49 protein-coding genes (1 of these 49 running past the window's edge) are annotated in these 45462 nt (G+C 61.2%); 30 read left to right on the forward strand and 19 right to left on the reverse strand.

What is annotated here, in order from left to right:
• Nucleotides 1-776, reverse strand: partial view of an FtsX-like permease family protein gene (locus tag CEPID_RS12095; RefSeq protein ID WP_047241170.1) — the 5' portion only. Its footprint begins 625 nt before the window's first position; the window shows 776 of its 1401 coding nt (coding positions 1-776); the start codon lies at nucleotides 774-776; the stop codon falls past the left edge of the window.
• A complete protein-coding gene (locus tag CEPID_RS12100; protein ID WP_047241171.1) occupies nucleotides 773-1462 on the reverse strand; it encodes an ABC transporter ATP-binding protein in 690 nt (229 codons plus the stop codon). The genes CEPID_RS12095 and CEPID_RS12100 overlap by 4 nt, the downstream gene beginning before the upstream one ends.
• A 110-nt stretch (nucleotides 1463-1572) precedes the next feature.
• Here CEPID_RS12100 and CEPID_RS12105 point away from each other — a divergent pair, with 110 nt between their 5' ends.
• The 3 genes from CEPID_RS12105 (at nucleotide 1573) to CEPID_RS12115 (ending at nucleotide 4112) form a co-directional block, all read left to right on the forward strand.
• Nucleotides 1573-2298, forward strand: a complete 726-nt coding sequence (locus CEPID_RS12105) for a sensor histidine kinase (RefSeq protein ID WP_047241172.1) — start codon at nucleotides 1573-1575, stop codon at nucleotides 2296-2298.
• Nucleotides 2295-3026 carry a response regulator transcription factor gene (locus CEPID_RS12110; protein ID WP_047241173.1) on the forward strand — a complete coding sequence of 244 codons (732 nt, stop codon included), beginning with the start codon at nucleotides 2295-2297 and terminating at the stop codon, nucleotides 3024-3026. The genes CEPID_RS12105 and CEPID_RS12110 overlap by 4 nt, the downstream gene beginning before the upstream one ends.
• A 492-nt stretch (nucleotides 3027-3518) precedes the next feature.
• A complete protein-coding gene (locus CEPID_RS12115) occupies nucleotides 3519-4112 on the forward strand; it encodes a DUF4185 domain-containing protein (protein ID WP_236684250.1) in 594 nt (197 codons plus the stop codon).
• A gap of 5 nt (nucleotides 4113-4117) precedes the next feature.
• Here the strand turns inward: CEPID_RS12115 and CEPID_RS12120 are convergent, their stop codons facing one another.
• The 3 genes from CEPID_RS12120 to CEPID_RS12130 are packed head-to-tail and all read right to left on the reverse strand — an operon-like array spanning nucleotide 4118 to nucleotide 6802.
• Entirely contained in the window at nucleotides 4118-4861 is a 744-nt protein-coding gene (locus tag CEPID_RS12120; protein WP_047241175.1) for an ABC transporter ATP-binding protein, read from the reverse strand.
• Nucleotides 4858-5784 carry an ABC transporter substrate-binding protein gene (locus CEPID_RS12125; RefSeq protein ID WP_047241176.1) on the reverse strand — a complete coding sequence of 309 codons (927 nt, stop codon included), beginning with the start codon at nucleotides 5782-5784 and terminating at the stop codon, nucleotides 4858-4860. The genes CEPID_RS12120 and CEPID_RS12125 overlap by 4 nt, the downstream gene beginning before the upstream one ends.
• Nucleotides 5777-6802 (reverse strand): FecCD family ABC transporter permease, encoded by a 1026-nt coding sequence (locus CEPID_RS12130; RefSeq protein ID WP_236684251.1) that lies wholly within the window; start codon nucleotides 6800-6802, stop codon nucleotides 5777-5779. The genes CEPID_RS12125 and CEPID_RS12130 overlap by 8 nt, the downstream gene beginning before the upstream one ends.
• A 61-nt stretch (nucleotides 6803-6863) precedes the next feature.
• Between CEPID_RS12130 and CEPID_RS12135 the strand changes: the two genes are divergently transcribed.
• Nucleotides 6864-7202 carry an ArsR/SmtB family transcription factor gene (locus tag CEPID_RS12135; protein ID WP_047241178.1) on the forward strand — a complete coding sequence of 113 codons (339 nt, stop codon included), beginning with the start codon at nucleotides 6864-6866 and terminating at the stop codon, nucleotides 7200-7202.
• A gap of 279 nt (nucleotides 7203-7481) precedes the next feature.
• On the opposite strand, the gene CEPID_RS12140 is transcribed toward CEPID_RS12135, so the two are convergent.
• Nucleotides 7482-8699: a dicarboxylate/amino acid:cation symporter gene (locus tag CEPID_RS12140; RefSeq protein ID WP_047241179.1), complete on the reverse strand. Its 1218-nt coding sequence runs from the start codon at nucleotides 8697-8699 to the stop codon at nucleotides 7482-7484.
• A gap of 101 nt (nucleotides 8700-8800) precedes the next feature.
• Between CEPID_RS12140 and CEPID_RS12145 the strand changes: the two genes are divergently transcribed.
• The 13 genes from CEPID_RS12145 to CEPID_RS13620 all read left to right on the forward strand — a co-directional run bounded on the left by CEPID_RS12145 (nucleotide 8801) and on the right by CEPID_RS13620 (nucleotide 19586).
• Nucleotides 8801-9247, forward strand: coding sequence for an SdpI family protein (locus CEPID_RS12145; RefSeq protein WP_047241180.1), 447 nt, complete (start codon nucleotides 8801-8803; stop codon nucleotides 9245-9247).
• 10 nt (nucleotides 9248-9257) lie between these two features.
• Nucleotides 9258-9746 (forward strand): NUDIX hydrolase, encoded by a 489-nt coding sequence (locus tag CEPID_RS12150; RefSeq protein ID WP_047241181.1) that lies wholly within the window; start codon nucleotides 9258-9260, stop codon nucleotides 9744-9746.
• A gap of 265 nt (nucleotides 9747-10011) precedes the next feature.
• Nucleotides 10012-11268, forward strand: coding sequence for a tryptophan synthase subunit beta (gene trpB, locus CEPID_RS12155; RefSeq protein WP_047241182.1), 1257 nt, complete (start codon nucleotides 10012-10014; stop codon nucleotides 11266-11268).
• Entirely contained in the window at nucleotides 11265-12650 is a 1386-nt protein-coding gene (locus CEPID_RS12160) for an anthranilate synthase component 1 (protein ID WP_047241183.1), read from the forward strand. The genes trpB (CEPID_RS12155) and CEPID_RS12160 overlap by 4 nt, the downstream gene beginning before the upstream one ends.
• The gene (locus CEPID_RS12165) at nucleotides 12651-13169 is read left to right on the forward strand and encodes an anthranilate synthase component II (RefSeq protein WP_047241184.1); all 519 of its coding nucleotides are present in this window, start codon (nucleotides 12651-12653) and stop codon (nucleotides 13167-13169) included. It abuts the gene before it with no gap.
• On the forward strand, nucleotides 13166-14167 hold the full coding sequence (trpD, locus tag CEPID_RS12170; RefSeq protein WP_047241185.1) for an anthranilate phosphoribosyltransferase: 1002 nt from the start codon (nucleotides 13166-13168) through the stop codon (nucleotides 14165-14167). The genes CEPID_RS12165 and trpD overlap by 4 nt, the downstream gene beginning before the upstream one ends.
• Nucleotides 14142-15470 carry a bifunctional indole-3-glycerol-phosphate synthase TrpC/phosphoribosylanthranilate isomerase TrpF gene (gene trpCF / locus CEPID_RS12175; protein WP_047241186.1) on the forward strand — a complete coding sequence of 443 codons (1329 nt, stop codon included), beginning with the start codon at nucleotides 14142-14144 and terminating at the stop codon, nucleotides 15468-15470. The genes trpD and trpCF overlap by 26 nt, the downstream gene beginning before the upstream one ends.
• A 3-nt stretch (nucleotides 15471-15473) precedes the next feature.
• Nucleotides 15474-16661, forward strand: coding sequence for a tryptophan synthase subunit beta (gene trpB, locus CEPID_RS12180; RefSeq protein WP_047241187.1), 1188 nt, complete (start codon nucleotides 15474-15476; stop codon nucleotides 16659-16661).
• On the forward strand, nucleotides 16661-17443 hold the full coding sequence (gene trpA, locus CEPID_RS12185; RefSeq protein WP_047241188.1) for a tryptophan synthase subunit alpha: 783 nt from the start codon (nucleotides 16661-16663) through the stop codon (nucleotides 17441-17443). The genes trpB (CEPID_RS12180) and trpA overlap by 1 nt, the downstream gene beginning before the upstream one ends.
• Nucleotides 17444-17461: 18 nt before the next feature.
• Nucleotides 17462-17965, forward strand: a complete 504-nt coding sequence (locus CEPID_RS12190; protein WP_047241189.1) for a hypothetical protein — start codon at nucleotides 17462-17464, stop codon at nucleotides 17963-17965.
• Nucleotides 17966-18005: 40 nt separating this feature from the next.
• The gene (locus CEPID_RS12605; protein WP_052843591.1) at nucleotides 18006-18746 is read left to right on the forward strand and encodes a MerR family transcriptional regulator; all 741 of its coding nucleotides are present in this window, start codon (nucleotides 18006-18008) and stop codon (nucleotides 18744-18746) included.
• 24 nt (nucleotides 18747-18770) lie between these two features.
• The gene (locus tag CEPID_RS13615; RefSeq protein ID WP_236684253.1) at nucleotides 18771-19259 is read left to right on the forward strand and encodes an ATP-binding cassette domain-containing protein; all 489 of its coding nucleotides are present in this window, start codon (nucleotides 18771-18773) and stop codon (nucleotides 19257-19259) included.
• Between the two features lie 72 nt (nucleotides 19260-19331).
• Nucleotides 19332-19586: a hypothetical protein gene (locus CEPID_RS13620; protein ID WP_236684254.1), complete on the forward strand. Its 255-nt coding sequence runs from the start codon at nucleotides 19332-19334 to the stop codon at nucleotides 19584-19586.
• 134 nt (nucleotides 19587-19720) lie between these two features.
• Here CEPID_RS13620 and CEPID_RS13240 read toward each other — a convergent pair whose 3' ends face one another.
• Nucleotides 19721-19951 (reverse strand): hypothetical protein, encoded by a 231-nt coding sequence (locus CEPID_RS13240; protein WP_144413532.1) that lies wholly within the window; start codon nucleotides 19949-19951, stop codon nucleotides 19721-19723.
• Nucleotides 19952-20197: 246 nt separating this feature from the next.
• On the opposite strand from CEPID_RS13240, the gene CEPID_RS12205 reads away from it, so the two are divergent.
• Nucleotides 20198-21226 carry a hypothetical protein gene (locus CEPID_RS12205; RefSeq protein WP_144413533.1) on the forward strand — a complete coding sequence of 343 codons (1029 nt, stop codon included), beginning with the start codon at nucleotides 20198-20200 and terminating at the stop codon, nucleotides 21224-21226.
• The gene (locus CEPID_RS12210; RefSeq protein ID WP_047241191.1) at nucleotides 21219-21593 is read left to right on the forward strand and encodes a Rieske (2Fe-2S) protein; all 375 of its coding nucleotides are present in this window, start codon (nucleotides 21219-21221) and stop codon (nucleotides 21591-21593) included. Before CEPID_RS12205 ends, CEPID_RS12210 begins: the two co-directional genes overlap by 8 nt.
• Before the next feature lie 341 nt (nucleotides 21594-21934).
• On the opposite strand, the gene CEPID_RS12215 is transcribed toward CEPID_RS12210, so the two are convergent.
• On the reverse strand, nucleotides 21935-23023 hold the full coding sequence (locus CEPID_RS12215) for an NADH:flavin oxidoreductase/NADH oxidase (RefSeq protein WP_047241192.1): 1089 nt from the start codon (nucleotides 23021-23023) through the stop codon (nucleotides 21935-21937).
• Nucleotides 23024-23141: 118 nt separating this feature from the next.
• On the opposite strand from CEPID_RS12215, the gene CEPID_RS12645 reads away from it, so the two are divergent.
• Nucleotides 23142-24224: a bile acid:sodium symporter family protein gene (locus CEPID_RS12645; RefSeq protein ID WP_061363647.1), complete on the forward strand. Its 1083-nt coding sequence runs from the start codon at nucleotides 23142-23144 to the stop codon at nucleotides 24222-24224.
• Between the two features lie 12 nt (nucleotides 24225-24236).
• Nucleotides 24237-24554, forward strand: coding sequence for a hypothetical protein (locus CEPID_RS12230; RefSeq protein WP_047241193.1), 318 nt, complete (start codon nucleotides 24237-24239; stop codon nucleotides 24552-24554).
• 2 nt (nucleotides 24555-24556) lie between these two features.
• Here CEPID_RS12230 and CEPID_RS12235 read toward each other — a convergent pair whose 3' ends face one another.
• Both CEPID_RS12235 and CEPID_RS12240 read right to left on the reverse strand, forming a co-directional pair.
• The gene (locus CEPID_RS12235; RefSeq protein WP_047241194.1) at nucleotides 24557-25174 is read right to left on the reverse strand and encodes a YqgE/AlgH family protein; all 618 of its coding nucleotides are present in this window, start codon (nucleotides 25172-25174) and stop codon (nucleotides 24557-24559) included.
• Complete coding sequence (locus CEPID_RS12240; protein WP_047241195.1) at nucleotides 25167-26633, reverse strand: CCA tRNA nucleotidyltransferase; 1467 nt, start codon at nucleotides 26631-26633, stop codon at nucleotides 25167-25169. The genes CEPID_RS12235 and CEPID_RS12240 overlap by 8 nt, the downstream gene beginning before the upstream one ends.
• A 191-nt stretch (nucleotides 26634-26824) precedes the next feature.
• On the opposite strand from CEPID_RS12240, the gene CEPID_RS12245 reads away from it, so the two are divergent.
• The gene (locus CEPID_RS12245; RefSeq protein WP_162488681.1) at nucleotides 26825-27853 is read left to right on the forward strand and encodes an NUDIX hydrolase; all 1029 of its coding nucleotides are present in this window, start codon (nucleotides 26825-26827) and stop codon (nucleotides 27851-27853) included.
• Nucleotides 27853-30129 carry a hypothetical protein gene (locus CEPID_RS12250; RefSeq protein ID WP_052843594.1) on the forward strand — a complete coding sequence of 759 codons (2277 nt, stop codon included), beginning with the start codon at nucleotides 27853-27855 and terminating at the stop codon, nucleotides 30127-30129. The genes CEPID_RS12245 and CEPID_RS12250 overlap by 1 nt, the downstream gene beginning before the upstream one ends.
• A gap of 8 nt (nucleotides 30130-30137) precedes the next feature.
• On the opposite strand, the gene CEPID_RS12255 is transcribed toward CEPID_RS12250, so the two are convergent.
• Nucleotides 30138-30737, reverse strand: a complete 600-nt coding sequence (locus tag CEPID_RS12255; protein WP_047241197.1) for a TetR/AcrR family transcriptional regulator — start codon at nucleotides 30735-30737, stop codon at nucleotides 30138-30140.
• A gap of 322 nt (nucleotides 30738-31059) precedes the next feature.
• Between CEPID_RS12255 and CEPID_RS13395 the strand changes: the two genes are divergently transcribed.
• The 7 genes from CEPID_RS13395 (at nucleotide 31060) to CEPID_RS12290 (ending at nucleotide 39513) form a co-directional block, all read left to right on the forward strand.
• Nucleotides 31060-31806: a hypothetical protein gene (locus tag CEPID_RS13395; RefSeq protein ID WP_047241198.1), complete on the forward strand. Its 747-nt coding sequence runs from the start codon at nucleotides 31060-31062 to the stop codon at nucleotides 31804-31806.
• A 499-nt stretch (nucleotides 31807-32305) separates the two neighbouring features.
• On the forward strand, nucleotides 32306-33577 hold the full coding sequence (locus CEPID_RS12265; RefSeq protein WP_047241199.1) for an HNH endonuclease signature motif containing protein: 1272 nt from the start codon (nucleotides 32306-32308) through the stop codon (nucleotides 33575-33577).
• A gap of 51 nt (nucleotides 33578-33628) precedes the next feature.
• Nucleotides 33629-36265 (forward strand): lipid II flippase MurJ, encoded by a 2637-nt coding sequence (locus tag CEPID_RS12270; RefSeq protein WP_052843596.1) that lies wholly within the window; start codon nucleotides 33629-33631, stop codon nucleotides 36263-36265.
• Between the two features lie 128 nt (nucleotides 36266-36393).
• Nucleotides 36394-36933, forward strand: a complete 540-nt coding sequence (locus tag CEPID_RS12275) for an RNA polymerase sigma factor (RefSeq protein WP_047241200.1) — start codon at nucleotides 36394-36396, stop codon at nucleotides 36931-36933.
• Nucleotides 36934-37019: 86 nt separating this feature from the next.
• Nucleotides 37020-37943 (forward strand): thioredoxin-disulfide reductase, encoded by a 924-nt coding sequence (trxB, locus tag CEPID_RS12280; protein WP_047241201.1) that lies wholly within the window; start codon nucleotides 37020-37022, stop codon nucleotides 37941-37943.
• A 19-nt stretch (nucleotides 37944-37962) separates the two neighbouring features.
• Entirely contained in the window at nucleotides 37963-38286 is a 324-nt protein-coding gene (gene trxA, locus CEPID_RS12285; protein ID WP_047241202.1) for a thioredoxin, read from the forward strand.
• Nucleotides 38287-38331: 45 nt separating this feature from the next.
• Entirely contained in the window at nucleotides 38332-39513 is a 1182-nt protein-coding gene (locus CEPID_RS12290) for an N-acetylmuramoyl-L-alanine amidase (protein WP_047241203.1), read from the forward strand.
• A gap of 24 nt (nucleotides 39514-39537) precedes the next feature.
• On the opposite strand, the gene CEPID_RS12295 is transcribed toward CEPID_RS12290, so the two are convergent.
• The 8 genes from CEPID_RS12295 to rpmH form a co-directional block, all read right to left on the reverse strand.
• Nucleotides 39538-40089 carry a hypothetical protein gene (locus CEPID_RS12295; protein ID WP_047241204.1) on the reverse strand — a complete coding sequence of 184 codons (552 nt, stop codon included), beginning with the start codon at nucleotides 40087-40089 and terminating at the stop codon, nucleotides 39538-39540.
• A 15-nt stretch (nucleotides 40090-40104) separates the two neighbouring features.
• The gene (locus tag CEPID_RS12300; protein ID WP_047241205.1) at nucleotides 40105-41082 is read right to left on the reverse strand and encodes a ParB/RepB/Spo0J family partition protein; all 978 of its coding nucleotides are present in this window, start codon (nucleotides 41080-41082) and stop codon (nucleotides 40105-40107) included.
• Nucleotides 41083-42021: a ParA family protein gene (locus tag CEPID_RS12305; protein WP_047241206.1), complete on the reverse strand. Its 939-nt coding sequence runs from the start codon at nucleotides 42019-42021 to the stop codon at nucleotides 41083-41085.
• 38 nt (nucleotides 42022-42059) lie between these two features.
• Nucleotides 42060-42701: a 16S rRNA (guanine(527)-N(7))-methyltransferase RsmG gene (gene rsmG / locus CEPID_RS12310; RefSeq protein ID WP_047241578.1), complete on the reverse strand. Its 642-nt coding sequence runs from the start codon at nucleotides 42699-42701 to the stop codon at nucleotides 42060-42062.
• 108 nt (nucleotides 42702-42809) lie between these two features.
• Complete coding sequence (gene yidC / locus CEPID_RS12315) at nucleotides 42810-43763, reverse strand: membrane protein insertase YidC (protein ID WP_047241207.1); 954 nt, start codon at nucleotides 43761-43763, stop codon at nucleotides 42810-42812.
• A gap of 31 nt (nucleotides 43764-43794) precedes the next feature.
• Nucleotides 43795-44106: a membrane protein insertion efficiency factor YidD gene (yidD, locus tag CEPID_RS12320; protein WP_047241208.1), complete on the reverse strand. Its 312-nt coding sequence runs from the start codon at nucleotides 44104-44106 to the stop codon at nucleotides 43795-43797.
• Nucleotides 44051-44422 carry a ribonuclease P protein component gene (gene rnpA / locus CEPID_RS13010; RefSeq protein WP_083984478.1) on the reverse strand — a complete coding sequence of 124 codons (372 nt, stop codon included), beginning with the start codon at nucleotides 44420-44422 and terminating at the stop codon, nucleotides 44051-44053. The genes yidD and rnpA overlap by 56 nt, the downstream gene beginning before the upstream one ends.
• 25 nt (nucleotides 44423-44447) lie before the next feature.
• On the reverse strand, nucleotides 44448-44591 hold the full coding sequence (gene rpmH, locus CEPID_RS12325; protein WP_047241209.1) for a 50S ribosomal protein L34: 144 nt from the start codon (nucleotides 44589-44591) through the stop codon (nucleotides 44448-44450).
• Nucleotides 44592-45462: the final 871 nt, after the last annotated feature.

Consider the following 45462-nt stretch of genomic DNA (forward strand, 5'->3'; position numbering starts at 1 on the left):
TTCAGCACGCTGATCATTACGAACAGCAAGAGGAAAACAGAAACCAGGAAACCCGAGTTGGAGCTAAGCGGCAGGCGTCGCAGAGCAACGAAGCCACCAGCAAGAACTATGATCATCATGACAAGCCGCCACCACCGCAACGCGCGCGGCATCTCCCTCCGCGCAACCCCCAGGGGCGAAACCCGAACCCGCTGCATTCCCCACGCCGAACTGGCCAACGCTAACACCAACAACACCGCGGTAACTACCACGTAACCCCACCACGGCAGCAACAGTTCAGTGGGGGACAGGGGATTATCCTGGAAAGACAATCGACTCCCCAGCGGGGCCGTCAGCAAACTGGCCAGCCCGCCGATCACGATGCCGACCACAGCCTGAAAACCAGTCTCTACCACCGTAATCCCCGTAATCTGTCGCGCGGACAACCCCAGCAGCCGCATCGCCGCCAAGCGCTGCTCACGCCCCGAAGCGCCCAAAACCGCCGCCTGCGAGGTCAACGAAACCAACGCCGGCAGCAAAAAGGCACAAGCAAGCACAGCCAGAAACACATAGGAATCCAACATCGCACCGGGGTCCGGTAAATCCCGCAGCGCAGGAGAAATTTCGCTGAGATCTTGCGAGCGACGATAGAACATCCACGCCCCGCCAGCCACCACGAATGCCAGCCACGAACTTACCGAAAGCGAACAGATCGCCAACCCAGCAACCATCCCCGTCCCAATCCGAGACTTCAGGCTGCTCCGCTGCAGCTCCCACGCCAAAGACACCACGTTCATCGCAGCTCACCACCCATCATGCGGTCATCGTGAATGATGCCATCGCGGATCTCCACGCGACGATTCAACCAGCTAGCCACCTTCGCGTCATGCGTCACCATGATCAACGTAGTGCCGCTGGCAGCAACCAACGAGGTCAACAACTGCATCATTTCATGCCCCGTCGGCTGGTCCAACGCCCCCGTCGGCTCGTCAGCAAAGATCACCGCAGGGTTCGCGACAAGCGCGCGGGCCACCGCCACACGTTGAGCCTGACCACCGGACATCTTCGCCGGACGACGATTCGCCAACTGCGCCAAACCCAACTTCTCCAACAGCTCCAGGGCCGCCCGGCGCGCCCTGCTTTTCGACGACCCCGTCAAAATCATCGGCAACGCAATATTTTCCACCGCAGTCAGTTCCGGCAACAGCTGCCCGTCCTGAAACACGAACCCAAATTGGGTCAATCGGAGTTTGGACCGATGGGCGTCGTCAAGCTGTGCAATGTCACGGCCACCGAACAGGATCGCGCCGGACGACGGCTGCAGAATCCCCGACATGCAATGCAACAGTGTGGATTTGCCCGATCCGGACGGACCCATGATCGCGACGGTTTCACCCTGGCTGATAGACAAATTGATACCCGTGAGAACAGGGGTGGCCCCATAAGACTTGGAGACATCCCGCAAAATGAATTGATTAGACATGCTCCCCATTTCACTCGACCGCGCACCCAGCCACGATGGCGCCCGCACTGATCTTCACAGTAGTGCCAACACTACCGCGCCGAGATTGTGCGCCCGCTAGGGTAGGGGAAGTGAAATGGTTTGGGCGAGGACGCCTGCAGGAAGGCGTGTCAGAAAGCGAAGCTGTCGCGCGCATCGCCCAGCTCACCGCGTCCCGACGCGCCATCGCCGACGCCTACGAAGTCGAACGCCAGCGCATCGAACGCGACCTCCACGACGGCACCCAGCAATACCTCGTGGCCGCGCTCATCAAGCTTGGCGAAATCGAAGCCACCCAAGATAGTTCCATGCCGAATGGAATTCGGGAGCTACTGGCCGGGGCACGCGCGGATCTCAGCGCCGGCTTGGCATCCCTCCGCGAAACCGTCCGTGGCATCCACCCCCAAGTACTCGCAGATCGGGGCCTGGTCGCAGCGCTTAACGACGTCGCCACGTCCCACGGCCCCCACGTCACGATCTACGCCCCACACCCATTACCAGCACTGTCTCCGTCAGTGCTGGCCGCAGGCTATTTCTTCGCAGTGGAAGCACTCACAAACGCGGCGAAACACGCCCCCGGAGCTGCGGTAAACGTGCTCCTCACCGCAGACCGCAACCTCCGCATCTCCGTCGTTGACCAGGGCGAAGGCGGCGCCGAGCTACGTCCCGGCCATGGGCTCAGCGGAATGAAAGAACGCCTCGAAGCCTTCGACGGCACGCTGAGCCTTTCCTCCCCGCGCGGCGGGCCCACCCAAATCATCGGAAGCATCCCCCTACTCCTTGACCGCGGCCAACCAAGCATCCCGGAGGAATCATGAACATAGTTATCGCCGACGACTCCGCCCTCCTCCGCGAAGGCGTATCAGGCCTACTGGAAAGAAACGGCCACACTGTCGTAGCGCGCGCCTCCGACGCCGACACGCTAATCAGCATCATCAACGACCTGGCCGCTGAGGGAAATCTGCCGGACATCGTCATCACCGACGTCCGCATGCCGCCACTCATGGGCGACGACGGCCTCCGCGCCGCCGTACGCCTACGAGCCGACTACCCCGAGCTTTCATTCATCGTGCTATCCCAATACGTCGCACCCGCCTACGCCGTCGACCTGTTTACGCCCACGAGCGGGGGTTCTGGGGGTTCTGGGCGGTCGGGGGTTTCTGGGGTTTCTGGGCGGTCGGGGGCTGGCGTTGGCGTTGGCGGCACCGGCTACCTGCTCAAAGACCGCGTGGCAGACGTAGCAGACTTCCTACGAGCAATCGACGTGGTGGCGAACGGCGGCACCATCATCGACCCAGCAGTAGCTAACGCCTTGATGTCCGCCGGCCGATCAGGACTCGCGGAACTTACGCCTCGTGAACGCGAAGTACTCGAGCTGATGTCCCAAGGAATGTCGAACTCGCAGATCGCAGCACACCTGGTCGTTTCCGGAGCAGCCGTAGCCAAACATGTATCCAACATCTTCCTCAAGCTACGACTCGATCCAGAAGAAGAAAACCGCAGGGTGCGCGCCATTTTGCAGTATCTCGGAGCGGAGATGCGGTAACGGTTGGTGCGGGGCGGAGTCTCGGTCGGGGTGGGCGTCGGGCGGTTTCGGGGACCGGGTCGTCGGCAGGCGTCGGGCGGTTTCGGGGGCCGGGTCGTCGGCGGGCGTCGCTCGTCGGCGGGCTGCGGGCGTCGGCGGGCGTCGCTCGTCGGCGGGCTGCAAACCTTCTATGTCGTCTCTTCGAAGTAGTCGGACTACGCGCAGAGGCCAAAAAATGGCCCAAAACGGGATGTCTGCGTAGTCCGACTACCGCAAGGGGACGACGTAGCGCTTCTGAAGCCCTGAGGCTTGTTGCCAGAACCCCAAAGCAAAGCCCCCGAGCCTCAAACACAAAACCAGCCCCCAGAACCACCAGCGCACAACCCCCAATAGCGCTGCGCACCGACCGAGGCCCGTATTCACTCCTATCTGTGAAGAAACTGGCTACTTTATTCGTATCAACACTCGCACTCTCAACCGCATCCGCGCTGGTCAGCCCGACCAGCGCTCGCGTTGAGCAGCATTGAGCTCAGCAGCGGCAGTTCGACAAGCACCCAAGGCCGTCCGGCGAGTCCGCCGTGCGACGGCGGCGTTTCCCCAGGTCTTGACGTCACGATGATCGGGGATTTGCTCGGCCCAGGCATTTCCGATCACCTGAACGTGCGCTCCGGCGATCTCGGCACCATGGGGCCGATTGGCACTGGCCGTGAGTTCGCGATCATCTTCGGCGATTCTTTCCGCGGCGTTCACCTCGGCGATGGGGAGTGGCTGAGCCCCGTGGGTGCTGTGGCGGAGCTCGACGCGAACGGCAAGATTGTCCTGAAGCGCCCGCTCAACAATAGCTCTCAAATGGAACAACTCATCCGTTATCAGCACAACGACCGTGGGCTTACTCTCCTGCCGTCTGATGTCATCAACGGGACCTTATATTTGCAGGCGATGTGGAACGAAGGCGTCGACACGTTCTTCCATACTGCCGACCCCCAACCGCACATGGCCATGCGGATGGCAGTCCCTGAAAGCGCACCGGAACTCGAAGTGACGATCACCGAGCTAGCTGAACCAACAGATCAGCTAGCGCCGGTGAGCGTGATCCCGGTGGAGTAACGCCCCTACTCGAGCCCGAACGTCAGATGAATCTGCCCCTGCAGGTCAAAGCGCTGCACGCGGACGCCATACACGGGCTCGAGCACCTCAGGGACTAGCACCTCATCAGGGCTGCCGAACGCCACCACCTTCCCAGCTGACAGCACCGCGATCCGCGCGCAGTAGCGCGCCGCCAAATTGAGGTCGTGCAGCACCACCGCCACCGAGGCGTGCACACCTGTGAGCAGTGACAACACCTCGTGTTGATAGCGGATGTCCAAGTGGTTCGTGGGCTCATCGAGAAGGATGTGGGAGCAATCCTGTGCAATGGCGCGGGCGATGAGGACCCGCTGCTTCTCGCCACCTGAGAGGTCCGCGAAGCGTGCGCTCGATGCGCCCAGCATCCCCACCTGCGCCAACGCGCCGTGCACTAACTCACCATCACCTGCGGAAAACCCATGAGGCAAGCGGCCCAGCTGCACCACCTCAGCAACGCTCAAAGACCCTGAAAAATCAGAGTCCGGCTCCTGCACCACCACGGAGACGGTGCGGGCGATGTCTCGGCGGCTCATAGTGTCGAGGCTGCGGGCGTCGATAAGCACCGTGCCTTGGGCGGGCAGGCTGCCGTAGAGGGCGCGCAGGAGCGTCGTTTTCCCGGAGCCGTTCGGGCCGACAAGGCCGAGAGTTTCGCCGTGGGGGAGGTCGAGGCTGACCCCGTCAACGACGACGTGGCTGCCATAGGAAACCCGCAGTTCTTGGCCAGAAATCACGGGACGAACCCCTGGAGCTTTTCCAAACCCTGGACCGAGAGGGGAGTAGGGGGCTCGGAAAAACCCATGAGCATCGGCATGATGCGACCCTCGCGGACCGCCGTGATGGCCGACGCGCCGGGAATGTCGCGCACCGCCTGCGCCACCACGTCCGGGTCCCCGGCGGAATACAGGGCGACGATGTAGTCCGGATTGCGGTCGACCAGGGATTCGGCGCTGATCTCGAAGACGCGGTCGGGGGTGTCGGCGTAGACGTTGGTGCCACCGACGCCGGTGATCAGCCGGTCAGACATCGAACTCGATCCGTAGGCGTAAGTCACTGCGCCACCGACCTCGGGGTAGAGGAAGGCGACTTTCGCGCCCGTCGGCGCGGGGGCTTGCCTCGGGAGGCGTTGTTGCAGCTCACGGATGTATTCCTCGGCACGCTCCTGCTTTCCGAACACCTCGCCATACATGCGGACCTCCGCAAACGCGTCCTGGAAATCGGCGTCCGGCACATCCCCGCAGAACGCTTCCTCCTCAAGCAGCGGCACGCCGGCCTGCTTCATCGTCTCGCGGTTGACGGTGTCCGACATGCCGATCACCAAATCCGGGTTCTTCTCCAGCACCGCTTCCCTCGAAATCTGCAGGTGGCCCGTTGGGTCCAGCTTGTCGCTTATCGACGCCACCTTGGCCAACGCCTCCTGCTGGCCTGGGCCATAATACTCGGCTGGGAACTGTCCCGCCCGCGCCACCACCTTGTCCATGACACCCAGCTGGTACAGCGTCTCCACGGCGGCGTTCTTCAGCACTACCACCCGCTCCGGAGATTTCTTCAACGTCACCTCCTGCCCACAGTTGCGCACCGAGATCTGCGCCTGCTCCTCCGCGGTACTGCAAGCAGCGAGACTAGCGCACAAGGCCACTACGAGTAACTTACGCATGCATCTTCCTCACTAGTAACAACAAGAACGGGGCGCCGACAATCGCAGTGATGATGCCGATCGGCACCTCCTGCGGAGCCAACACCACCCGGGCCACCACATCGGCCCACAACAACAAAATCGCCCCCAACAGCGCCGCGACCGGCACCACGAACCGATGCGCACTGCCCACCAACCGACGAGCGAGATGCGGAATCACCAGCCCGATAAACCCGATGGAGCCAGCCATCGCCACCACAGTGCCGACCACCACGCACACCACTGCCAGCAGCCCCGCGCGCAGTCGGTCCGGATTAATTCCCAAGGTCAAGGCGGTTTCGTCGCCGGATGCAAGGGCGTCGATACGCGGGCCGAGACCGGCGGTGAGGGTGGCGGCCAACACCACCACCACGCCCGTAGCAGTCAACTGTGGACCCCAGGCCGCCAGCCCCAGCGACCCCAGCAGCCAAAACATCACCGAGCGACTCGCCTCCGCGGTATCCGCCGCAAATACCAAAAAACTAGTCAACGCCGACAGCGCATAACCCACCGCGACACCAGCCATCAACAGCCTTGTCGACGTCATCCGCCCCACCCCACGCGCGATGGCAAAAACCAACGCGCTGGCCAACGCAGCACCCACAAAAGCGCTGCCCTGCAGACCAAGACCAGCGCTCGCACCCATCGTAATCGCAATCGCCGCGCCACAACTCGCACCCGAATTCACCCCGATGATGTACGGGTCAGCCAGCACATTGCGCACCAGCGCCTGCAGAATGACACCCGCCAGCGCGAGACCAGCCCCCACCGCGGCCGCGAGGAGAGCGCGCGGGGTACGCAAAGCCCATATGATCGTCGCGTGCGGGGTCGAGGTGTCGCCACCGCTGCGCAGCACGTGCCACACCTGGCTGGCACTGATGTCGACCGGCCCAGCCATAATGGCAGCGACTAGGCTTATGAGGAGGATCGCGGCCAGGCAGATGGCTACACTGACGGCGCGACGTCGACTAGCAGAAAGCGCTGTGACCACTTCATTCACAGTGTCTGACGATATCAGTCAAATACTCAATTGAACATTAAAGTGAGAAAGGGCACTCGAAATGACAGGAGACCCCACGCAGGAACGCCAGCTTCCCGACGCGCGGGAGACGCCCCTGCCACTCGCCGACGAATGGTCCCCCATCTTCAAACTCCTCGGCGACCCCTCCCGCCTCCGACTCCTCCTCGCCATGCACTACTGTGGGCCGGCCAACGCCACCGTCTCTGAACTGGCCGAACTCACCTCGCTGCGCACCGCGACCGCATCCGCGGCGCTTAAGCACATGGAAGCCAACGGAGTCGTGGCGGCGGTGCGGTCCGGCAGAGAGGTGCGCTACCGGCTGATCTCTGCCCCCGTTCACGAGCTCCTACATCACCTTGGGGGGACGCACCGGCATTAAGGGTTAGGTTTTGGGTTGCTTGGGGCTCGGCTGGAGTTGTACTGTCGGCATCTTTTTACTGCACACGTGCTAGCGCGTCCCCTCGGAGTAGTCAGACTACAACGAAGGCCCAAAAACCGTGAATAAAAACCGATCTAGGTAGTCCGACTACGACGAAGGGACGCGGTAGGGGATTTGAAGCAATTCGTGGGCGGCTTACCCGACCGACAACACCTGCACGAGCCTAGGAACAAGAAAATCCCGCCCACACCGTGGACGGGATTTCAACGAACCTGCTGGTTAAGAACGCGCGATCGAGCCAGCAGCCGCAGCACCAGCGCTAGCCTCAGTCCGATCACCAAGCGTGCCGCGCGCGAACTTGTTGACCATCATCGCGATGGCGCCGTCGCCGGTGACGTTGCAGGCGGTACCGAAGGAGTCGATCGCGATGTAGGCGGCGATCATCAATGCAACCTGGGAGTCATCGAATCCGAGGGAAGACTGCAACAATCCGACTGCAGCCATGATGGCACCGCCGGGGACGCCGGGGGCGGCGATCATCATGATGCCGAGCAGGAAGATGAAGCCCATGACCTTGCCTACCGATATGTCCATGTCCGACATAAACAGGATGGACAAGGCGAACAGCGTGATCTTCATCATCGAGCCGGACAGGTGGATGGTGGCGCACAGCGGAATCACGAAGCCGGCCACCGATTCGGATACGCCGTTCTTCAGAGCCGACTTGTACGTGACCGGGATGGTCGCAGCAGAAGAGGACGTTCCCAAAGCCGTGCCGTAGGCCGGCAGCATGTTGCGCAGCGCGACGAAGGGGTTTCGGCCGGCGATTACGCCCGCGCACAGGAACTGCAGGATCAAAACAACCCACGTCATCGCGGTAGCCAGCAGAAGCACGGTGCCAAACGACGTCAACGTTTCCACCAGGTTGCCATTCATCCCCATAGAGAGGAAAATGCCGAAAATGAAGACTGGCAGCAGCGGGATCACGAAGACTTCGATAACTCTCATGATGACGTTGCGTAGCTGGTCGGCGGCGTCGTAAAGCGTGTCCGACTTCACGGCCGTCATGCCAAGCCCCACCGTGAAAGCGAGGAGCAGGGCTGCCATAACCTCCATCGGTGCGGGCATCTCCACCTCGAAGTAGGGGGCGAGGGCGCCTGCGTCGATATCCGCGGCTTGCGGAGTCCCATGTTGGAGGATGTGTGGGTAGAGCAGCTTGGCGGTGCCGAAGGCGAGGAGCCCGGACAGGATCGTGGAGACGTAGGCGATGCCGGTGGTCACACCGAGCCACTTGCCGGCGCCCTTCCCGAGCGACGCGATCGCGGGCGTGATCAGCGCGAAGATCAGCACCGGCACAAAGAAACCGAGGAAATTCCCAAAGAGCCCGTTAAAGGTCACGAAGACGCGAGCCAGCGGGGCGGGGAAGAACAAGCTGCAGATAATACCGAGGATGATCGCGACGATCACACGAAACAACAAGGATTGTGTAAGTTTCATATTTTCTCACTTCAGCTGGGCGAAAAGGTACCGTCAGCTTATGCAGGGGTCCGCAATTTATGCAATATTGAGCTCGCAGGCAGAGGGCCTATGATATATCCATGATCATTTCCGCACTTCTCCTCCTGCTATCCGCGCTGGCACTCATCGTCGGCGGTCTTGCCTGGTCCCGACGTCTCCCCGGCAACAGCGTGATCGGCCTGAAGGTCAAGGAAGTGCGCACCTCCCGCGAAATCTGGGACGCCGCCCACGCCGCCGCCGGACCGTTGTGGGTGCTCGCCGGCGCCATCCTCGGGTTCACCGGCCTGCTCACCTTGCGTATCGACGGCGCGCTGTCCTGGACCCTCGCCGCCCTGGCTGGCATTATTGCGCTGGTTCTCGCGGGCGCCGGAGCCAACTTGGGTGCCAAAGTCGCCACCGCTGTCGCAGCCGAGTGCGAGGACGAAGGATGCTCTTCCGGGTCATGTAACTGTGGCTCCGCCCCTGCTGCTCCAGAAGTAGATGTAGCTGCGCTGCGGGCGGCGATGCGCAACGCGGACGTCGAATAGCCTGGCAAGTATGCCAACCCCCGATTTTATTGTTCAACTCCGCGCCAAAATTGAACATGCGGAGCTATGGCTGCCCGGAGTGACGGCCATAGTGTTGCGCGGCGATGAGGTGCTGCTGGTCCGGCGGGCCGACAATCGCGAATGGACGCCGGTGACCGGGATTTGTGACCCGCGCGAGCACCCCCACGAGACCGCGATCCGGGAATGCCTGGAGGAAACCGGCGTAGCAGTAAATATCGAACGCCTACTGTGGGTGCAGGCCGTGGGCCCGGTGACGTATCCCAATGGAGACGTGGCGTCCTATGTGGATACCACCTTCCTGTGTTCTGTTGCGGCCACAAGTGGGCCGGCCATGGTAGGAGATGAGGAAAACCTCGAGGTCAAGTGGTTTCCCGTGGCCCAGCTGCCGCCGATAAAGCCGCGTTTTCGGGAAGCAATAGCCCACGCCGTGGCCGGGGAAGAACCCGGGTGGGGGTCACGCCCTTCCGAAGTACGCTGAAATTCCTTTCAATGTTGAATGAAATCGCCCGGCTGAAGCGCGGTGGGGTACGGCGGGGGAGGGTGCGGTTGCGCGCGTCGAGTAGCTTATGTAGTCTAAGCCACATGTCTTACTGCGCAATCCAGAACTGGTGGTGGCCCCAGCTAGCGGGCCACTAATTCGCGAACGGCAGATTAACTGGCTCGCACCCGATACACATCGGCGGCGGGCTTTTTGTTTTCCCTGGCGCCGATACCCACCCCGGCACCAAGAAAAGGAAAACACCATGAATGTTTCACGTGAAACGCTGCTCCCGGCTTACTTCGGCGAATTTGGCGGTCAATACGTCCCCGAAGAGCTCTACCCCGTGCTTGACCAGCTGGAACGCGCCTACGTTAATGCGATGCAGGACCCGACTTTCCGGGCCGAGCTCGACGATCTTTACCGCAATTACCTGGGGCGCCCCACCCCGGTGACCGAGTGCCGCAACCTGGGTAACAACAAAGTACGGATCTTCCTTAAGCGCGAAGACCTCGTGCACGGTGGAGCACACAAAGGCAACCAGGTGGTCGCGCAAGCCCTGCTGGCGCAGCGCCTCGGGAAAACCCGCCTGATCGCCGAAACCGGCGCCGGCCAACACGGCACCGCGACCGCCATGGTGGCGGCCCTGTTCGGCATGAAGTGCACCATCTACATGGGCGCCCGGGACGTCGCTCGCCAACAGCCAAATGTATACCGAATGCGCTTGATGGGAGCCGAGGTCATCCCCGTAGACGACGGTGGCAACGGCCTCGGCAACGCCATCGACGTCGCCCTGCAGGACTGGGTGCAGTCCTACGAGGACACCCACTACCTCCTCGGCACCGCAGCCGGCCCACACCCATTCCCAACCCTGGTGAAAGAGTTCCAAGCCGTCATCTCGCGTGAATCCAAGCCTCAGCTACAGGAACGCATCGGCAAACTTCCCGACGTCGTAGTGGCCGCCGTCGGCGGTGGCTCCAACGCCATCGGCGCATTTGCCGAATACATCGAAGAGGAAAGCGTGAACCTCGTTGGCGTCGAACCAGCAGGCGAAGGCCTCGACTCCGGCAAGCACGGCGCTCCGCTATGCCGCGGGAAGATCGGAATTCTGCATGGTTCGCGCTCCTACATGATGCTGCAGGCCGACGGCACTGTCGGAGAGTCTCACTCCGTGTCCGCAGGCCTGGACTACCCAGGTGTCGGCCCGGAGCACGCGCACCTGCTCAGCACCGGCCGCGCCCAATATGTGGGCATCACCGACGCTGAGGCCATCGAAGCATTCCGCTTGCTGAGCCGCAAGGAGGGCATCATTCCGGCACTGGAATCCAGCCACGCGCTGGCCTATGCCCTCAAGCTCGCCGAGACCGCAACCGAACCGATGAACATCTTGGTCAACCTGTCCGGCCGTGGCGACAAGGACGTCGATTACGTCCGTGGCATCCTCGGCGACCTCCCCGTAACCGAACCCGTGACCGACGAGCATATGCGTCGCGCTATGCAGAACTTCCACAAGGCGCTATGAAAATCAAAGTAGCTTACCCCGATCCCGAGGGTCCCAACAGCCTCAGCAACTTGCGGGACGCCATCGCGCTGTTGGAATCCGCGGACATTCACTCCAAGGAAGGGCTCCAATCACTCGCGGTGCTCCAATCCGCTGCGCGGATTACCTGCCACGGTCAAACCGTCACTGTGACAGGACATCCGGAGATCATCGACTTTTTAGATGAGCGCCTCTCTGAATTCGGTAGCGAAGGGAAGTACACCTTCGCGCGCCCCAACACACCAACCGAACGGGAGCGTCTCACCGAACGTAGCAACGTCGAGGTGCTCCGTCTCCTCCAGCAGCGGGACCCGGATGCGTTGCTCGTCGGCGGGTTCGCCTTCGACTACATCGAGACCTTTGAAGAGCTACCGCATGTTTCAGGGGAGGGGATTGCCTACCCGGACTACGATTTCGTGCTCGCCGAAGTCTCGCTCGAAGTCGATCACCAAACCCGCACCGCCGTGATCAACGGACCAGCCGACCAACTCGGCCACTTCCAACAGCAACTGCGCCAAACCCACCCGATCGCGCCCGCCCCACACCACGAAGCCACCTCCATCACGGACGAGGAATTCGGGTCGCAGGTCACCGCGCTACAAGAGCACATCCACGCGGGAGACATCTTCCAGGTAGTGCCTTCCCGACGCTTCGAGGTGCCCTGCGACGACGCCTTCAGCGCCTACCAGCGTCTCAAAGCGATCAACCCGTCGCCCTACATGTTCTATCTGCGTGGAGAAGGCTACGAACTGTTTGGCGCCAGCCCCGAATCCAACCTCAAATACACAGCCGCCACCCGGCGCGTAGAGCTCTACCCAATCGCTGGGACGCAGCCGCGGGGTGCCACACCAGAGGAGGACATTCGCCGAGAGTTGCTGTTGCGCACCGATGCGAAAGAGATCGCGGAGCACACGATGCTGGTTGACCTCGCGCGTAATGACCTAGCGCGCGTCGCAAAGCCGGGCACCCGGGTGGTGGAGAAGCTTATGCAGGTGGATCGGTACGCGAAGGTCATGCACTTGGTGTCGTTGGTGGCCGCGGAACTCGACGAGGACCTGGATGCGTTGGATGCTTACCGAGCCTGCATGAACATGGGCACGCTCACGGGTGCGCCGAAGCTGCGCGCAATCGAGCTGCTGCGGGGCGTGGAACAACGTCGCCGTGGGGCCTATGGTGGGGCGGTCGGCTACCTGCGGGGTAATGGCGATATGGATACCTGCATCGTGATCCGATCCGCGTACGTGCAAGACGGCGTCGCGGTGGTGCAGGCGGGCGCGGGCGTGGTGCGAGACTCCGTGCCTGCCCTCGAGGCCGCCGAAACGCGCCACAAAGCCGCCGCTGTCCTCCAAGCGTTGGGAGCCTAAATGATCCTGGTAGACAACTTCGATTCCTTCACCTACAACCTGGTGGATGCCTTAAATTGCCGCACCGTGGTGCGCAACACCATCGCCCCGCAGGCGCTTTTAGACATGAGCCCGGAACTCGTGGTGCTATCGCCTGGGCCGGGGCACCCCCGCGACGCCGGCAACCTCATGTCGATCCTCGCCACCTGTCTTCAAGAGGGGGTGCCCGTACTCGGTATCTGCCTCGGCTTCCAGGCCATCGTGGAACACTTCGGCGGCACGGTACAGCGTTGTGGCCCGGTGCACGGCATGCGCAGCACCTTAACCGGCACCCCGCTTTTCGACGGCCAGTCGGTCGCCCGCTACCACTCGCTGGGCGCCACCAGTGTCCCAGCACCCCTCGAGGCGCTCGCCTGGGCCGACGGTGTGGTCATGGCGGCCAGCGCCCCGGGCGTACTCGGGTTACAGTTCCACCCAGAATCGATTCTCACAACCAACGGCCCGGCCATCCTCAATGCCGCCATCAAGGAGCTTTCATGATCTATCAATACCTCGATCTCACCGAGCCCACGATCGAACAGGCCCGGGAGGTGTTCACCCCCCTGACGATCGGTGAGTACGACGACGTCCTGGTCGCCGCCCTGCTCGCCACCATCCGTACCCGCGGCGAGACCCTGGCGGACATCGCCGGTGCGGCCCAAGCTTTCCTCCATGCCGGCCGGCCATTCCCCGTGACGGGGGAGGGGATCCTCGATACTGCAGGGACCGGCGGCGATGGCGCTAACACGATCAACATTTCGACCGGCGCGTCGCTCGTGGCTGCGGCCGGTGGCTGTCGCCTGATCAAGTGTGGCAACCGCTCAGTGTCCTCAAAGTCCGGGTCCGCCGACGTGCTCGAGGCACTCAACATCCCGCTCGACCTCGACGTGGACCGCGCGGTCCGGCAGTTCGAGGCCAGCAACTTCACCTTCCTGTTCGCCCCGGCCTACAACCCAGCCGTGGCGTATGTGCAGCGAGTCCGCAAAACCCTAAAGGTACCCACCCTGTTCAACACCCTCGGGCCACTACTCAGCCCAGCGCGTCCCGAGTTCCAAGTGATGGGAATCGCCCGCCCCGAGCTCGGCCCACTGATCATCGAGGTAATGAAGTTGCTGGGTCGAAAACGCGCGCTGGTCATCCATGGCGCTGGCACCGATGAACTCGCCGTGCATGGGCCAACCCACATCTGGGAGCTTGCCGACGGGCAGGTCTCGGAGTACACGGTCACCCCGGAACAGTTGGGCGTCGATAAGCACAGCCTGGAGGCGCTGGCAGGTGGCGACGGCACCCACAATGCCGGCCTGCTGCGCGCTGTGTTTGAGGGGCGCGCGCCACGAGCGCACGAGGATGCGATTGTGGCGAACGCGGGCGCGATGTTCTACGTCACAGGTCGTGCCGAGAGCCTGGCCGCCGGTGCCGAGCAGGCCCGTAAGCTGCTAAAGTCCGGGACGGTTGCCGCGTGGCTGAAACAACATGAGGAGGCGGATTACCGTGCCTAGTATTCTCGATCAGATTGTCGCTGAACGCCGGTTGGACAGCTTCCCGGAGGTGGGGGAGTTGGTGGCGTCGACACGCTCGCTGGAGGCCTCGCTGCGCCAGCGCAACTTCATCATGGAGTGCAAATCCGCCTCGCCCTCCAAGGGGGTGCTGCGAGCTGACTACCGCCCACGAGAGTTGGCCCGAATCTACTCCCAATACGCGGGTGGCATCTCCGTGCTCTGCGAGCCACGATACTTCGGAGGTTCCTACGAGCACCTCGCCACGGTTGCCGCCTCCACGCACCTTCCCGTACTGTGCAAAGACTTCATCGTGCTGCCGGAACAGATCCGGGCGGCTCGCTACTTCGGCGCGGACGCGATCCTGCTCATGCTCTCCGTGCTCAGCGACGACGAGTACCGCGAACTCAGCGCGCTAGCAACCTCACTCGGCCTAGATATCCTCACCGAAACGATGTCGGTAGCAGAAGTCGAACGGGCTATCGCCCTCGACGCGCGCATCATCGGCATCAACAACCGCAACCTACACGACCTCAGCGTCAACCTCGACCGCACCCGCGAGCTCGCACCGTTCATCAAAGATCGCCTCATCGTCTCCGAGTCCGGTATCGCCAACTACCAGGACGTGCGAGAGCTCAGCTCGCTTGTCGACGCCTTCCTGGTCGGCTCCTCCTTGTCCGGCGAGACCGACGCCGATGCCGCAGTACGACGCCTCGTCTACGGCGAGAATAAGGTCTGCGGACTCACCTCGGCCGGAGCTGCCCAAGTAGCACGCGCAGCAGGGGCGGTCTACGGAGGTTTGATTTTCGCCGATTCACCGCGCCAAGTTACGGTCCAGCAGGCTCAAGAGATCATGAGGGCGGAGCCAGAACTAAAGTATGTGGTTGTTTCACGTGAAACATGCGAACTTCCCGGCGCATACGCGGTGCAACTGCACGGCCCGTACCAAGGCTCTATCGAGGCCGAGCTCGACTACGTGCGCAGCCAGCCCGGCCGAGTCTGGCGAGCAGTAGATATGACCAGGGAAGGCGCCGTCGACCTAGCTATCACACTTGCCCCGGAAGTTGACCGGCTAATCCTCGACACCGGCAGCGGGGGAACAGGCGCAACCTTTGACTGGTCCGTGATACCCGATGACATCAAGCACAAAGCGCTCCTTGCCGGCGGGATCGGACTCGACAACATCGCCGAAGCCCTTGCCGTCGGCTGCGCTGGGCTCGACCTGAACTCGCGCCTCGAATCCACCCCGGGCACCAAAGATCCACACCTCATCACCGCAGCATTCCACACGATCGCGAAAGGCTAACCCATGACTCTGCTACCCGCATACTTCGGCGAGTTTGGCGGACAATATGTTCCCGAAGTCCTCATCCCTGCCCTCGACCAATTGGAGCGCGCCTTTGTCGACGCAATGGAGGACCCCACCTTCCACGAAGAACTCAGCGGCTACCTCCGCGACTACCTTGGACGGCCAACGCCCCTCACCGAATGCGCCAACCTCCCCCTCGAGGGCAACGCCCGGATCTTCCTGAAGCGCGAAGACCTGGTGCACGGAGGGGCACACAAAACCAACCAGGTGATGGGGCAGGCCCTATTGGCCAAGCGCATGGGCAAGACCCGCATCATCGCCGAAACCGGCGCCGGGCAGCACGGCACCGCCACGGCGCTCGCTTGTGCTCTCCTTGGGCTAGAATGTGACATCTACATGGGCGCAGAAGACGTTGCCCGCCAACAACCTAACGTCTACCGCATGCAGCTGATGGGCGCTCGCGTGATCCCGGTAGACAACGGCTCGGGCACGCTCAAAGACGCCGTGAACGAGGCACTACGCGACTGGACCGCCACCTTCGAAGAATCCCACTACCTGCTCGGCACCGCCGCCGGCCCGCACCCATTCCCGACGATCGTGCGCGAGTTCCACCGGGTAATTTCCCAAGAGGCCAAAGCACAGCTGGCCGAGCGCATCGATGGCCTGCCGGATCTCGTGGTCGCGGCCGTCGGCGGTGGCTCCAACGCAATCGGCATGTTCGCCGAATTCATCGACGAGCCTGAGGTCGAATTGGTCGGCGTTGAACCCGCCGGGCTGGGCCTGGATTCCGGCAAGCACGGCGCCACGATCAACAACGGCCAGGTGGGCATCCTGCACGGTGCCCGCAGCTACCTCATGCGCACCGCCGAAGGCCAGGTGGAGGAGTCCTACTCGGTCTCGGCAGGACTCGACTATCCGGGCGTCGGCCCGCAGCACGCCCACCTGCATGCCACTGGCCGCGCACAGTACGTCGGCATTACCGACGCCGAGGCACTCGAGGCCTTCCAGCTGCTTTCCCGCACCGAAGGCATCATCCCAGCCCTCGAGTCCTCTCACGCGCTCGCATATGCGCTCAAGCGCGCTGCCACCGCTGATCCGAACAAGGAACCGCTGACGATCTGCGTGTGCTTGTCCGGACGAGGCGACAAAGACGTTGACCATGTTCGCCGCACTCTAGGAGAAAACTAATGACCCGTTACGAGTCCATGTTCACCCGCCTCACTGCCGCCAATGAAGGGGCCTTCGTTCCCTTCGTGATGCTCGGCGATCCTTCCTACGAGGAGTCTCTTCAAATCATTCGGGTTCTGATTGACGCGGGTGCCGACGCTCTTGAGCTGGGCGTGCCCTTTTCGGATCCCGTCGCCGATGGGCCCACCATCCAGGCCGCACACCTTCGCGCCCTGAATGCTGGTATCACCCCGACGCGTGCCCTAGAGCTCGTCGCGGCCGTACGTGCCGAGTTCCCAGAGATCCCGATCGGATTGTTGATCTACGGCAACCTGGCCTTCTCCATGGGGTTCGAGGAGTTCTACGCTGCCGTTGTCGCATCCGGTGCCGATTCCGTCCTGATCCCGGACATCCCCATCCGCGAATCCGCGCCATTTCGAGCTGCCGCCGAAGCGCACGGCGTAGACCAGGTCTTCATCGCGCCTCCGCATGCATCCGAGGAGACGTTGGCGGCGGTCGCAAAGCATTCCCGAGGCTACATCTACGCGGTCTCTCGCCTGGGCGTCACCGGCACCGAACGGGAAGCATCCACCGTGGGATTGCGTGTTTCACGTGAAACATCGGTTCCCACGCTGCTCGGCTTCGGCATTTCCACCCCAGAGCACGTCCGCGCTGCGCTGGACGCTGGGGCTGCTGGCGCAATCACCGGGTCCGCGATCGTTAACCTCATCAACTCAACCCCAGATTGGGAGCCAGCGGTGCGCGCATTTGTTGGCGAGATGAAAGCCGCAACTCGACACTAACCCCGCTACACTGAGCTCATGTCGAAGTTTCTAAAGGCTACCGGCCGCGAGCTCACCGAATGGCGCGCCCTCCTAGAAGACCACCTCGGTTCCGCCTCCGAGGTCCCACACCAGGAGATGGCGCGCTTCGTCGTATCTCAGGGCGTCTCCGACTGGTGGGCGCAGTCGCTCGCGGTGGCCTTGGAACAAGAAATCGGCCGGCGCGTAGTCGGTCAGACCTGCGCCGGAACATTTTCCGCCAACGCCTCCAAGACTATCGCGGGGGACTGGCTCGCACTTTTCGACGCCTGGTGCTCCTTTGCTCTGCAATGGCCGGAAGCCTCCACCTCTGCCACAGAAAAGTGGCGCTATTGGCGAACTCCTTGGCCGGACGGATCGAAGGTTGTGGTGACCTGTCAATCGCGCACACCCGGCAAGGTAACCTTCGCTGTGAATCACGATGGCCTAGCAGACAATGTTTCACGTGAAACGATGAAGACATTCCGGCGGGAAAAGCTCGCCGAATTCGCAGCCGGCTGTTGAGAATTTAACCCCACGGAATTGAGCGTGACGCTACGTCACGGTGTTCATTGAGGGTCTACAAGTCAAAGAGCTGGCGGAACTAAACGGAACGACCGTCCGCACCATCCGTCGTTACCACCAGGTCGGGCTGCTGCCGATTCCCGAGAATGTTGGTGTGCGCGAGTATGGATTCCCGCATGTCATCCGTCTTGCCCGCATTAGGTTCCTCCGGGAGGCGGGCCTCAGTTTGCAGCAGATCGGCAACATGCTCAGCCAAACCGTGGACGTTCAGGCGGAGCTCGCAGCGACAGAGCGTGACATCGACGCAACGATTGCGCGACTCCAACACCAAAAGGTTTTGCTAGCGGCCCTCAAATCACGCAACCATGCAACTCAACCGAGCATCCCGCTGCCACAAACCATGGCGAACTTCTATGCCGAGGCACTGAGTCGCGCATCGACTGCCGAGGTGCGCCGGGTCATTCAGCGGGAACGCCAGCTGGTAGAGTTCCTCATTCACAGTGGCGCCATACAACACATCGAGGATTTCTGGCCCCAGCTGCTACCTCCGCCTGAACAGTTTGACCTCAGCATGCAGGTTTACCTTGAGTTCGGCGAACTTCCCGAGTTGACTCCTCCCGAGATTCAGGCCCTGGCAACAAAGCACTTGAGCTATTTTCCTCCAAATTGGCTCTGGGCGCGGTGCACGAATTGGTGGCGGAGGAGCTGGAGCGCACCCCAGCAGAACTGTTGCAGCTGGCCTTTTCTCACCCTAATGAATACCTGTACTTCACCTATTTAGCCGAGAGTTTCCCCAGGAGCAACCATGAAATACCCGATAGAACTAGCAGACGTCAGCCTCAGCTTTGCCCAATTCCGCGCCCTCGACCAGCTGAATCTTCGCGTTGCGGAAGGAGAGATCCACGGGTTTCTCGGGCCGAAGGGTGCCGGCAAATCCACCACCATTCGAGCTTTGCTGGGCTTGCTTCATCCGACTGGTACGGTGCGGGTCCTCGGTCAGGATCCACGCTCAAATCCCGAGGTCTTGCGCCACGTTGGTTACGTGCCTGGCGACGTCACTTTGTGGCCCCAACTGACTGGGCGCGAAACCCTGACTGCGTTAGCGAAGTTGCGCGTGCGCGAGGTCGATGCCCAGCGCGAGCAGGAGCTTATCGACGCCTTCCAGCTTGACCCCTACAAGAAGTGCCGGGACTATTCGACCGGCAACCGTCGAAAAGTTCTTCTGGTGTCCGCTTTTCTTCGGCGGCGGAATTGCCTATTTTGGACCAACCCACCGCGGGTTTGGATCCATTGATGGAGCGCGTGTTTGTGGAGCGTTTACGCGTGGAACAGGGGAGGGGAGCCACCACTTTGCTCTAGCGTCACAGTGATTAAAAACGGGCGTGACATTGATCAGGGTGATATCGCCACTTTACGTAACTTGGCGGGGTATCGAATTAGTGCCACGCTGCCAGATGGGTCAGCTTTTTACCGCGAGCTTGGCGGGGATGAAGTCAATGAGACCCTCGCTGGACTTATTGCCCAGCGGGCGAGTAACATCTCGGTCGCCCCGGCGTCTCTGGAGGAGACATTCATTGGCCACTATTCCACGGAAGCACCAATCATGGGGGCAAACCAATGAAAAACGAGCTAAGGCTGGCATGGCGGACCAACAAGAGATTTATCAATTTCTAGTTTTTACCATTATTGGCCCTACCAATTGTTTTTATTCCCAGCTATCAAGCGTATTATCCCACCACAGAGAACCGCCAAGCTTTAGTGGCAGGTATGAACGGCAATCTCGGGACCGTAGCCATGTATGGCCGAATAAGCACCAGCTCCGGCCACGATACCACGCTCGGACAACTTTTCGCCTGGGAGGGCGGAATGTGGATCATGATCCTGAGCGCCCTCTTCGGCATCAGGCGCATGCTTCGAAACTTCCGTCGTCCCGAGGCCACCAGTCTCGGCGAGCTCGTACCCAGCACCGGGCAGCCTAGAGCGCACCGCGCGGGCGCACCTCTGACGCTCCTGACAGCTTGCGCTAGTGTGCTCGCGGCGGGATACTTCATCATTCTGGCCGCGCTGCACGCGAAGTACTCGGAGATAAGCATCCCCGGCGCCGCAATATTCGCAGCCAGCACAGGCCTCAACGCCTTTGGGACAGGGACTCTCGCGGGGCTGGCCAGCAACCTGACAAACGACACCCTCAAGGTGAAACGGCTCGGCCTCCTCACGTTGGGGGTGGGCTTCATGGTCCGCGCTCTCGCGGACACCCAACAGTGGGAATGGCAGAACTGGTTCGCACCACTAGGGTGGCTGAACGTTGTGGATCCTTTCGGCGAGGGGAGTATCGGAAATTTGACCGTCATCGCGATAGCCGTTGTCGGCTCGAGTGGTGCGCTGGTGGGCGTCGATAAGCAGCGGCAGTGTGGGGCCGGGATGCCGCCCGCGCGCGTCGGAAAGCCGGCACGCGCGCACCGCTTGCCGACGCCACTACATACGCGACTGTACCTCGATCGAGGTAGCCGTTTCACGTGGAACATTGTCGCGGCGTGCTTGGGCCTATTCTTGGCGTTGTTGAGCGGATCGATGCAGGAGCTGATGACGCAGGACGAGACGACAGGGAAGCTCTTCCGCGACATGTTCCCGGCGGAAGAGTTGGAGACAGCTTTTCTCACGTACACGTCGGAGTTTGTCGGGCTGCTGCTCGCAATTGCCACGGTGGGCACGGCGCTGAACTATCGTCATGAGGAGAAGACCCACCTGGTGGAAGTGCAGCGCGCTGCCGGGATCAAGCGGTCAACGCCGATGGTTCTCGCCACTATATCTACTATCTGGACAGCCCTAAGCTGTACTCTGGCTGCGGTTGCAGGCACGACGGCGGGTGCGGCCATCGCCTCGCAACATCCGGCAACAGCCCGGAAAGTCGCCGTGATAGCGAGCGCGTCACAACTGTTCCCGATGTTAGCGATCGGTGGCATCGCGATACTGATACAGGGCAGCGCACCGAAGCTCAGCGCGCTGAGCTGGGTACCGTTGCTCTACTGCGGGACGATTTCCCTCTTCGGCCCGTTGCTGAAGCTGCCGGAATGGCTAAGCAAAACCAGCGCGTTCGGGCACACCATCAACTACACCTCAGTCACGGCAAGCGCCTTCGTTCCGCAGGCAATCATGGTGGCCATAGCGGTCGTCGCCGCCACGCTGGCATCATCGCGAGTGCCGGCCAGGAGATTCGCTAGACACCCGACCGCGGGGAGGGGATACTGGAAGCATGACTGAACACGTATGCTCTCGACGCCTGTTCCTCTTAGGCACCGCCACCACCTTCGCCGGAGCAGTGCTGGCCGCCTGCGGAAGTGAAAAGGGCAAGGAGATCGCCATCCAGGACGTACCTGTTGGCGGATCCATTGCTGTTGATGGGTTCATCATCGCGCAGCCCACCGCCGGGGTATACAAGGCGTATTCGCAGACCTGTCCGCACCAAGGGGCAACCATTAGCCAACTCGACGGCCTCAAGGCTACCTGCCCCAAGCACACCTCCGTCTTCGATCTGAACGACGGCTCGGTCGTCTCCGGTCCTTCGCGCGCACCGATGAAGGCGGCCAAGGCCGAAAAGAAGGGCGACAAGCTCAGCATTTCGGGCTAACACCCAGAGGCTAACTCGCATAATAGACAAAGAAGAAAGGGCGATGTTTCACGTGAAACATCGCCCTTCTTTGGCGCCCAAACTGGGTTAAGTAAAGAAAAGTGTGTCCGGTCGGCGTGTCGCCGGCCGCGCGGGCCTGCTGCACAAGTGCTATGTCGTCGCTTCGGCGTAGTCCGACTACGTAGAACAGCGTTTTTTAATGAATAAAATCCCACAGCGGTAGTCCGACTACACCGAAGGGACGACATCGAGCAGGCTACGGCCCCCAACGAACAATAAAAACCGATTTAAGGGCCACAACGCTGCGGAGATCATGACTTTTCTTTACTTAACCTCCCAAACTAGCGCCAGGCGCCGCGATAGTAGCTCGGGGAGTAGTCAATTTCTTCGCGAGTAAGTCCAAGCTCGTGAGCCGCGCGTTGGGGCCAGTGCGGATCGCGAAGCGCCGCCCGGCCAATCAAGACCGCATCCAGCTCCCCCCGCTCCAGATAGCCCGCAGCCTGCTTTGCATCCGTAATCAGCCCGACTCCAGCGGTGAACATGCCGGTTTCCTTGCGGATAGCCGCAGCTAGATCAGTCTGATAGTTCGGGGCGACAGGAATTTCGGTAGGCACCAAACCACCGGAAGACACCGAAATCACGTCGACCCCGCGGTCACGCAACAGCTGGGAAAGAGACACAGTTTGCGCGAGGTCCCAGCTCGCACGATCGTCCACCCAGTCGGTGGCAGAAACGCGAACGATCAGCGGCATGCCGTCGGGAAGTGCCTCCCGGACTGCGTCGACGACCTCCAAGACGATGCGTACGCGATCACCGAATTGGCCACCATAGCCGTCGATACGCAAATTGGACAGCGGAGATAGAAATTCGTGCAACAGGTAGCCGTGCGCGGCGTGGATCTCCACTGCGTCGAAACCAGCGGCGACTGCGCGGCGAGCAGCTTCCGCGAACTGAACCGGCAACGCGAGGATCTCCTCGTGGGACAGCTCACGGGGCTCGGCGAGACCTGGCATGGCGACTGCAGAAGGGGCGACAGTGCGCCAACCGCCGTCGTCAAGCGCCAGGGAGCCTTCGGGAAACCCGGGCAGCCACGGGTGCGTACCGGCCTTACGACCCGCGTGGGCAAGCTGGACACCGATCCGGGCACCGAGCGACTGCACAAACTCAGTGACACGGCGCCAAGCCAAAATGTGCTCATGGTTCCAGAGACCGGCGTCGCGATCCGAGATTCGTCCTTCCGGGCAAATGGCGGTGGCCTCGGCGATCACGAGGCCGAAGCCGCCGGCGGCCATCGAGCCGTAGTGCATGAGATGCCAGTCGTTGACGATGCCATCACGGGAATCAACTTGGTACTGGCACATGGGTGGAAGCCAGACGCGGTTCGGAATCTCAAGGTCGCGAACCGTCACCGGTGCAAAAAGTGGGTGCATAAAGGTTAACAATAGTCTGAAAAGCGCTTCGATCAGTATCGTGCGACTCGCACCCGCTCACCGAGCGCCACCAGCACAAACCCCAACGGGGTCGGCCGAGATGGCTAGACTTCATGCTATGTCCAAGCACATCAAGCTGCCCAAGCCCGACATCCTGATCGTCCTGATCATCCTCGCAGCCTGCCTGGGACTCTTCTTCCCAGCTCATGGTTGGTTTGCTGAGGCATTTAGTGCGGCGACCAAGGTAGCCATCGCCCTGCTGTTCTTCCTGTACGGCGCGCGACTCTCCACGGCGGAAGCGCTCGCCGGCCTGAAACATTGGCGTCTGCACCTAACCATTCTCGCCTTCACTTTCGTGATCTACCCGCTCATCGGTCTAGCGATCGCACCCGTCCACAGCGCATTGCCGGCGGGAATGTACGCCGGGATCCTGTACCTCACGCTCGTGCCGTCGACAGTTCAGTCTTCGGTGGCATTCACCTCCATCGCCCGTGGCAACGTGGCCGGTGCGATCGTGTCCGCCTCGGCCTCCAATTTGATCGGCGTGGTGGCTACGCCGTTGTTGGTTATGCTGCTCATGTCGCACGGAGGCCCCTTCGGACTGCTCGAGGCAGCCCTCAACGGCGCCACAGCCACGCCAGGGACGTCGGGCGCCGCAGCCACGCCAGGGACGTCGGGCGCCGCAGGCCCAACGGGTGCCGGTGGCATCGTGATTGACGGCCAGGTTTTCCTCGACATCGCGATCCAACTGCTGCTGCCGTTCCTCCTGGGCCAATTACTACGCAAGTGGGTCGCTGGGGTGGCAGCGAACAAGGCCACCAAGTCGGTGGACCGTGGTTCGATCGCTATGGTGGTCTACTCGGCGTTTTCTGCCGGTATGATCAGCGGGGTGTGGCAGACCGTGACCGTCGCGCAGATCGTCGGCCTCACGGTCTTTTCGGCGGTGCTGGTCGTCGCTATGCTTACCCTGACGCGGGTGGTGGCCGGGTGGTTGGGCTTTGATCGCGCCGACCGTATCGCCATCGAATTTTGTGGCTCGAAGAAGTCACTGGCCACGGGCTTGCCGATGGCCGCGGTTATTTTCGCAGGCACGGACATTTCCCTGCTGATCCTGCCACTAATGATCTACCACCAGGTGCAGCTGATGATCTGCTCGTGGTTGGCTTCGCGCTATGGCGCGCAGGCAGTCGCGACGGCCTAAACTAGTCACACTATGAGCCCTGATTTTCTCTACATCAAAACCACGATGGACATCCCCGGTGCCCCGGCCGTGGTCCACATCGCTGAGCTCGAGCCCCTCGACGGGCAGCTGTGCCGTCCGCTGCGCATGGTCGAGCTGGGCGCGGGCGAGCAGGTGCAAGGCGCTTATCGACGCCACCCGGTCGCCCTACACAACTTCGCAACAACCCCGCAGGATGAGATTGTGCACCCCGATCATTGGGGCGAGCTCGATGGCATCAGCGCCAGCTCGATGACTGCGGCTGAGTTCGAGACGCTGTGGCTAGAAGCGGAGCAAAAATTCCAGCTGTAGGTCTAATTGTTGCGGTCGTCGTTAGGCGTGGTGGCAAAGAGAGGCAGGGGTAGGGGCTGTCGGCGCAGGGCCTCCGCCCAGGCGTCGATGTGACCCGGGGACGTGACGTCGCTGGAGAGCGCGTCGGTGACGTACCACTGGCCCTCGTCGATTTCCCGCTGCAGCAGGCCGGGTTCCCAGGTGACTTGGCCGGCGAAGAGGCGCACTGCGGAGACCCATTCTTTGAGGATGTCCACATCAATGCCGCCGTTGAGTACCACGATGCGGTTGCCGAGGTGACCGAAGATGAACTCTTGCGCCTCGGCGTCCGCGACCGTGACGCCGGGTTTGAGTACCCCGACCGTGCGCAGCATATGCATCCCGCTCATCCCGCCGCTGTAGATTGCTTTGGGTTTGGCCACAAGTTCATCTAGTTCCGGAAGGAAGTTTGCCACCGCTTGCTCGGACCTAAGATTGAGGGTCAGCCCGAGCGAGCCGGTTTCATCGTGGCTGAGCACCAACAGCAGGGATCGGGTGAAGTAGCCCATGTCGAGGTCGGGCGCTGCGATCAACAGGCTGCCGGGGCCGACAGGATTCTTCTCGACGGCTTGAAACAGGCTATCGCCAAATAGTTCAGGCATGCTGATCCTCTCCCTCCGTGTGTTGCGAAGCCCACCACTTGAGCAGCTCAGCTTCGGCTTCCGTGCGGTCCAGTGGCCCGCGATCAAGGCGAAGCTCCTTGAGGAACGCCCACGCCCGACCCACATCAGGACCCGGTTTCAGACCAAGCAGCTGCATGATTTCGTTGCCGTCCAGATCTGGACGGACGCGCGCCAGATCTTCCTTTTCCGCCAGTTCCGCGATCCGCTGTTCCAAATCATCGTAGGCGCGACGGAGCCGGTTGGCTTTCTTTTGGTTGCGGGTGGTGCAGTCGGCGCGCACGAGCTTGTGGAGGCGGGGGAGCAGCTCACCAGCATCCGTAACATAGCGACGCACCGCTGAATCCGTCCACGCCCCCGGCCCATACCCATAAAAGCGCATGTGTAGAAACACCAGCTGCGAAACATCAGCGATCATCTGTTTGGAGTGCTTCAAGGCCCGGAACCGCTTCCGGACCAGCTTCGCACCCACCACCTCATGGTGATGGAACGTCACCCGCCCTTCTTCGGTATAGGCCCGAGTGGCCGGCTTTCCGCAGTCGTGCAGCAGAGCCGCCCATCGCAACACCAGGTCCGGCTCATCTTCCTGCTCCATCGCCTGGCGCAGCACCGTCATCGAGTGGGCGTAGACGTCCTTGTGCTGCATGTGCTCATCTTGGGTTAGTTTGAGCGCCGCGAGTTCGGGCAGGACTTCGTCGGCAAGCGCCGTATCGACGAGCAGGTCAAGTCCCGCCCACGGAGCTGCGCCCAGCATCAACTTGTCCAACTCAACCGCGACGCGCTCCGCGGTGATCCGGCGGATCTGGGTGGCCATTTCTGCCATGGCTTTGCGCACCCGGGGCGCAACCTCGAACTCCAGCTGAGCTACGAAGCGGGCGGCCCGCAGCATGCGGAGCGGATCGTCACCAAAGGATTCCTCTGGGGCTGCCGGGGTGTCCAGCTGGCCGGCAGCCAGGGCAGTGAGTCCATCGAGGGGATCATGGAAGGTGAGTGCGCCGTCGGCACTGATCTCCACGGCCATCGCGTTGACGGTGAAATCGCGCCGGACAAGATCGCCTTCCAGGGTGTCGCCGAACTGCACGACGGGATTGCGGGACTCGCCATCGTATTGGTCGGCCCGGAAGGTAGTGATCTCCACTTGCTGGCCATGCTTTTCCGCCGAAAGGGTGCCAAACTCGATGCCAGTGTCCCACACCACTTCCGCCCACTTCTCCAAGATGGCCTGGGTTTGTTCCGGGCGCGCATCGGTGGTGAAGTCTAGGTCATGGCTCAGCCGGCCCAGCAAGGCATCCCGCACTGAACCACCAACCAGGTACAGCTGGTGCCCGGCGGCGGCAAAAGCGGCCGCCAGGGGTTGGAGCACAGGTAGCAATTCTTCCAAGGCGCCCTGTGCTCGGGCCTGCATCGCCAGGGTGGTTTCAGTGTTATTAAGGGATTCCATCGCTTTCCCATCTTAACCGCCCCGCCGAACCCACCCTAAGCAACCGGCCACCGCAAGGGCTAAGAGGTTTCGCAGGGCGGTGGGTTTGCGGGGCATAATTGGCAGGGCTGCTTGGCGACGTGCTCATGGTGGGCTCGCGGGGATGGCCTAAAGTTACTAGCCAGCGCCCAAGTCGCGATACGATGAGTGAGATGAATAGCCAGCAACGACCGGGCGACCGAGTCCCGAGTGAATCTCGGCAGCCCGCACAGCCGAGGCCGCAACCTGCCGCCTCGGGATTGGCTGACCCCAAAAATGGTTCTGAGCAGCCGCGTCGTCGGCGTCGGCGACGCGGCAAACGGCCACAGGGCAGTAGTTCCGAATTGAAAGTGACCACCTCGCCAACTGGTGTGTCGACCAGCAACCAAACAGAGCACGCGACGGAAGCTCAGCCCACCCGTGGCGCCGCAGAGTCCGCTAGTTCCAGCCCCGAGGCTGTAAAGGCGGGTGCTGACCGCCCACGTCGGCGTCGACGTGCCCGCAAGTCGGATCGCAGCAGTGGTGTCGCCGCGCCCACATTCAAGCCACCAAGTGAGAGCACCCAGGAAGAAACGCCTACGTCGGAGTCTCGGGGCGTTCGTTCCGGGGAACGGCGGGGAACCCGTTCCAGGCGCCGTTCGAAGCCACAGCGCAGCGTTCCTCGCACTGCCGCGTATCGGCCTAACCAAGAGTCCAACTTGCGCACCAGCGACGAGGTTTCTGCTGGCGGACTGGTCGTGTCGGGCTTGGCAGAGGCCGTCGATAAGCAGGGCGCGGTCAACATGGACCGCATTTATGTCGCCTTGATTGGCAGGCTGGATCGGCGGGGGCGTCTGCTGTGGAGCATGCCGAAGGGGCACGTGGAGGCCGGGGAGAACCGGGCTGCGACGGCCGCGCGTGAGGTGTGGGAAGAGACCGGTATCCGTGGGGAAGTGCTCGCTGAGCTGGGCGTTATCGATTACTGGTTCGTGTCAGAGGGCACCCGGATCCATAAGACCGTGCATCACCACATTCTCGCGTACGTTGATGGTGACCTCAACGATGAAGACCCCGAGGTCACGGAAGTTGCTTGGATCCCAGCGAGCCAGCTGTTGGAGAAGTTGGCCTACGCCGATGAGCGCAAGCTGGCCCGCATCGCCCACGATTTGCTGCCGGAGTTCGCCCGCTCCGCGCATGCTGCCGGGAAAGTGACTCCGCGCTAATGATTCGGCGTGTGCTTCTCGACGCCCGGACGTCTGCTTCCTGTGCCGTCGCTACCGTCTGCGCAGTGGTCGCTCTTTCGGCCGCTGCTCCGGCGGAAGCACTACCGATCCCGGTATCCCCATCGAACCCCGAGGTCGCCACCTTGTGGAACAACCCGGGCCTGCGGCCGGTGGATCAACAATCCGGTGTGGTCATCGGCACGAAGGAGATCTCTGGGGATACGTTGCGTCTGGTCATCACCAACATGACGCTGGAGAAGCTGCACGGAATTCATGTGCGGGTGCAGCGGGGTGAGGCTGTCACGAATGTTGCGGATGGCGCTGCGGCGCTGTCTGGTGATCAGTCGAATTTTGCCGTAGCTACGCCGTTTTCGTCCTTGGATTTCGAGTTGGGGCCTCAGCAGTCCGGGGAGTTTACGTTGCAGCTGGACCGCACCCAACTCAAGATGGACACGCCCGGTGTTTTTCCGCTGCTCATTAACGTCAATGGGACTTTGGGGGAGCAGGGAGATGCCTATCTGACGTCGGAGCGGTTGCTGTTCCAGACGGGGCAGCTGCCGGAAAAGGACGCCCCGATGACGTTGTTGCTGCCGGTCACGACGGATACGGACGTGTTGCCTGGGGAACCAGGCGAAGCCCCAAATGCTCCGCTGCTGCTGCTCGGCTCCGAGAACCTGGCAAACCAGCTGGGCACTGGTGGACGCCTGAGTGGCCTCTTGGATGCCTATGAGCAAGCAAATTACCGGGGGACGTGCCTGGCGGTGGACCCGGAGATGGTGGACACCATCGACCGGATGCGGGCCGGCTACCGCGTGACGTCGTCTCGTCCTAATCCGGTCGCGCCGCGTCAACGCCTGCGTGATTCGTGGTTTTCGCAGAACGACACAGCGTCGGGCAGCGAGGGCAGTGGTACGCAGGCAGCCGCGCGGTGGATTGATCAGTTGCGCCGGATTGCCAAGAATGGTGGCTGCATCACCGCGTTACCGTGGGCCAATACGGATCTGGGGGCAGTGGCGCGCACCGGTAACCAGTCCCTGATGAATGAGGCTGTAGCCCGGGGCAATGTCGTGCTTTCCCGCGTGCTCGAATCCCCGACCCGCAGCGATGTGATTATCCCGGGCCAGGGCTACCTGGATCGTCGCACCGCACAGGCTCTCGCCCAGGCATCTGCCCAGGACCCGGAGCGATCCTTTGAGGTGGGTGCCGAGCCAGGAAACTGGCGGGCCTTGGTTGCAGGCAACACCGTCGGGGGCCTTGCCGACGGGATCTCGGCCATCCCATTCGACCCGGCACTAGGTTCGTTGTTAGCCGCGGTGGGTGATACCCCTGACACCACTGGCTACAGCAATCAGTGGCAGCGTATCGACCCCCGGGTGGATTCGGCCGTGGGCCGTCGCACGACCGCAGTTTCTGCACTGGCTTTGGCTGCGTCGGAAGGCAAACCCGTGGTTGCGCTGCCGACTTATGATCTATCCGTTGCCGATGCCGAGGCTCTCATCGAGCAGTCGAATGTCTTATTTGAAACCAAGCGCGCCCGCCCGATTCCCCTCGCCGAGCACGCTGTCGCCGATCCGGGCCCTACTAGGGAGCTAACAGCAGGTTCTCCATATCCCAACCCATCCGAACTGACGGACACCGAAGTGCTGCGCGCCACCCAACAGGCCCGCGCGCTCGACGACATTACGTCCCTAATGACCAACGACCCGGCGATCACGCTCAGCCGCTACGACTACACCACACCGATGCGCTGGGATTTGCTCCGAGCGCTGTCGGTACTGGGGCGACGCAGCATGGTCACTTACGACACCGCCACGAAACGGGCGGACACCATCTTGAATGGCAACCGCGACACCCAGCAGCGACTGCGCCAGTCGGTGGCCCTGTTGCCGCCGGGGAATGTGTACACGCGGACGTCGGCAAGCTCGCCGCTGCTGATCGTGGCCCAAAACGGGCTGCCACTGCCAGTGGACGCGAAGTTGGGATTTGCGGGGCCGGAAGGCGCGACGATCAATGTTCCGGCGTCGCTGCGGATCCCCGCTCGTGGCTCGATCACCACCCAGATGACGGCCGACCTCCCGGACAGTTCAACCCGCACCGACCTCACCGTGTGGCTGGCCTCCCAAACCGGGGCGCAAATCTCCCAGCCAGTCGAAATCGGTGTGCAGACCCGCTCAGGGCTATTGCTCATCAGTGGGGTAGTGGCGGCAATGTTCGGCCTGCTGGGGCTGCTGGTTTTCCGCCAGGCTAAACGACGCCAATCGACGCGGAAGAGCTAAGGGCTAAATTAGTTGGCGGCGCTGGCTAGCTCGATGAGAGCTTGCGCCGAGTCCAGGAATTGCTGCTCAGTGTCTGGGCTGAGGACCGCCCGGACAATTAACCCATGCATCAGGCCCATGAAAGATGGGGCGAGAAGTTCGGCACGTTGCTTGGCGACGCCGTCCGAAAAACCCTGATGCACCAGCCAAGACACCAAAAATGCCGAGAAGTGCTCCTCAATTCTTTTAAGCATCTCCGCTGATTCTGATTGCAGCTGCGGATTCACTGCAATCTCGCTCCACACCTGAATCGCCATCGATGTCATTTGCTGATTTGCTTTTCGACGTTCGTGCAGCAGCCCAAAAAGTTCATTAGGGCCGATGGTGCCATCGGCGACAATGCCGTCAATCAATTGAAGTTGTTCATCCAGGAAGCCACGGGCGACCTCAAGACCCAATTCGACTTTCCCGGGGAAGTATAGATACACCGCGCCGGCCGACATGCCTGCCTCGGAAATGATGTCTTGCATAGAAGTGCCGGAAAAACCTTTTCGACCAATGCAGGTGGTTGCTGCTGCCAAGATCCGGTCACGCATGGCTTCACGATGTTCTGCTGTGACTCGAGGCAAGAGGTTCTCCTTCGGTTGTGGGTTGGTGGGTTGGTTTTGTGGGTTGGCGGTGTGCTCGGGTGTGCTCGGGCGAGCTCGGGCGAGCTTGGGTGTGCTCGGGTGTGCTCGGGCGAGCTTGGATGTGGTGGCGCGCCCGGGTGCGCTCTGGCGCTGAAATTAATTGTTGGCCTGTGTTGACTAAGCCTCAGTCTAGAACTAGAGTCGACCGAGTTCCAAAACGAATATTCATTCTTTTTTAAAATTCGGTTAGCACGTGACCTTCTTGAGGAGGCATTGCGAACGCACCGGACGTCGACAAGCAAAGAGCTTTAAGGAGAAACAGATGACCGGAACGGCGCACGCAGCCCACAAAGACCCGTCAATAGACGCCCCGGAGGTATCCAGCTGGCCTCATGCGTTGAGAATCGCGGCGATCGCAGCGGTGATCGTCAGCATTGTGCTGCTTGCTTTTGCGTGGCCTTCCCTCACAGCAAAGCCGCAAAACATCCCAATCGCCTTTGTCGGACAACCGGAGCAGATTGCCGCTGCCACGGGGAAGATGCCAGCTGAGCTCCTGAAGGTTGAGGCCGCGCAGTCACGCGAGGAAGCGCTAGACAAGATCGAGCATCGCCAAGTCTACGGTGCGGTCATCCTGAATGGACCTACCCCCGAGGTCATCACAGCTTCGGCCGCTAGCAACGTAGTGACGCCCATGCTGACCCAACTCGCAACCACCATGGAAAAAGGCATGCAGGCAAAAGCCTTTGAAGCTATGAAGGCGGGTGCTGCGGCTGGTGGTGCTGGTGTGGCGGGTGTGGCGGGTGCTGGGCCTGGTGGTGTTGGTGCGGCTGGTGTGGCGGGTGGTGTTGGTGCGGCTGGTGTGGCGGGTGCTGGGCCTGGTGGTGTTGGTGCGGCTGGTGTGGCGGGTGCTGGGCCTGGTGGTGTTGGTGCGGCTGGTGTGGCGGGTGCTGGGCTGCCTTCGGTGAAGGTTACGGACGCACGCCCCTACCTGGCCGATGACACACGCGGCACCGGACTGACTGTCGCAGGATTCCTCTCGTCCTTGGCGGAATCGTGGGTGGTGTGCTGATCAGCCTTACCGTTAAGGGTTCCCGCAAGTCGGCTGGCGCCTTGGTGCTCTACGGGGCGCCATCGGCCAATACTTCGTCCCCGGCGCCTCGGCAACACTGCTACGTAACGAAACGTACTTCCCATTGGTCTCAACGACGCAGCCCTGGCTGACCCTCATCTGCTGGACACTGCTCGGTTTCGGCCTGCTGCTAGCTGCCCATCTGCGCAAACACCGCTCCCACTAGGTTTTTGCTTCTGCGCTTGTCGACGGCCGGTGCAGCTGAACTCATGACGTTCAGTTGCACCGGCTTTGTTTTTATGTGTGCCCGTTTGTAGCTCTTGATGTGTAGGCGTATCGAACATTTGATCGAAGTATTGGAAGTGTTGTCTCCCGTTGTTGATAGGCTGGAAAATTCGGACATTTTCGCTAGAACTACTGTGCTAAAAAATTTTACATTAGGGCTTGTCAGGGGTTGTTTTATGGGTTACTATTAGTACGTACGAAAGGGGGTTTAAGCATGGGTCAATTCGCAACAGTTCTCGCGCTTCTTCGCGATGCCAGCACACAACAATTCAGCCACGAAGATTTTAGTGAGCTTCGCGAAATTCACCGCATGCTCGCAAACCTCACCACCGAAGCAGCCCACGCTGCCAGGCTTTCCGACGCCAACTCGGAAGTCGGATCCGCCAAGATCGAGGACTACTTCACCGAAGCACACGGCATGTCCCGAGCTGAAACTCGCGAACTACTCACCCGTGCCGAAAACGACTTCATTAACTACCCGCAGCACCGCTGCGCCATGTGGTCCCTACCCTGGAACAAGCGGATCATCATCGATCGTGAACTCCAAAAGCTCGATGACCCCAAAGAAGCGCCATTTTTGCTGAAACAAATTCTCGACGAAGCTCACGACCTCACCCCCGAACAACTCACCACCCAACTCCGCCAACGAACCCGCCGATGCAACGACACCAACGATGACCCGTTCCGCGCCGAAAAACGTCGCAAGTTCCGAATCTCCAAGCCAGATGTCGACGGCGGACGCTACTTCTCCGGCTACCTCCCGGCATACGCCGCGAGTCTCCTCAAAACTGCAGTCCGACGTTCATTCAACCAGCATGCCGGACTCAGCCACGGCATCAAGGTCCAAGACGACCGGCGCACATACGACCAGCGCATGGCCGACGCCTTCACTCATCTCATCAAGCGCACCGAAGACACCCACACCGCTCGGACCGGTTGCGCTTCCATCGTCGTTTCCATGACAGCCGAAGACTTCGAAAACTTCCGCCTGGGCGACCGCTTCGCTACCTCCACCGGTGACGAACTCTCCATCTTCGACATCGCCCGCCTAGGCCCCGCACTTCACGACTACTTCGCCCTCCACACCCCAGACGGCAACCTCATCAGCCTCACCAACACCCAGCGCACCGCCACCTTCCTCCAACGAGTCGCCCTCCTTGCCCGAGACCTAGTCTGCACCCACCCCGGCTGCGATGCGCCCCTCGACGAATGCGACGTCCACCACATCATCAGCTTCCTCAACGGCGGTGGCACCGACATCGAAAACCTCACCCTCCTCTGCCGACACCACCACACCAGCAACGACGACACCCACCGCAAACCACACCGAGGCCACGCCACAAGAACCCCGAGAGACCCAAGAGTTGGCTTTAGTCACAAGGGCAACATCAAATACAACGAGTCGCCAGCAGCCCGCAGGGCAAGCAGCCAACGCATCCGAACGCGCTTCGCAAACAGCCCACAACCGCCACCCCCGCCCGGATAAACCGGTCACTTCCGCGCGCCCTTTTGCATTTACCTCTCTGAGGCTTGAACAATGGCTACCGTGTCTGAAGAATCCCCATCACTTCCAGGTCAGCGATCCCGCATCCGTGAGGCATCGCCACCTGCACCTGCCATACCGCCGAAACCCAAGCCCGCAAGCGCAGAACAGGGTCCGGCAACAACAGCCACCACCGACTCCGACGAGTCAGTGGTGCGCTCCACCGGCTCCATGGCCATTGCCACCCTGATTTCCCGGATTACAGGATTCCTCCGCAACGCGGCAATCGGCGCCACCATGGGCGGGGCGGTCGCTTCAGCCTTCAACACCGCCAACACCCTGCCCAACCTCATCACCGAAATCGTCCTGGGGGCGGTCCTAACTTCTCTGGTCGTCCCGGTGCTCATCCGCGCCGAAAAGGAAGACCCCGACCAAGGCGCAGCGTTCATCCGTCGCCTGTTCACCCTCGCGTCGAGCCTTTTGATAAGCGTCACAGTCATCAGCGTGGCTGCAGCCCCCCTCCTCACGCGCCTCCAGCTGTCGGACGAAGGCAAGGTCAACCTCTCCCAGTCCACCGCCTTCGCATTCTTGCTCCTCCCGCAAATCTTCTTCTACGGGATCTTCTCCCTGTTCATGGCCATCCTGAACACCAAGGGGATCTTCAAACCAGGCGCCTGGGCACCCGTGGTCAACAATGTCATCGCGCTGGCTACCCTCGCCTTGTATTGGCTCATTCCGGGCAGGCTCGACCCATCCGCACCAGGCAGCCTATCCGACCCCCACATCCTGCTGCTTGGGGTCGGCACCACCCTCGGCGTGGTGTCCCAAAGCCTCATCATGCTGCCGTACCTCAAACGCGCCGGAATTGACCTACGCCCCCTATGGGGTATCGACGCCCGCCTGAAACAGTTCGGCGACATGGCGATGGCCATCGTCGTCTACGTCGCCATCTCACAGGCCGGCTACATGATCACCACGCGCATCGCCTCCATCGCGGACGAAAACGCCCCGAACATCTACCAGCAGGCCTGGCTCTTGCTGCAGGTCCCATACGGCATCATCGGAGTCACGCTCCTGACCGCCATCATGCCGCGACTATCCCGACGCGCCGCCGATGGCGACGACCGTGGCGTCGTCAATGACCTCACGATCGCCACGAAGCTGACCTTCCTCGCCCTCATCCCGGTCATCGTCTTCTTCATGTTCTTCGGCCCCCACATCGCCAACGCGCTCTTCGCGTGGGGAGAGTTCGAGCCCCGCCTGGCCACCATCCTGGGCTGGACACTGTCCTTCTCCGCGTTCACCCTTATCCCGTACGCCATTGTTTTGCTCCATCTGCGTGTCTTCTACGCGCGTGAAGAAGCCTGGACCCCTACCTTCATCATCGGTGGCATCACCGCCACCAAAGTATTACTGTCCTACCTCGCGCCCCTCGTCGCCACGAGCCCGGAACGCGTCGTCGTGCTGCTGGGCACGGCCAACGGCTTCGGTTTCGTCGCCGGCGCGGTCATCGGCGCGTTCCTCTTGAAGCGCCACTTGGGTTCCCTCTGCGGCCCGGAAATAATGCGCTCGGTGGGGTGGGTCTTGGTCGCGGCCCTGCCCACGGCTGCCGTGGCCTGGCTTTGCGACGCCGCCCTGAGCCAACTCTCGTTCTGGGGTTCCATCGGCAGCTGGGGCTACCTGATCCGCACGGCTATCGCCGGAATTCTCTTCCTCGGGCTCACCGCCGTCGCTTTGGTGCGTACCCCACTCGAAGAAGTGCAAAGCTTTGTTTCCCTGGTGCGCCGCAAGCTTGGGCGTACGGCAACACAGGATGCCGTCGCAGTTCAGCTTGCAGTGGCTCCCACCGAAATCGCCCCGATTCCGGCTCCCATGTCGGCTGGTTTAGTGCAGCCGCCCCGGTTGGTTCCAGGTGCTCCGGTGCTCGACGGTCGCTTCCGCCTGCTAGTGGACTGCGGTAGCTACGACGCAGAGAGCGCCCGGGCGCGGTTCTGGCACGCAAAGGACCTTCTTACCGGCAAGGACGTCGCACTCACTTTCATTGACACCACGAGCGAAAACTCGGCATCTGCGGCAGGGGTCGCCGCTGAAATCACCCGCCGGACCCGTCGATTAGCTGAACGGGCGCTCAGTGTCGTGGCTTCCAACGTGACGGTGGTTGCCTACCGCTCGGGCTGCTTGGTGGTCTCGGACTGGGTCCGGGGTTCGAGCGTTGAGGCAGTAGCGGAAAAGGGTGAAGTAGCTCCGGTGGCCGCCACTCGCGCGTTCGCTGGTCTCGCTGCCGCCAGTGCCGAGTCCGTATTGGGCGTGGAGTCCGTTGAGCGCATCCGCATCAACGCCAACGGCACGGCGATGCTTGCGTTCCCTGCGGTGCTGCCAGGCATGCACGACGACGGCCTTGTTGCAGCAGTCAAGAGGCTCGCCCCGGCAGCTACGCTGTCGCCTGTAGCAGAGGGTGAGGCGAAGGTTTCGGTGGTCGCAGAACCTGCACCGGCCCCCGCGGCGCGGGCTGGTTTCGGCGCAAAGCGCTATTCCAACGTGATGACAGGCGTCCTCATCGCCATTTCCGTAGCCATCGTGGCCAGCATCGCTGCGCTGACGACCTTCCTGATGGGTGTCTTCGATGGGGGCCAGCCCGACTCTCCAGTCAGGTCTGTGGAAAAAACCATTCCCGCAGCTCCGAGGCCATAAGGAGTAGCAGGTTGCAGCGCCCGCCCAGAGTTATCCACAGGTTGGATTCTCTCGGCGGGCGCTTCTTTATTGGGGCAGGCAGAATAAGAGTGTCTTCGGGGGAGGACACATCACATCAAGGGGGAACCATGCCTGACCAAACCAACTACGCCAGCTTTTCCGACGCCCAGCTCGTCCACCACTACATCAGCGGCGATGAAGCCGCCTTCGCCCAAATCGTGCACCGCTACCGCCGCGCCATGTGGTGGGTTGCGCACCGCTACTCGGAGTGCGAACACGACATCCACGACATTTTGCAGGAGAGCTTCTTTCGTGCGAGCTTGACGTTGCACCAGTTTCGTAGCGACTGCAGCCTGCGCACGTGGCTGTACCGGCTGGTGTCAAACGCCGGCTACGACCTGCGCAAGCGCAGCAGGCTAGTTCAGTTAACCGAGGACGGAGAGCTTCCTGAGCTGGGCTATAACCCGTTGCAGGAGTGGGATGTGCGGTTGACTGTGACGCTGGCGGTGGCGATGTTGAAGCCGGAGCATCGGATGGTGTTGCTGCTGGTGGACCTGCTTGGCCATACGGTACCTCAGGTTTCGAGGATGACTGGGATTACGGAGGGCACGATCAAGTCGCGACGTTCCCGGGCACGCCAGCAAGTCAAGTTGCTTGTCGGCGCGTGAGGGGAATGTGTGTGCCCTGTGGGGCGTTGTAGTTGGGGAGTCGGTCTAAGCTAGAGTCCGGACTCTTATGAAGAAGGGATGTACGCATGGTTCACGATATCGCCATCATTGGCTCGGGCCCGGCGGGCTACACTGCCGCGGTATATGCGGCTCGGGCGGAGCTGAAGCCGATCATGTTTGAAGGCATTGAGTACGGTGGCTCGCTGATGACGACTACCGAGGTGGAGAATTTCCCTGGTTTCCGGGAGGGCATTATGGGCCCGGAGCTTATGGAGAATATGCGCGCCCAGGCTGAGCGTTTCGGCACGCAGATGCTGCAGGAGATGGTCACAAAGGTCGAGCTCGAGGGCGATGTGAAGCGTATTTGGGTTGATGATGAGCTCTATGAAGCCCGCGCCGTGATTTTGGCGATGGGTGCTGCGCCGCGCTATTTGGGTGTCCCGGGCGAGCAGGAGTTGCTGGGGCGGGGCGTTTCCGCCTGTGCGACGTGTGATGGTTTCTTCTTCCGCGATCACCACATCGCTGTGATTGGTGGCGGCGATTCTGCGATGGAGGAGGCGCTGTTTTTGGCTAAGTTTGGTCGGCAGGTCTCTATCATTCACCGTCGTGAGGAGTTCCGTGCGTCGAAGATCATGCTGGAGCGGGCGAAAGCTAACGAAAAGATCACGTTTGTGACGAACGCCGTCGTGTCGCGTGTGGTGGGTGATTCGAAGGTGGAAGGCTTGGAGCTCAAGGATACTGTCACGGGTGAGACTCGTGTGATTGATGCGACGGCAATGTTTGTCGCGATTGGTCACGATCCTCGTTCCGAGATGGTGCGGGATCAGGTCAAGGTGGATGCCCACGGCTACATTGTGGTGGCGGAACCTTCCACCAAGACCAGCCTCGCTGGTGTGTTTGCTGCTGGTGACATTGTGGATAGCTATTACCAGCAGGCTATTACGGCGGCGGGCAGCGGTTGTCGCGCCGCAATCGATGCGGAGCATTTCCTGGCTGAAACTGCTAAGTAGGCTGGGAGGAAAGTAGGAGATTATGAGCGTTGTAAATGTTACTGAGGCCACTTTTAAGTCCACGGTGATTGAGTCCGACAAGCCTGTTTTGGTGGACTTTTGGGCCGAGTGGTGTGGTCCGTGCCGTAAGTTGAGCCCGGTGTTGGAGGAAGTCGCTGCTGAGCTGGGTGACCAGGTCACTGTTGCCAAGGTCAACGTCGATGAGGAACGCAATTTGGGCGCTATGTTCCAGATCATGTCTATCCCCGCTGTGATGATTTTTAAGGGTGGCAAGAAGGTAGACGAATTTGTGGGCGTGCAATCAAAGTCGGTAGTTTTGCAGAAGCTTCAGGCCCAGCTTTAGCTGATAAGCTTTCTATCCGTAACTGTGCTTCAGGAAGGAGCGGGCGTGGCTGAGTTGTTGCGCGTCGGTGATAAGAGTCCTCGGGTGGCTGAAGTTCGAGCTGCGTTAGTTCGCCTTGGCTTGATGTCTGGCCATGAGGGTTCTTTGGCGCCTGGCTCTTCGCGCCAGTTTGCGGAAAAAGACACGGTGTTTGATGAGGACTTGGCGGAGGCCTTGCGGGCCTTCCAGCAGTCGCGTGGGATCCGTGCGGATGGTGTGATTGGGGAAAAGCTGCTTCGTACCCTCCGGGAAGCTAGCTACACGCTCGGGGCCAGGGTGCTGGTCTACCAGCCAGGAAACATCATGGTCGGTGACGACGTCGCCCAGCTGCAGCTGCAATTGCAGGAGCTGGGTTTTTACGCGGAGCGAGTCGACGGCCACTACGACGAAACCACCTTCAAGGCGGTGAAGAACTACCAGCTGAACTACGGCCTGAATGAGGACGGCATCACCGGCCCCAACACTGTGCGTGCGCTCGGGCTGCTTGGGCGTCGCATTACGGGTGGCTCACGCCAGGCCATCCGCGAACGCGAGCAGGTCCGCAAGGCCGGCCCTAAGTTGGCAGGCAAGCGCGTGGTCATCGACCCTAGCCTGGGCGGGGCGAATAAGGGCATGCGGGTTCAGGGCAAGTATGGGGAAGTAGCCGAAGAGGAACTGCTCTGGGATCTGGCTACCCGGCTCGAGGGCCGGATGATTGCCGCTGGTATGGAGGCTATTTTGTCGCGCCCCCGCCTCGATGATCCTTCCATTAAGCAGCGCGCCGAGATTGCGAATGCATTTGGCGCTGACCTGCTGATTAACCTGAGTATGGACCACTACCCGAACGAGAAAGCCAATGGCGTGGCCACGTTCTACTTCGGTTCGGAGAAGGGCGCTACGTCCCTCACGGGCGAGATGTTGTCGGGCTATGTGCAGCGCGAGGTGGTTGCGCGCACTGGTTTGGGTGACTGTCGCAACCACGCCCGCACCTGGGATGTGCTCCGCATGACGAAGATGCCCACCATCGAGTTGGTCTGTGGCTACCTCACGAACCCGCGCGATGTCGCCATCCTCACCGACCCTCGCGAGCGCGACGCTATTGCCGAGGCAGTGGTAGTGGCTGTTAAACGCCTGTACCTGCTGGATGACGACGACCAGCCCACCGGCACCTTCAAGTTCACCGAGCTCCTTGAGGCAGAGGCGCAGTAGCGTTCTGGCCCAATACCAGCAGGCCTAGCACTGCACCCGAAGCAGTTCCTCCACTTCGGCCGCTGCCATGAGCCCGTCGGATGGCGGTAGTTCGATGCGGTAGCGGGGGAGTTCGGGGTGTGGTGCTTCCTCCCAGAACCCGGCCGCGAGCAGGGCAAAATCTGGCATGAGTCCGAGGTGGCCCCACGGCCCGGAGTTCCAGGCGTAGGCTTCTACGGCTGGCACGCCGGCGCCGAGGAGGTGGCCCAGGGTGGCGTCGAGAAGCAGTGCGTAGGTGCTGGGGTCGAAGAGGTCTGCGAAGAGGCTGCTGATCAGTACGGCGTCGGGGGAGACGGGCGATGGCATAGCTGCGACGCCTGGGAGCAGGGAGGGTGGGGCGAAAAGGAGGGTGGCTTCGGCAGTTGCTGAGTTGACGGCGGAAAAACCGCAGGTCCCGTAGGTTAGGAGGGTGCGGCTGAGCCAGAGTTCCTTTTCGATCTCTGGTTCGACGACGGCTGCCGATGCACCTAGCTCCCAGAAGACGCTGCGTTTGGCTGCTGGGTGCAGGTTCGTCAGGCTGACCGGTTCGATGCGCATCCCCACGGCCTAAGGCTAGCCTTCGAGTAGCCCGAGGATGCGTTCGAAATCTTCGTGGTCGCCGAACTCCACCACGATTTTTCCTTTTCGTTTGCCCATTTGCACTTGGACGCGGGTGTCGAAGCGGTCGCCTAGGCGGGTGGCTGCTTGGGTGGCGAACTCCGGGAGGGGAGCCTTGACGCGCTTGCGTTCCACGGGTGCTTCGCCACGGTTCAGCAGGGTAACTGCTTCTTCGGTGGCGCGTACGGACATCCCTTCCGCGACGATGCGCGCCGCCAGGGCTTCCTGGGCTTCCGCGCCGGTCTTCAGGCCGAGCAGCGCACGGGCGTGGCCTGCGGAGAGCACGCCTGCTGCCACTTTGCGTTGCACTGGGACGGGTAGGGAGAGCAGCCGGATCATGTTGGTGATGAGTGGCCGGGATCGGCCGAGGCGGTCGGCGAGCTCGGTTTGGGTGACGTTGAATTCTTGTAGTAGCTGCTGGTAGGCGGCTGCTTCTTCTAGTGGGTTGAGTTGGGCGCGGTGGATGTTTTCCAGGAGCGCGTCGCGGAGCATGTCTGCGTCGTCGGTTTCCCGCACGATCGCCGGGATGCTGTTAAGGCCGGCGCGTTGGGTGGCGCGCCAGCGGCGTTCGCCCATGATGAGTTCGTAGCGTTGGCCGCGGGGCCGCACCACGATTGGCTGCAGTAGCCCGAATTCCCGGATGGAGTGTACGAGTTCGTCGAGCGCGTCCGGGTCAAATACCTGGCGTGGCTGGTGCGGGTTGGCGTCGATGAGGTGTACTGGGATTTCCCGGTAGCTGGCCCCGATCTCTGCACTGCTTTGCGACGCCCCGGCCTCGCTGGTTGTGGCGGGGGTGCCGGGGTGCGGGGTTTTGTTGCCTCCGAGAATGATGTCGGCGGCCCCGTTGGTGAGGCGTGGTTTTTGTTCGGGTGAGCTGGGGATGAGTGCGGCGAGTCCTCGGCCGAGGCCGCCTTTGCGGGTTTCTTGTGACACTTAGGCTTCCTCTCCTGCTGGGTTGGCTGTTGGTGCTTGTCCGATGGGGCTGTCGCTGTGGGCGGGGTAGTCGCCGCGGTTGGCAAGTTCTTTGGCTGCGTCGAGGTAGGCCATGGCGCCGCGCGAGCCTGGGTCGTATTCGAGGACGGTTTGTCCGTATCCGGGGGCCTCGGAGACCTTGACGGAGCGGGGGATCATGTTGGTCAGCACCACTTCGCCGAAGTGTTCTCTCACTTCGCTGGCGACTTGTTCCGCGAGCTTGGTGCGGGCGTCATACATGGTCAGCAGGATTGCGGAGATGTGAAGCGCGGGGTTGAGGTGCTGCCGGATCATGGTGATGTTGTTGAGGAGCTGTCCCACGCCTTCCAGGGCGTAGTATTCGGCCTGGATTGGAATCATCACTTCGGTCACGGCTGTCATCGCGTTGATGGTGAGCAGCCCGAGGGAGGGTGGGCAGTCGACGATGACGTAGTCGAAGCCGTGCTCGGCGATGAAGTCGGCCGAGATGGCGTCAGCGAGGCGGTATTCGCGGCGCACCATGGATACCATTTCGATTTCGGCGCCGGCGAGGTCGATGGTGGCTGGGATGCAGTACAGGTTGTCGTTGAAGGGAGACTTCTGTAGGGCCTCGGCGGGCGTGCAGGCCCCGATGATGACTTCGTAGGAGGACAGCACCCCGGAGTGGTGTTCGGCGCCTAGGGCAGTGGAGGCGTTTCCCTGCGGGTCAAGGTCAATGACCAGGACTTTGAGCCCATGTAGGGAGAGTCCCGCGGCGAGGTTCACCGAGGAGGTCGTTTTCCCGACGCCGCCTTTTTGGTTGGCGACGGTGATCTTACGTGGGGTTTCTGGTCGCGGTAGGGTCAGCGAGTTCGGGGTTTTCACCTGGGCTGCGCGTCGGGCGGCAGCGGCAATTGGTGTGTCCCAAAACTGATCATCCATCCTGGTGTCCCTTCCGAAAATTTTGGCTGTATTACACCTTACTTCACTCGTGCGATCAGGATGAGGGTGGTGGGGTCCGCGAGGTGCTCGGTCCCGACGACCCGAATTTCGGCGAGGCCGCCACCTGCCTTTTTGATTTCGCGTTGGTCGCGTTCTAGCTCCTCCGCGACGGAGCTTCCTTTCAGTGCGATCATCTTGCCGCCCTTCTTCACCAGGGGCAGCGACCAACCGGCGAGCCGGCCTAGTGGGGCGACTGCGCGGGAGGTCACGACGTCCACGGGTGCGACTTCGTCGCGGACGGCCTTTTCCTCGGCTCGCCCGCGGATCACTGTCACGTTGCTGAGCCCTAGCTGCTCCTTCACTTCACCGAGGTACACCGAGCGTTTCAGCAGGGGCTCTATCAAAGTGATGGAAAGGTCCGGGCGCGCAATCGCTAGGGGAATGCCGGGCAGGCCGGCGCCGGAACCGATGTCGGCGACTCGCGCATCTGCCGGGATGGCCTCCGACAATACGGCACAGTTCAGGATGTGGCGCTCCCACAGTCGGGGCACTTCACGAGGTCCGATGAAGCCACGGACAGAGCCGTCGGTGGCGAGGGAGTCGTGGTAGTGCTGAGCCAGTGGGAGTCGATCCCCGAAGATGTCTGCGGCTGCAGTTTCGAGTGGTTTCACGTGAAACATCCTTGCGAGTGGGTGAATTGGTTCAGGTTGGCGTCGATAAGCAACGCTACCGAAGTTTGGCACGCAACGAAAAAGCCACCCGCGAGGGGTGGCTTCGGATCCGGGAAGCTACTTGCGCTTCTTCTTTGGATTGTCGGGGCGCTGGCCTGGCTTCGGAGCGGTGGCGCGCTTGGCAGCTGCCTTCGCGGCGAGTTCGGCTTCTTCCTCGGCGTCCATCTTGTTAAAGACGTACTTCATTTGGAAGAAGGTCCAGATGTTGTTGGAGACCATGTAGAACAGCAGGCCGAGGTGCCACAGCACACCGGTAAAGAGGATGGTGGCTGGCATGAACCAGAGCATCATCTTGTTCATCATGTCCATTTGCGAGGCCATCATCTCGTTCGTCGGTGCCTGCTGACGACCGGAGGCAATGCGGGCTTTCTGGCGGTCCAGGGACAGGCGGGCGTTGAAGTGGGTGGCCAGCACACAGATGATGATCAGTGGCGCGGCCACCAGGATGATGTTGGTCTTGGTGAAGTCAACTGGCTGGAATGCCTGGTACATCTCGCTTGGCATGGAGATGTAGGACGACAGTGGCACCCCAAAGAGGCGCGCGCCCAGGAAGGACTGGACGTCTTCCGGCTTGAAGAAGTAGTTGGCGGTGTTGGCATTTTCTTCGATGCTCATCCCCAACTGGCCGGTGCCGGTACCGGTGCGGTTGAAGGAACGCAGCACGTGGAACAGACCGATGAACACTGGCATCTGCACGAGGATGGGCAAGCAGCCGGCGATAGGATTAACGCCCAGCTCCTTCTGGAGCGCGCGGGTTTCCTCCATCATCTTCTGCTGGTCATTCTTGTATTTCTGACGAATTTCCTGCATCCGAGGCTGCATTTCCTGCATTTTCCGTCCGGAGCGCATCTGATTGATGGTTGGCTTCACCAAAAGGACGCGGATGGTGAAGGTCAAGAACATGATGGCCAGCACCCAGGAGATGCCGGAGTCTGCGTCGAACACATAGGAAAACACCTTGTGCCAGAACCACAGCACGACCGAAATTGGCCAGTAGACGAAATTGAGCACTGTGAGTAAAACTCCTTGTTAAGTGAACCAGCTAGTGCTGGTTCAGGTCACGAACCGGTACTGGATCGTATCCGCCCGGATGCCACGGCCCACATTTTGCCAGCCGCGCTGCCGTGAGCACCACGCCCATGAAGGCGCCGCGCTCGCGCAGTGCATCTAGCGCATAAGCACTGCATGTCGGCTCAAACCGACAAGACGAACCCATTTTAAGGGGTGAGAGGTAGTTTTGGTAGAACAACACTGCCTTGAGGAGGGCGCGCGTCGCGAAGCTGCGGTGTGCAGCTGGCTTATCGACGTTTTCCGTCTCGCCCTGCGATACATCTTTCGAGTGCATGTCGCACATCGGCGCTTAACTCCTCGCTGGTTGCTGTCCCGGCACTGGGTAGTGCCCTGATGACAACGTTCGCGGATGTCGGTAAGTTTCCGGCTTCCGCGATGCAAATATGCCGAAGCCGCCGGTAGGTTCGGTGTCTGACGACCGAATTACCGACGGCTTTGGATACGATGAGGCCGAAGTGCGGCCCGCCGAAGCGGACGAGTGCACTTGTGCCTGCCGTGTCTGATAGGTGTACGACAACCGTTGCGGTTCCCGCACGGCGGCCCCGTTTGATCGTGTTGCGGAATTCTTGCGAACTCAGCTTTAGATTCTTCGGTAGCACGCCTATCAGCCAAACTAAGCGCGAATTACGCGGTCAGCTTTGCACGGCCCTTACGACGACGTGCCGCCACGATTGCACGGCCCGCACGGGTGCGCATACGAGTACGGAAGCCGTGAACGCGTGCACGACGACGGTTGTTCGGCTGGAACGTCCGCTTGCCCTTTGCCACGGTTACACTCCTAATTGTTTCAGCAGGTAGCACACGCATGCAGCCACAGGGCAGCGAAATACCGGGCGCATCCACACGAAAAGTGCGGAGCGTCGGTACCACGACTGCGATCTGGCGGCCTGGTGTGTCACCCAAGTTTGGATGATTGGTTAGAACCCAGTAAGCAGGAAGGTTGCGCGCCTTTGCGGGCGAACAACAGGCCGACTAGCTTGCTAGGCCACAACTATTTGGTGAGCCAAATTGTTGTGTTAATGCACATCGGAGGATCTACTGCGATGTGACAGACAGGTGCAAGCCTACGCTATGGCGCGTTGTCAAACCAAATCGACACACCCTGTTTTTGCGCTTTGCGTAAGCGGGGTTAGCGGCTACCCCTTTAATGACAAATTTGTAATTTACCCCGTGGTAGAGGGCCATTTGTGCACTTCCACCATGACATAGCGCGACTGCTACCTTTTTGCCACACCGGTTTCTGTGGACATACCGCATTCACACCGAGTAACAATGAATGTGACCGCTTTACCCACAGCCTGTGAGTGTTTCAACCTGTGTATAACTCTCAAGTAAGGGTTTAGAATTTTAATCGCCTTGGGTGTTGTCGCAGGTAGAAACGTTTTATGACCCTATGAAATCTATCCACAGGCTAGGGGATACCCTGTGTATAACTTGTGGAGACAAAGTTGTACACAACTGTGGATAACACTGTGGAAGCACAGGCCACGGCCCAAAACCGGGTTGTGAATTTGTTATTCACACCGATTTTTCGCTCCGTCAAACTACAAGAATCCAAGACCCACCGAAAGGTCCCCAGTGTCGGGGGATCTGATGCGCGCTGCCTGCTCGCATTGATAGACACGCTAAGGACCTCGAA

It is taken from the genome of Corynebacterium epidermidicanis (assembly GCF_001021025.1).
GTDB classification, from domain to species: domain Bacteria; phylum Actinomycetota; class Actinomycetes; order Mycobacteriales; family Mycobacteriaceae; genus Corynebacterium; species Corynebacterium epidermidicanis.

Excerpts from the sequence above, each read along its gene's own strand:
- CEPID_RS12100 (WP_047241171.1), bottom strand. The coding sequence starts at position 1,462 with ATGTCTAATCAATTCATTTTGCGGGATGTCTCCAAGTCTTATGGGGCC.
- CEPID_RS12110 (WP_047241173.1), top strand. The coding sequence starts at position 2,295 with ATGAACATAGTTATCGCCGACGACTCCGCCCTCCTCCGCGAAGGCGTA.
- CEPID_RS12125 (WP_047241176.1), bottom strand. The coding sequence starts at position 5,784 with ATGCGTAAGTTACTCGTAGTGGCCTTGTGCGCTAGTCTCGCTGCTTGC.
- CEPID_RS12135 (WP_047241178.1), top strand. The coding sequence starts at position 6,864 with ATGACAGGAGACCCCACGCAGGAACGCCAGCTTCCCGACGCGCGGGAG.
- CEPID_RS12140 (WP_047241179.1), bottom strand. The coding sequence starts at position 8,699 with ATGAAACTTACACAATCCTTGTTGTTTCGTGTGATCGTCGCGATCATC.
- CEPID_RS12145 (WP_047241180.1), top strand. The coding sequence starts at position 8,801 with ATGATCATTTCCGCACTTCTCCTCCTGCTATCCGCGCTGGCACTCATC.
- CEPID_RS12150 (WP_047241181.1), top strand. The coding sequence starts at position 9,258 with ATGCCAACCCCCGATTTTATTGTTCAACTCCGCGCCAAAATTGAACAT.
- trpB (WP_047241182.1), top strand. The coding sequence starts at position 10,012 with ATGAATGTTTCACGTGAAACGCTGCTCCCGGCTTACTTCGGCGAATTT.
- CEPID_RS12160 (WP_047241183.1), top strand. The coding sequence starts at position 11,265 with ATGAAAATCAAAGTAGCTTACCCCGATCCCGAGGGTCCCAACAGCCTC.
- CEPID_RS12165 (WP_047241184.1), top strand. The coding sequence starts at position 12,651 with ATGATCCTGGTAGACAACTTCGATTCCTTCACCTACAACCTGGTGGAT.
- trpD (WP_047241185.1), top strand. The coding sequence starts at position 13,166 with ATGATCTATCAATACCTCGATCTCACCGAGCCCACGATCGAACAGGCC.
- trpCF (WP_047241186.1), top strand. The coding sequence starts at position 14,142 with ATGAGGAGGCGGATTACCGTGCCTAGTATTCTCGATCAGATTGTCGCT.
- trpB (WP_047241187.1), top strand. The coding sequence starts at position 15,474 with ATGACTCTGCTACCCGCATACTTCGGCGAGTTTGGCGGACAATATGTT.
- trpA (WP_047241188.1), top strand. The coding sequence starts at position 16,661 with ATGACCCGTTACGAGTCCATGTTCACCCGCCTCACTGCCGCCAATGAA.
- CEPID_RS12190 (WP_047241189.1), top strand. The coding sequence starts at position 17,462 with ATGTCGAAGTTTCTAAAGGCTACCGGCCGCGAGCTCACCGAATGGCGC.
- CEPID_RS13615 (WP_236684253.1), top strand. The coding sequence starts at position 18,771 with ATGAAATACCCGATAGAACTAGCAGACGTCAGCCTCAGCTTTGCCCAA.
- CEPID_RS12205 (WP_144413533.1), top strand. The coding sequence starts at position 20,198 with ATGGTCCGCGCTCTCGCGGACACCCAACAGTGGGAATGGCAGAACTGG.
- CEPID_RS12210 (WP_047241191.1), top strand. The coding sequence starts at position 21,219 with ATGACTGAACACGTATGCTCTCGACGCCTGTTCCTCTTAGGCACCGCC.
- CEPID_RS12215 (WP_047241192.1), bottom strand. The coding sequence starts at position 23,023 with ATGCACCCACTTTTTGCACCGGTGACGGTTCGCGACCTTGAGATTCCG.
- CEPID_RS12645 (WP_061363647.1), top strand. The coding sequence starts at position 23,142 with ATGTCCAAGCACATCAAGCTGCCCAAGCCCGACATCCTGATCGTCCTG.
- CEPID_RS12230 (WP_047241193.1), top strand. The coding sequence starts at position 24,237 with ATGAGCCCTGATTTTCTCTACATCAAAACCACGATGGACATCCCCGGT.
- CEPID_RS12235 (WP_047241194.1), bottom strand. The coding sequence starts at position 25,174 with ATGCCTGAACTATTTGGCGATAGCCTGTTTCAAGCCGTCGAGAAGAAT.
- CEPID_RS12240 (WP_047241195.1), bottom strand. The coding sequence starts at position 26,633 with ATGGAATCCCTTAATAACACTGAAACCACCCTGGCGATGCAGGCCCGA.
- CEPID_RS12245 (WP_162488681.1), top strand. The coding sequence starts at position 26,825 with ATGAATAGCCAGCAACGACCGGGCGACCGAGTCCCGAGTGAATCTCGG.
- CEPID_RS12250 (WP_052843594.1), top strand. The coding sequence starts at position 27,853 with ATGATTCGGCGTGTGCTTCTCGACGCCCGGACGTCTGCTTCCTGTGCC.
- CEPID_RS13395 (WP_047241198.1), top strand. The coding sequence starts at position 31,060 with ATGACCGGAACGGCGCACGCAGCCCACAAAGACCCGTCAATAGACGCC.
- CEPID_RS12265 (WP_047241199.1), top strand. The coding sequence starts at position 32,306 with ATGGGTCAATTCGCAACAGTTCTCGCGCTTCTTCGCGATGCCAGCACA.
- CEPID_RS12270 (WP_052843596.1), top strand. The coding sequence starts at position 33,629 with ATGGCTACCGTGTCTGAAGAATCCCCATCACTTCCAGGTCAGCGATCC.
- CEPID_RS12275 (WP_047241200.1), top strand. The coding sequence starts at position 36,394 with ATGCCTGACCAAACCAACTACGCCAGCTTTTCCGACGCCCAGCTCGTC.
- trxB (WP_047241201.1), top strand. The coding sequence starts at position 37,020 with ATGGTTCACGATATCGCCATCATTGGCTCGGGCCCGGCGGGCTACACT.
- CEPID_RS12295 (WP_047241204.1), bottom strand. The coding sequence starts at position 40,089 with ATGCGCATCGAACCGGTCAGCCTGACGAACCTGCACCCAGCAGCCAAA.
- CEPID_RS12305 (WP_047241206.1), bottom strand. The coding sequence starts at position 42,021 with ATGGATGATCAGTTTTGGGACACACCAATTGCCGCTGCCGCCCGACGC.
- rsmG (WP_047241578.1), bottom strand. The coding sequence starts at position 42,701 with ATGTTTCACGTGAAACCACTCGAAACTGCAGCCGCAGACATCTTCGGG.
- yidD (WP_047241208.1), bottom strand. The coding sequence starts at position 44,106 with ATGTGCGACATGCACTCGAAAGATGTATCGCAGGGCGAGACGGAAAAC.